Here is a 52,172-nt window from a genome sequence, read left to right as displayed (position 1 = left end):
TTATGGCTCATTTAACTGGCAATTAAAGAACCAAACCAATGCCATTGGTGCATTATATCAAGGTCAACTATTTGCAGTTGGTTTATTCGACTGCAAAATTAATTCAAATGTATTTCATTTTTGGGTAGAGCATTTTCTTATTCCCGAACTACCCCAAAATAGTGTCATCGTGATGGATAATGCGGCCTTTCATAAGCGATCGGATATACAGGAGTTATTGGAACACTATGGGCATCAGATTTTATGGTTGCCTGCTTATAGTCCTGATTTGAATTCTATTGAAAAGACTTGGGCATGGATTAAGAAAAAGAGAAAAGAATGGCAAGAGGATTGTATTGATCGACTCTTTCAGATGTTTTTGCATGTCTGTATGAGTGATTAGATTGTTTGACTATACATCATCACCCGAGTTCAAGAACATATCCACATCAATAAAAACATCGATAAAATAACATCAGCGTAATTTGAAACCCTGAATAGGAAATATCATTTGAAAATTAGTGAAAATAAATCAGATATTTTTTTTAATATGTATTTTTTATATAAATCATGTGTTATAAAAACTATTAACGGCATAGATTTTGCTAGTTAAAGGGATTTATTATGAAGTTGTCTTTAGGTTTAAGAGTAAGTAACTCTTTATCACTTACCCCTCAATTGCAACAAGCTATTCGCTTACTGCAGTTATCTAACTTAGAGCTAGAGCAAGAGGTACAACTTCAGTTAGAAAGTAATCCATTATTGGAAAGAGTAGATGTTGATTCAGGAGATCAACAGGTTGAAGTAAAAGAGCAGTCTAGTCAGGAACTTTCTGAAGCCCTTAATAATGAATTTTTACCCGATGAACTTCCTGTAGATACCCAATGGGATGATATTTATACTCATCAGCCAACAACTCTAGGTGCTGCAGATTTTGAAGAAAAAGAAGATAATCGAGCAAACCATACTTCACTAAAACAACACGTACAAAGTCAAATTGATTTATTAAACTTTTCTAAAATAGACCATTTAATTGCATATTGTATTGTGGATGCGTTAGATGAAAAAGGTTTTTTAATAGAGACATTAAGTGAAGTTGTCGAAGCAGTTAACCACCTACTATTGCAAGCCAATCTTGAGGATGAATATGTTGAAGAGCACGAGGTGTTAGTCGTACTAAAATATATTCAGCAATTAGATCCTATCGGCATTGGTTCGCGAGGATTGATTGAGCATTTAATGATTCAATTGGCCAATTTGGGTGGATCTACTTTATTGGAATTAAATGCAAAAAAGATACTCAATCATTATCAGTTTTTATTGAGTAATGATTTAACCAAGTTATTAAAGGCAACCTCATTGAAGGCTGATGAGCTCAAAGAGGCATTATCATTCATTAAAACGTTAAAGCCATACCCGGGTGTAGATTTTGAAGAAAGTGAAACGGAATATCAAATTCCTGATGTAGTGATTATACGAGAAGACAATGTTTGGAAAGTTAAGCTGAACCCAGATATTTTACCAAAGCTTAGAATTAATTCTTTTTACTCAAATATGATTAAAAGAGCAGATCAAAGTGATGATAATCAGTACATCAAAAATCAGATGTTAGAAGCAAAAAATTTTATTAAAAGTATAGATGAGCGTCATAAAACGTTACTGAAGGTTGCAACGTGTATTGCAAAACACCAAAAAGGATTTTTAGAAAAAGGGGCTGAGGCAATGAAGCCTTTAGTGCTTAGAGATGTTGCTGATGAAGTGGAATTACATGAATCAACGGTTTCACGGGTAACAACGAATAAATATGTATTAACACCCAAAGGTTTATTTGAACTAAAGTACTTCTTTTCAAGTCATGTCGGAACATCTGAAGGAGGAGAGTGCTCTTCAACGGCCATTCGAGCAATGATTAAGAAAATAATTGCGACTGAAAATCCATGTAAACCACTTTCTGATAATACAATTGCGAACTTACTGAAAGAGGAAGGGATAGATGTTGCAAGACGTACAGTTGCAAAATATAGAGAGTCTTTACGTATTTCTTCTTCATCTGAGCGTAAAGTGATTATTTAGATCTTTTATAAAATGGTTTTATATACTTTTTGTGTCAAATAATAAGTGAGTTAATGAATTAACAGGGATGTTTATAGTAAAATGTCCGACTTTTAATCCTAGGTCGACTACGAGCTCTTTATGATGAATAGCGAAAAACTGACAGAAATTTTAAAGACAGCATTTCCTCAAGCTGAGGTGGTGGTGGTGGGCCAAGCTGGAAAGTTTGATTTGCGTGTAGTCGATGACAATTTTACTGGAAAGCGCCCTGTTGCACGCCAACAAATGGTTTATGCGCCATTAAACAGCTTTATTGCAGATGGCTCTGTGCACGCAGTAACAATTAAAGCAATGACAAAAGAAGAATGGCGTAAAGCAAGTATATTTGGAGTATAAGGACTCAATGGATAAATTTCTTATTCAAGGTGGTAATGTTTTAAAAGGTGCAGTGCGTATCTCTGGTGCTAAAAATGCCGCGTTACCTTTGCTTGCAGCAACAATTCTTGCTGAAACGCCGATTACAATTACAAATGTACCGAATTTAAAAGATGTAAATACACTAGTAAAGCTGATTTCAGGTTTAGGCGTAACTATTAGCTACGACAATCATGATGTTGTTAAAGCAGATACATCTACTTTGAGTAATCAATTTGCACCGTATGAGCTTGTGAAAACCATGCGTGCATCGATTTTAGTATTAGGCCCACTTCTTGCTCGCTATGGTGAAGCAAAGGTGTCTTTGCCAGGTGGCTGTGCGATTGGTTCTCGCCCTGTCGATCAACATTTAAAAGCACTTGAAGCCCTTGGTGCACATATTGAAGTGGATGCAGGTTATGTGCATGCCAAAGTTGATGGTCGTTTAAAAGGTGGTGAAGTCATTTTTGACATGGTGACTGTAGGCGGAACAGAAAATATTTTAATGGCGGCTGTACTTGCAGAGGGTGTTACCACAATTCGTAATGCCGCAAGAGAACCTGAAATTACAGATCTTGCAAATATGCTTGTAAAGATGGGTGCAAAAATATCTGGCATTGATACAGATACGTTAATCGTGACAGGTGTAGAGCGGTTATCTGGCTGTGAATATGCTGTCGTGGCAGATCGTATTGAAACGGGTTCTTATTTAGCTGCTGCTGCAATGACGGGTGGTTGTGTGAGAACCACACATACAGACCCTGTATTGCTTGAATCAGTGCTTGAAAAATTTGAAGAAATGGGTGCTGAAGTAACACGAGGTGATGATTGGATTGAGTTGGATATGCAAGGAAAACGGCCAAAAGCGGTAAGCTTTCGTACGTTACCTCATCCTGAATTTCCAACCGACATGCAAGCTCAAATTATGGCTGTAAATACAATTGCCCGTGGTTTTTCTACCATTTCAGAAACGATTTTTGAAAATCGTTTCATGCATGTTCCTGAATTGTCACGTATGGGGGCAAATATTGAAGTTGAAGGGAATGATGCCACTGTAACAGGTGTGGAAAAATTATCAGCGGCTCCTGTGATGGCCACAGATTTGAGAGCTTCTTTTTCTCTGGTTTTGGCTGCATTGGCTGCTGAAGGTGAAACCTTAGTTGATCGTATTTATCATATTGATCGTGGTTACGAGAAAATTGAAGAAAAATTACAAGGCCTTGGTGCACAAATTAAGCGAGTAAGTGAGTAAATCATGAGTGATTTTCAAAACGATGATCCAAATTTTGAAGTGATGGGGAATTTTGATCATGGTTTGACTTTGGCATTGAGTAAAGGGCGAATTTTAAAAGAAACTTTACCTTTACTTGAACAAGCTGGAATTAATTTATTAGAAGATCCTGATAAATCACGTAAATTGATTTTTCCAACCACACATAAATTGGTCAGAATATTGATCTTACGTGCATCTGATGTGCCAACGTATGTTGAAAATGGTGCTGCTGATTTAGGTGTGGCGGGTAAAGACGTATTGATGGAACATGGGGCTCAAAATGTATATGAGCCACTTGACTTAAAAATTGCTAACTGTCGTTTAATGACAGCCGCTAAAGTAGGAATGCAAAGACCTCAGGGTCGTTTAAAAATTGCAACCAAATATGTGAATCTCACGCGTCAATATTATGCAAGCCTAGGTGAGCAGGTAGATGTGATAAAGCTTTATGGTTCAATGGAGCTTGCACCCTTAGTTGGTTTAGGTGATTACATTGTCGATGTTGTGGATACGGGGAATACTTTACGTGCAAATGGTTTAGAGCCATTAGATGAAATTTGTACGGTATCATCTCGTCTGATCATTAATAAGGCAAGTTTTAAGCGTAAGCAGGGTTTACTAAATCCAATTGTGACGAAGCTAGAACAGGCTGTCGCGGCGCGTCAAATTTAATGATGTATTAAATCAATCTCAATGACATGTTTTTTTCATCATCATTTGAAGATTGAACATGGATCAATACCCACAAGAGTGCAAAAAAAGGTTAAACTTGAGCCTTAATTGTTAAAACTTGTGGGTAAATTGATGCGACGTTTATCGACTCAAGACCAAAATTTTAAAACGGTCTTTGCTGATCTATTGGCTTTTGCAACAGTCAATGATCCTGAGCTTCTCTCAACTGTAGATCAAATCATTTCAGATGTGCGCCAACATGGCGATGCACATGTATTAAAATTAACACAACAATTTGATCGACATCCTGCGCATCAATTTTCTGAGTTAGAGTTATCTCAAGCGGAGCTAAAATCTGCATTTGATGGTTTAAATGCAGATGTACGCCAAGCATTAGAGCTCGCTGCTCAGCGAATTCGTTCATTTCATGAAGCACAAAAGCAATCAGGATGGACGTATGTCGATGATTTAGGAAATACTTTAGGTCAAAAAGTAACACCCCTTGATCGTGTTGGGATATATGTGCCAGGTGGATTGGCATCTTATCCATCTTCTGTATTGATGAATGCTTTACCTGCACATGTGGCAGGTGTTTCTGAGATCATTATGGTTGTTCCTGCACCAAATGGGCAGTTGAACCCGTTGGTCTTGGCCGCAGCGTATTTGGCTGGAGTACATCGTGTCTTTACAATAGGCGGTGCACAAGCTGTAGCAGCTCTTGCTTATGGAACACAAACGATACCTGCAGTAGATAAAATTACTGGGCCGGGCAACCGTTTTGTGGCTGCTGCAAAAAGAGCTGTATTTGGTCAGTGTGGTATAGATATGATTGCAGGACCATCAGAGATTTTGGTCTATGCAGAAGGTGTGAATGACCCAGAGTGGGTTGCCATGGATTTATTATCACAAGCTGAGCATGATACAGTCGCACAAGCGATTTTTATTACACCTGATGAAGACTTCTTAAACGCAGTTGCTGATGCGATTGAAGCACATTTACGTGTATTACCAAAAGCAGAAATTGCGAAAACATCAATTCAAAACCGTGGTGCTTTGATCTTAGTCAAAGATCGTGAAGAAGCAATTGAACTTATTAATCAAGTGGCGCCTGAACATTTAGAGTTATGTTTAGATGATGCTCAAGCCATGAGTGAGCATATTCGTCATGCAGGCGCAATTTTTATGGGACGTTATACGCCTGAAGCCATTGGTGATTATTGTGCTGGACCAAACCATGTATTGCCAACGTCAGGTACTGCACGGTTCTCTTCACCTTTAGGGGTGTATGATTTTCAAAAACGTACTAGTTTGATTATGTGTTCTGAAGAAGGCGTAAAACCGTTGGCAAAAGTCGCTGATATTTTAGCTTTAGAGGAAAATTTAGACGCACATGCACGTTCAGCCCGTTATCGTTATTCGGTCTAATTTATGGAATATGAAAGGGTCGAAATGACCCTTTTGAGGTGAGAGATGACTTTTTCTACACAAAAAATGCGATTTTGGAGCCCTGAGGTACGTGAATTAGAACCATATGTACCCGGTGAACAGCCTAAAGTCACAAATATTTTAAAACTAAATACAAATGAAAATCCCTATCCACCATCTCCTCAAGTGATTGAGGCTATTACTACAATTTTAGAAAATCAAGCAGATCAGCTACGCTTGTATCCAGACTCAGAAGCCTTGTCCTTAAAGCAAGCCATTGCTCAGCAACAGGGTGTAGATGTGTCTGAGGTTTTTGTAGGTAATGGTTCAGATGAAGTGTTAGCGCATATTTTTAAAGCCTTTTTTATTCAAAATGAACCTGTTTTATCCCCTGATATTAGTTATAGTTTCTATCCGGTCTATGGTCAGTTTTTTCAAATAAAAACGAAAAAAATTGCACTCAATGAAAATTTTGAGGTCAATGTAAAAGACTATGTACAGCCCAATGGTGGAATTATTATTGCTAATCCAAATGCGCCTACGAGTATTGCACTTGAGCTGAGTGATATTGAATATTTACTGACGCATAATCCTGATCGTGTGGTCGTGATTGATGAGGCCTATGTAGATTTTGGAGCAATGTCTGCTGTAGGATTAGTTGCAAAATATGAAAATTTGATGGTCTGTCAAACGACTTCTAAATCACGCTCTTTAGCAGGATTGCGTGTCGGGTTTGCCATCGCACAGCCCCATCTTATTGCTGCTTTAGACGCGGTTAAAAATAGCTTTAATTCATATCCACTCGATCGTTTTGCAATTGCAGCAGCAACTGCTTCATTTAAAGATCAAGCATATTTTGAAACACAGTGTCAAAAAGTAATAGAAAATCGTGAAGCATTAATCGGTCAATTACAAGCATTAGATTTTCATGTGTTGCCTTCAAAAGCAAATTTTGTTTTTGTCCGCCATCAGGCGATAGATGCAAAAGATTTGGCATCACAATTGCGTGAACAAGGCATTATTGTACGGCATTTTAATCAACATCGAATTGATCAGTTTTTAAGAATAACTGTTGGAACAGATCAGCAAAACATGCGTTTGGTGACAGTTTTAAAGGATATATTTGCCCACAATAAATAAGCGAGTTCATTGAATGTCACATCAAAGCATCTGCTTAAACATGATTGTAAAAAATGAAGCGAATATTATTGTTGATACACTAAATAATATTCGAAGCTATGTTGATATTGATTATGTTGTGATCTGTGACACAGGATCAACAGATGCAACAGTAGATGTGATTTTGAATTATTTAGCACAACACCAATTAGCAGGTGAAGTGTTTCATCATTCTTGGGTAGATTTTGCTTATAACCGTAATCAGGCTTTACATGCATGTAAGGGTAAGTCTGATTATGTTTTAGTATTTGATGCCGATGACCGTTTTTGTGGGCATTTGACCTTGCCAAAAATACTACAAGATGATGTATATGAGTTCCGTTTCCGGAGTGATGCAAGAGATTTTTTTTATACTCGACAACTTTTATTTAAAAATAATCAATGTTTACATTGGGTTGGTGTATTGCATGAATCTTTGATAGAAACGGGTGTAGCAGTATCACGTTCTGTATTGTCTGGGGATTATTATATTCAAACAGGACATTTTGGTGCACGAAATCAGAATCCTGATAAATATTTAGAAGATGCGCTATTATTACAACAGGCGTATGAGGCAGAAAAAGACGACGTGCTAAAAGCACGTTACGCATATTATTGCGCAACATCTTATTATAGCCACGGAGACATAGTACAGGCTAAAGCGTGGTTTAATTTACGTATTACGACAGGAAGTCATGTAGAAAATAAAATGGAAACGTATTTAGCGTGTCGTTATTTAGGGACGCTATATAAAAATGATCGGCAATTTGAGCAAGCTGTTTTTATTTGGTTAAAAGGCGCCAATATTTGTCCGAAATATCTAGAATGTTTATATGAGGTGAGTGATTTATATCAATCATTAGGAGATATTCAAATTGCTTATGACATGATTCTGCTTGCAAAACATAGACAAGCAAACGAGGGCGGAACGGCTTTAGAGTCAAATATTCTTCACTATGGCTTAGATTACCAAATGCTGAGATTGGCTTTGCCATTAGGACGAGACACAGAAGCCTATACTGCATGGAAAAGATTACTTGCACAGCCATTTTATTCAGAGCAGTTAAATCAAGAATTGTTAAAATTTCAATCCGATTTTATGCATTTGATTGGGCAAGAAAATCATGCAGTGCAACAGCAATTAAAACAGAGTATAGATCACTTAAATACCGCTGTATGATTCACGATGCTGAATAGTATGTATTGAGCAACGTTTGCATGGCTGAAATTTTATCTAAACATTCTTGATATTCAGCATCTTGCTCAGATGCAATGGTAATACCACCGCCCGCCCAAAGCGAAATATTACTTTCATACTTTTGAATAGAGCGAATCAGAATATTCCAACATCCTGTACCATCTAAATTAAAGTAACCTAAAGAGCCACAATATGCTCCTCGTGCTTGTTGTTCTAATTCGGCAATGATTTGCATGGCTCGAATTTTAGGTGCGCCTGTGATTGAACCACCAGGTAAGGCATCAAAGAGCATTTGTAATGGATGAATATGTGCTTTAAGCGTTGCTTGTATTTCGCTGACCATATGGTGAACTTGCTGAAAGCTTTCAATTTCAAATAATTGATTGGTTTTTACAGATCCTACCTCTGCATAAACACTTAAATCATTACGTAATAAATCAACAATCATCACATTTTCAGCTTGATCCTTCTCAGAGTTTTTCAAAATTTGCTTGGACTGTTCATCTTTTTGCGCATCATTTAAATCACGAGGCATTGTACCTTTAATGGGACGTGTTTTAATCACATGATTGGCTTGAAATTCAATAAATAATTCTGGAGAACAGCTGAGTAATTCAAAATGATTTATTTTTAAATAACCTGCATAGGGTGCATTAGTGAGATCCCAAAATGATTGTGCTGTGCTAAGTAAATCACCTTGGGCGTGTGCAGTAAATGCTTGTGTAAGATTAATTTGGTAGCAATCCCCTGCTTTAATGTACTGTTGTACTTTGTGAAATGCTTGGTTATATTTGGATTTTTCCCATGTTGCTTGACATACACTGTTTAATTGAAAGGGTTTTAGTACGGATGGCGTATTGAGCTGCTGTAGAATATGTTGAAACATTTGTTCAGCATGTGCTTCATGACTATAAAAAAACCATTGTTGCTGTTCATATTTTAAGTAAGATAAATATAGGCCAAGGTAGAGTTCGGGCTGTGAACATGATGGGCTATCAATGTATTGTTGAGCTGCGTAATCATAACCGACAAAACCAATCCATCCACCATGAAATCCGCGTTCAGAGGTCGTACTGTTATATCGTGGTTGGGTATCTAAGAGTAGATCTTTTTGATGACAGGGTTTTTGGTGATAGCAAAAATTTTCTTGGCGAACATGTACATGCATTTGACCATGTTGTACTTGCCAATATTTTTGGGGATAAAAACCAATAACAGGTTGATCGTCATCTTGCAGGTAAACTATGCCTTCAAGCCCACATAAGTGTGCTAAAAGGTGGGGTGTTGTTTGAAGTGGCGTAATCGCTTTTTTATACACAGAGATCATAAACAATAAAACTTAAAGATAAAATGATATTTACTCGTTTACAGTAGGGTAGAGCGTTTCTAGATGTAACGGATAGTGTTCTTGTTCACGATCTGCAAAATAATGATGAAGTGTTTGACGTACACTTTGAAAAGCCAATTGCTCCCATGGAATATCATCTTTGTGAAACAGGCGACTTTCGAGTGTTTCTGTGCCTGCACCAAAGCGACCATGTTGAAGCTTGGCTTTAAAAATGGCATAGATTTGTCCAATATGTGGAATATCATATAGACAATATAATTGCTCGGTATCAATGTAGGCTTGTGCTTCTTCAAAAGTTTCTCGTTCAGCCCCTTGCTGCATGGTTTCATTTAACTCCATATAGCCTGCAGGGAGTGTCCAGTAGCCATAACGAGGTTCGATGGCACGTCGACACAAAAGTACTTGATCTTGCCAAATCACTAACGCACCGCAAATGGTTTTAGGATTTTCATAGTGAATATTGCCACAGGCTGAGCATACTTGACGAAGCTTGTCATCACCGGGTGGAATTTGTGCAGTGGTGGGGTGTCCGCAATGTGTACAACAGTTCATACGTTACTTCTATTGGCCTGTTATGTTTAAGCATAACTTAAAAAAAAATGTTTGGCATCATTTTGCTGTTTAAAACAGCAGATCATATGCCTAAGTATTGTATACAATCTTTTGACTTTCAGTTGTATATGACCTGTGATGATTTATCTGAAAACTGTCGCGAAGTTGTGATGACTCACGTATGATAGCGTCAATTTGGTACTTATTTTTGATGAAGGACATGCATGAAACTGTTAGCACTTGAAACAGCCAATGAGCAATGTTCTGTGGCGATAACAGATGACACCAATGTAGTATTTCACGTGATTAATCATCAGGCCAAAATGCAAACGCAGACATTGTTGCCTATGATTGAGCAAGGCATGCAAAGTTGTTCACTACAATCTCATGATATGGATGTAATTGCTTTTAGTCGTGGGCCGGGTTCATTTAGTGGTGTACGCATTAACGCAGCTGTTGCACAAGCGTTGGCATGGGCCAATGATTTACCTGTGGTTCCTGTGTCGACATTGCAAGCCTTGGCACAAGCAGCTTATCGCACACATGGTTTAACAGAAGTCACGGCCGTACTTGATGCAAAAATGAAAGAAGTGTATATAGCACATTTCATCTTAGACACAGACCATGTGATGCAACCTGTAGGTGAAGAACAGTTGCTGAACTATGAGGATGCTCAAGCGAACATTAAATTTACTTTGATTGGCTCAGGAGCATCTTTATTAAAGCCATTTGCGACCTTTAATGGCATTGTTGCAACGGCAGAAGATATTGCGTATTTAGGCAATTATTACGCAACGAAAAAAGCATGGGTCGATGCAGAACATGCATTACCAGTATATTTAAGAGATAATGCTTGGAAAAAAATTGCTGAACAAGGCAAATAAAGCAAAGCATAAAAATTAGGACAATGTATGGATATTATTTTACTTCTAAAAGCTGCCGTCATGGGCTTGGTGGAAGGGATTACAGAATTTTTACCTATTTCAAGTACAGGTCACTTAATCTTAACAGGTCAATTGCTTGATTTTTGGACACCTGAAAAAAGAGATATGTTTTCTGTAGCCGTTCAAATTGGTGCAATTGCTGCGGTAATTTACGAGTATTGGGGTAAGTTATGGGGTGCATTAATTGGTGCATTAACAGGAAATGCACAAGGACGACGTTTAAGTATTAACTTAATTATTGCAACCATTCCTATTATGTTGATTGGATTGACATTTGGTGAAACATTAAAGGCATATTTATTTAATGCCGTGACCGTTGCCATTGCTTTAATTGTGGGTGGATTTATTATTATTTGGGCTGAACGCCGTCAACACCATGTTGTTAGTCATGAAGTCGAAGATTTTAGTTTGAAACAAGCGATGCTGATTGGTTTGATTCAATGTTTTGCGTTAATTCCGGGAACATCACGTTCGGGTTCAACAATTATTGGCTCATTATTTTTAGGTATCTCAAGAAAAGCGGCGGCTGAATTTTCTTTCTTTTTAGGTATTCCTGTATTGATGGGAGCAGGGTTACTCGACATGTATAAAATGAGACATGACCTGCACACCAACGATTTAGAAGTATTGGCAGTCGGGATCATTGTTGCATTTATTTCTGCATTGGTGGTGATTCGTGCATTGATTCGCTATGTGTCTAAACATAACTTTATGGCTTTTGCATATTACCGCATTGTATTTGGATTGTTTATTTTATTGACGTGGTGGACAGGTTGGGTGCATTGGTAATGCAATTAACGTGTTGGTATGCGCCATTATACGCACATCAGCTCGAGGATTTAAAGACACGTTTATTTACACGTGGCGTAGACATTGATGCTCAAAAAATTGAAAAAATTAATGCAAAATTTCTACGCTTAAATCCAGAGCTTGCACTCGTCTTAGATGAAGATGGTCTTAGCTTGACAGCACATGGCATGAAAATGAGCCCTGATTGGTCAGCAGAAATAGGGCGTTTAAAGCGAGCAACGCTGAAAACTGAAATGCTTGCTCGAGCAACTCAAGCTAACGACCAACCTAACTTAATTGATGCAACCGCAGGTTTGGGGCATGACAGTTTGTTAATGGCAAAATTTGGTGCAAAAGTGACGCTGATTGAACGCCATCCTATTTTGTATACGTTGCTAGAATTTAGTTATGATAAAGCACAACAGGATGCCTTTTTAGCACCAATTGTTGCAAATATCACATTGGTATTTGCCGATGCCATCGATTATTTATCACAACAGCAGGCCAAACAAGAAAAAATCGATGTTGTTTATCTTGATCCGATGTTTCCACAACGAGATCAAAATCAACAACGACAAAAAAAACAAGCGCAAGTCAAAAAGCAAATGCAAATACTACATTTACTGTTACCTGAAGATGGAGAAATGGATCTGGGTGATGGATTATTGTTACAGGCACAGAAGATTGCCAAAAGAGTCATTGTAAAACGCCCTCGTCATGCGGTATTTTTAAATGATGATGTACCCCAACATCAATGGTTGGGCGACGCATGCCGTTTCGATGGCTATTTTCGCATACATTCGACCGAGTAATTAGGGCTTGGCGTAATAAGGAATCTTTTGCAACTGCATGTGAGTGTGTTGCTAAGGTATAAAGCGAGCATACATTACTCAAATAAACCATGTGGTTGCGGACTCGCACAATGATTGATCTAAAACCTTCTATAAATTTCTGGCATGACTTAAAAAGTAACCAAACAGCAGGGCTTTGGTTATTTTTAGGTTCAAGAAAGTCTTTGCAAATTGTACATCCATCGATCTTCCAATTTTTATTTTGGGGAGTCGTTGCAAGTGGTGTAAACACATTGTATAGCTGGATGGTTGCAGGTCAGGTCGGTGCATTAAATCCACAAGGCTTAATTAGTTATGCCTTGTGGCCATTTATTGCCTTAATTGTTGGTATTTTCTTGTCGCAACGCATGAATAATACCCGTCTTATGCTTGTACCTGCACTTTTATGGCTGGTCTTAGATAGCAATATATTACTTGTACAATGTCTTTTACAGTACCTCGGTGATAATAATTTACTGAACTTTTTGCCTGATGCTGTTTATAACTTCCTGCCTAATTTTTTTATGATCTTGTTTGTTTGGCAAAGTATTGCGGTTATTTGGGTATTTGCACGTGAATTAAAATGGCCGTGGTGGGAAAGAGGGCTGATTATGTTTGCGACAGTCTGCACGCTAGTGGTTTGGCAAATGACTGTAAAAGAACAGCCCATTTGGAAAGTAGATGATGTTGCGCCAAGTATTAGTGAAGATGTTCTGTATGCACAAGGTAATCTACTGAGAAAAGCATTAGATCAAGTACAATTGGGAGATTTTGCTCAAACTCATTGGTATTTTTTAGGCGTTGCTGGCGACAGTTATGACTCGGTTTTTAGTTCAGAAGTACAACGTATTAAAGCGCAATTTGATACTCGTTTTGGTACGCTTGGGCGTTCTATTCAACTTGTAAATGACCCAGATACAGGCACAACATTACCAATAGCCTCTCAAACAAGCATTCAATTGGCACTCAATCGTATTGGCCAACAAATGAATAGAGATACAGATGTACTTTTTTTATACATGACGTCTCATGGTTTAGCCGATCAGTTTGAACTTGAAAATGCACCGATTGATTTAAAACAAATAGATCCACGCTGGTTACGTAGTGCCTTAGACCAAGCAGGTATTAAGTGGCGTGTGATTGTGATTTCTTCATGTTACTCGGGGAGTTTTATCCCTGCGTTACAATCGGACAATACCCTTGTGATTACTGCATCAGCAGCAGATCGCTCGTCTTTTGGCTGTAACAGTCAAGCTGATTACACCTATTTTGGCCGTGCGTTTTTTGATCAAGCAATGCGAGAAAAAACATCATTACATGATGCATTTTTAGATGCACAAGCCACTGTATCTAAATGGGAAAAAGCACAAGATTTCGAACCTTCTGAACCACAGTGGTCTTTGGGTAAAAATATGGAAATTATGTTACCACAATTAGAAAAACATTTATTTCCAAGTAATAATCCTGCCATACCAATCAATCATATTGAACCGATACAAATGAGCCAACCTTAGGCATAGGCAAAGGAGACATAGAAATGATAAAAAAAATACAGTCAAATATGTGTTTTGATGGAGAGCAGCGTACGTATACATGTTCATCCAATCGCTTGAAAAGTGAAGCAAAGTTTTCAATATATTTGCCGCCAAAAGCCTTGCAAGGTCAACAATGTAGCGCATTGTTTTTTTTAGCTGGGCTGACCTGTAATGAAGAAACATTTGCCATTAAAGCACATGCACAAAAAATTGCATCTACATTGGGCATTATTTTAATTGCGCCAGATACTTCGCCACGAGGAGAAGGCGTGGCAGATGATCAAGATTGGGATTTAGGTCAAGGTGCGGGTTTTTATCTGAATGCCACTCAAACCCCTTGGTGTGATAATTTTCAGATGGAAGATTATATTGTTCATGAATTATATGATTATGTGCTTGAGCATTTTCCAATTCATCATCAAAACATTGGCATTATGGGGCATAGCATGGGTGGGCATGGTGCATTAACTTTGGCTTGGAAATATCCCGATAAATTTAAAACTGTTTCTGCTTTTGCTCCTATTTGTGCTCCTACCCAATGTGCTTGGGGGAAAAAAGCATTTAAAGCCTATTTAGGTGACGATACAAATCACTGGGTACATCATGATGCTGTGGCATTGATCCATGCAAAAGGTGCTTTATTTCATGAAGTGTTGATTGATCAAGGTAAAAATGATCAATTTTATGATCAACTTCAGCCAAATCAACTCAAGCAAGCATGCCAACATGTAGGGCAAAATTTGTTGTTAAGAGAGCATGCAGGCTATGATCATGGCTATTATTTTATACAAAGTTTTATTGCAGATCATTTACGCTTTCATCTACAGTCCTTTAATGCTTAACTTCTTCTGGAAATATGTTTTTTTTATAAAAATTAATCTTTTGAATCACACATGGCAGTGTGATTCAAAAAAAACATGCCTAAATGTGTGCAAACCGTACATGACATGCTTTAACAAATTGTTGATTTAAGCATGTAAGAATTTACATTTTTATACATAATGTTAGCATTATTTGCATAAAAAATAATCTAGTGTGGTTGTTACCGAATCATGTTAATAGGCGTTAAAAAATGACTGTAATTCATACAAATGATAATACCGCACTATATGTTAAAGATTGGGGAGAAGGCGAACCTGTAATTTTATTACACGGTTGGCCTCTGTCAGCAGATTCATGGGATTGGATTTCACTAAAATTAGTAGAATCAGGTTATCGTGTCATTAGCTATGACCGCCGTGGCTTTGGCCGTTCTGATCAACCATGGCAAGGATATGATTATGATACGCTTGCTGATGATTTGAAAAATGTAATTGAAGATAAACAATTAAAAGATGTATCCATTGTTGGTTTTTCGATGGGGGGTGGCGAGGTTGCACGTTATTTAAGCCGTCATCACAGCCAATACATTAAAAAAGTGGCTCTTATTTCATCGGTTGTCCCTTTTTTAGCCAAAACAGATGATCATGTTGATGGAGTAGACGGTAGCGTTTTTGAAGGAATGATTGATGGTATCTTAGATGATCGTTATCACTTTTTTACTGAATTCTTTAAAGACTTTTATGGCGTGGGTACATTGAGCCAAGATGTAAGTCCTGAATTTTTGGCTTGGAATGTGCAAGTTGCCTCACAAGCGAGTTTAAAATCAACCATCGATTGTGTGCGTGCATTTGCTTACACTGATTTTAGACCCGATTTAAGTGCATTTGATGTTCCAACATTGGTTATTCATGGGACTCAAGATAAAACAGTTCCAATTGCTGTAACTGCACACGCAGTAAAAAATGCTTTACCACATGCACACGTGATTGAGTATGAAGGTGAGCCACATGGTGTTTTAGAAACACAAAAAGCACGTGTTGCACAAGATCTGATCAATTTCTTTAAAGACTAAATCATTCTTTTAGCTACTAAAAGCATAGTAATAATTTTGTATTGCTCAACATATATGTATGTTGAGCAATTTTATTGCAAAGAAAAAAATTGCACGAATGATGTACAAAAATGTTTATCTTCTCATGATCATCACATCTAAATTCAATACAGTTTCACTTAAAATAGTAAATCGGTACATAGGACTAAATTATCGGTGTTTGAGGTCAGTCGTCTAATTACATGATGAGTAAATAATCATGTTTAATCTAGATATTACGGCTGTATATAACAACCCATGGCAAAATATTTTGAGTACAGATATAAATCCATGACGCATCATATTGGTTTAAAACCAAAAGTAGACTTCTTGCGAAAGTCAAAAATAATCAATCGAAATCTATGATTTATAAAACATTTCGAAAGAAAGTAATCACTGAAATTGCTATTTCGCAAGAGGTCTAATGTATAAAGAAAGAATTATGTTAGATAATTTTTAATGGTCATTTTTATTTTTGATTTGAATGATTTGAAATAAAGTTGGGTAAATTAAATTTTAATTGCCAAGATTTTGTTATTATAGAGCTTCTTTTAAGCATATTTGTTAGGTCTTTTTATGTCTAAGCCATATTTAATTGCACCCTCTATTTTATCAGCTGACTTTGCGCGTTTAGGTGAAGATGTTGAACGTGTACTTGAGGCGGGCGCAGATGTGGTTCACTTTGACGTAATGGACAATCATTATGTACCTAATCTAACTTTTGGTGCAGGCGTTTGTCGAGCATTAAAAAATTATGGTATTAAAGCACCTATAGATGTACATTTAATGGTGTCGCCTGTCGATCGCATGATTGGTGACTTTCTCGAGGCAGGTGCAGACATTATTACCTTTCACCCCGAAGCCAGTGAACATATTGACCGTTCATTGCAGTTGATTCAATCAGGTGGAGCAAAAGCAGGTTTAGTGTTTAATCCCGCTACACCCTTACATTATTTAGACTATGTCTTAGATAAGGTCGATCAAATTTTATTGATGAGTGTCAATCCTGGTTTTGGTGGGCAAAAATTTATTCCAATGACTTTGGAAAAGCTACGTCAAGCTCGTCAAATTATTGATGCCAGTGGACGAGATATTCGTTTAGAAGTTGATGGCGGTGTAGGCCCTGCAAACATTAAGGCCATTGCACAAGCAGGTGCAGATATGTTTGTGGCAGGTTCTGCTATTTTTAATCAACCTGATTATAAAACAGTGATTGATCAAATGCGTGCAGAACTCGCACAGGTTTAAGATTAAACATAAGCACTGTATAATCAGACAGTAATATTTTTAATAGATGAGTAATGCAAATTCATGAAGATGATGCGTATTGTAACTATGGTGTTTCGTCTAGTCATCGCAGCTGCGATAGGCGTGACCACTGTGGCCAATGCATCAACATTTATGATGCACGAAGCCATGTCTTCGAAACAGCCATCACCTTGTACAGTGCATCATCATGCATCATCACAGCATATGATGGATATGACGGATTGTGTTTCTGTTGAGAACTTGAAACACAGCAACGTTTCATCACATCCATCGGGCTGTTTAGACTGTCAAACTTTGCATTGCCAAAATATTAATTTTATCTCTGCATTGACGCATGATTTTAAACTCAGCATCCCAGATACATCTCAAGACACAATCATTCAAACTTACGATCAAACCCAAATTCATTCAGGCTATTGGACACGAATTATTAGACCACCTAAAAGCTAACATTTATCTATATATTTTTTTATGAATTAAGATAAAGGTGAGCAAATGTCTAATCAATGGATACGTTATAGTATTATTTTATTGTGTGTGTGTTTTACACCACTCATTCAAGCGCAAGTGCGTGAATATCATCTCTCTATCTCTGAGAAAAGTGTAAATATTACGGGTAAAACTGTAAAAAAAATAGTCGTCAATGAACAGCTTCCTGCACCAACCTTAACTTTTGAAGAAGGGGATGAGGCAGTTATATATGTGCATAATGCACTTAAAAATCAGCCCACTTCATTACACTGGCATGGCCTATTATTACCAAATGTGATGGATGGTGTGCCAGGCTTAGGCGGATTTAAAGGAATTGCACCACAAGGTGATTTTGTCTATCGTTTTAAAGTTCGTCAAAGTGGTACGTATTGGTATCATGCACACAGTAAAGGTCAAGAACAAGATGGTGTATATGGTGCCTTTATTGTTTATCCCAAACCCAATCAAATAGCCGCTGAAACTGAAAAAGTACAGCAAGATCATGTGATTCTATTGTCAGATTTTCATACGCAGTCGAGTCAGCGTATTATGGATAATCTAAAAAAATCAGCAGATTTTTACCAAAACCAAAGACAAACGCTATTTGATGTTGTTCAACAATTAAAAAATGAGGGTCTTTCCAAAACATGGCAAGATCGAAAAATGTGGGCTCAGATGCGTATGCTCAACACAGATTTGAGTGATGTAACAGGTTACACTTTCTTAATGAATGGGTTTACACCTACACAGCCTTGGACAAACATATTTAAGTCAGGTGAAAAAATACGCTTACGTTTTATTAATGCGTCAGCGATGTCTTTTTTTGATGTTCGTATTCCACATTTAAAATTAACTGTTGTGAGTGCAGATGGTCAAGCAGTAAAACCTGTGACTGTCGATGAATTTAGATTTGGTGCAGGTGAAACTTATGATGTGATCGTGGAGCCCACACAAGATCATTACCAAATTCAAGCAGAATCCATAGATCGCAGTGGTTTTGCTTTAGGTGAGTTAAAGCGACAAGGCGTCTCTGCTATAGCGTGGAAAATTCCGCAACATCGACCGCGTGCTTTGTTAAGTATGTCTGACATGGGAATGCAACACGACATGTCGATGAATCACGACATGCCACACGATATGCCGATGAATCACGAGGGGATGCAACATGGCATGCCGATGAATCACGAAATGCCACACGACATGCCAATGAATCATGAGGGGATGCAACACGACATGCCAATGAATCATGAGGGAATGCCACATGACATGCCAATGAATCATGATGGAATGCAACACGACATGCCAATGAATCATGATGCAACACAGCTAGGATTAGATCATCAAACAGTTTCATCAAAAAAAACTGTTGAAGGCTGGGGAAATGCAAGCACTCCTCGGGGTGAAAAAATGTTGCAATATAGTGACTTACAATCATTAATACCGCAAAAAGATACTCGCCCTGCAAGCCAAGAGATTGTTATGGTGTTAGGCGGTAATATGGAACGTTATATTTGGACCATTAATGGGAAAAAATATTCACAAGCAACCCCTTTAAAGGTTCACTATGGTGAGCGTGTGAAACTAACTTTTGTGAATGAAAGTATGATGGCACATCCAATGCATTTACATGGAATGTTTGTACAGCTTGATAATGGTCAATCTCCTGAATATATGCCGTCAAAACATACCGTGATTGTCCCACCCGGAAAAACAGTCAGTGTGTTACTGACAGCCGATGAGCTTGGCGACTGGGCTCTACATTGTCATTTGTTGTATCATATGAATGCTGGCATGATGAATACTTTAACTGTGGCTAAAGTGGGCGAGAATTCGACCATAGATGATACGCGTATTGAAAATCAGCGCAATACGGCTCCTCAAATGCCAAACCAAGGAGCATCTCATGTACATCATTAAGAGAATATGTGCTTTAACTCTCGCCATGTATGGAACAACTTTGATGGCATCTATGAACAATATGATGGACATGAGTCATCAGAATCATCAAATCATCACAATGCCTACCCCTAACATGTCGCATGAACATGGTCAGGACATTTTTATGGCAGGATCTTTAGCAAATACATGGCTTTGGGCAGATCATGGACAAACAACATGGTCTACTGAATTTGAGGGTTGGATTGGCAATGATGACAATAAACTCTTTGTTTTGGCAGAACAAGAAAAAGAACAATCTGAACGCAATACCTTTGATGTTACGACACTATATAGCCGAAATGTTGCTACATTTTGGGATGCACAAATGGGTCTACGTTATCGACAAGATGATAACCGGCCACAAGATCGGAAACGTTTAGATACTGTGGTTGGTATACATGGTTTGGCGCCCTATTTTTTTGAAACCAATGCTTATTTTTATGCAGGACAGCATGGTTATCTTGCCGTACAATTAGACACAAATCGTGATTTTTTATTGACTCAAAAATTGATTATACAGCCATATTTGGAAACGACTTGGGTTATGCAAGATCAGGCTCAATTTGGGAGTAAAACAGGTTTAAGCAATATGGAAAGTGGTTTAAAACTTCGCTATGAAATCAATAAAATGGTTATGCCTTTTATTGATGTGGCTTACCACTATAAAACAGCATTTAAAAATACGAAGGATGCACACGAAGATCAAGCAGACCATGCGATATACGCAGGCTTTGGACTGTTGCTGAAATTTTAATAAGATCGGCAAGTATGCGTATGACATACTTGCCTTATCTTTTATGGGAGAAATCATCTACCAATGTTTGATTTATTTGAAACGAAAATGTCTAGCCCTGTTGGACAGTTACGCTTGATTGCTCATCATAATGCTCTTGTGGCTATATGTTGGCATGATGACCATAAAACACCATATGCTTCTAAACAGTATAAATTTCATGATACTCATGAAATTTTACTACAAGCACAATCTGAATTAAATCAATATTTTAATCAGGAAAGAGAGAGTTTTGATGTCCCTATTCAATATTTAATGGGGACAGATTTTCAAAAGCAAGTTTGGCAAGCTTTGTTACAGATTCCCTCAGGACAAACTACATCTTATGGTATGTTAGCTGCAAGTATTGCACGTCCTAAAGCAGTACGAGCAGTTGCTAGTGCAATTGCACATAATCCATTATCTATTGTTGTGCCTTGCCATCGTGTTGTTGGTAAAAATGGAGATTTACGAGGTTTTGCAGGTGGATTAGATCACAAGAAGTATTTACTTGACTTAGAGCAAGTATGATTTAGAGCATTTCTTGTATACTTTATACTGTTCATCAGATAAACAAGAGGAAGACCGATGTAGTTCAGAATAACTGACAAGAAGCATGCATTTAAAGCGGTTCCTAATCTGTTACAATAGGGGCATTCGTCCCATATATTTTTCTGAACACTGCAATTTTGCAGTAGGTAATGATTGATGAGTCTTACGCAAGAATTAGCAACTCAAGTTGCCAAGCGTCGCACCTTTGCGATTATTTCTCACCCATATAAAGAACTATAAGACATCAACGGACAAGTGCGGACATTTAGCACACTAAGCCCTCTATTTTTGCTATATTTAGCTCAATATCATCAAAATTAACGTCACAAGTACGGACATCAACGGACACTATCAGACATCACTTGTTTGTACAAAGCTGTGTACAAAATTGATAGTTTGTACACATGGCATTAAAAATTTGTACACACTGAGCTAAAACTATGGCATTAACAGATACTTGGCTTAAAAATCAGAATGGAAAACTAAGAGAGGAAACCTTTACTAAAGCTGATAGTAATGGTCTCTCTATTCGCATATCTCCAAAGGGAAAAATAACATTTCAACTTAGGTACAGACATGCTAACAAGCAGGCAAGGGTGGACATTGGAACGTATCCTTTAATCTCTTTAAAAGATGCTCGTATAGAAGCTGATAAATTACGTGCTGTACTTGAAAAAGGTCGCGATCCAAGGATTCACAAGAAGCTTGAAAAACAAAAAATCATTAATGAAATTACCTTTAAAGACTTGTACATGGAGTTTCATGAGAAGTACTGCATACCCAATAAAAAAATTGCAGAACAAATACTTCGCTCATTTGAAATATATGTATTTCCAAAAGTTGGCAATCTACCAGTTGACGAAATATCAGTGCATGAGTGGCTAGATATTTTAGAAAAACAGACAAAAGTAACGAAAGCAATTGCTGAACGGTTGCTAGTAAATACTAAACAGTGCCTTTCATGGGGAATGAAACGACAGCTTGTAAAAACAAATCCATTACTTATGATTTCGGCTAAAAATGATTTGAATATAAAGAAAACGGCAATCACGCGTGTTTTATCAAAAGAAGAGCTTAACGCCGTATGGAATGCTGCTGATCGGTCTAGAATGGCCCAAAAGAATGTCTATTTTATTTGGTTATGTTTATTTTTTGGTTGTCGTACTGGTGAGCTGAGATTAGCGAAAAAGTCTGACTTTGATCTAGAGCGTAATGTGTGGACAATACCACCTGAAAACCATAAAACAGGTGCAAATGGTAAATCTATTGTTCGCCCGATTATTGAGAGAATCAAGCCAATCTTATTAGATGCTATGGCTCTTAATGCTAGTGAGTATATGTTTACTAATGAAAGTGATGGTGCAGTGATGTCGCAAAGTTCACCAATTGCATTGCCGTATAACATCATTCAGTATTTGCGTAAAAATCATAATGTAAACTTAGAACATTTTTCTATGCACGATTTACGCCGTACAGCTCGTACCAATTTTTCTGAATTAACAAAACCGTATATTGCTGAAATTATGCTTGCTCATGCATTGCCTAAAATCCAAGGCACTTATGATTATTATGATTATATGCCAGAGCAAAAAGAAGCGTATGAGTTGTGGTGGGATCGTTTGGTTGAAATTGTAGATAAAGAATCTTTTGATGATTGCATATCGCACCTAAGCAGCTAGGTGCGATGTTTTTTCATATGTAGTTTTAACCCAATCATCTATTTCGCTAGGGTTATATCTGTTATCTGAGCCTCTTACAACACGAATAGGTTTTGGCATAGGTTTGCAGAATGGAGTTGCATTAGGGTTACTCCATCTGTTCAATGTTCTTGATGTTACACCAAAAGTTTTAATCAAATCACTAGTTGTATAGTACTGTTGAAGTGCCATTACTTATGCTCCTCATCAAGTGGAAAACTTGTTTCTGTACGCAGTTTCGCTTCTTTAATCATTGCATCAGCTAGGTTGAAAGCTAATAGCGTAGTTTCAAATACTGTTCGGCTTCCAGTATGTTCCAATAGCTTTAAAGCGTATTCATGAGCCATTTGATCTCTATTCACCACACCACCTCACGCATATCGATAACTAACGTTATTACATTTTTTCACCCAAGGCTTGAAGCGTTGTTTATAACAGTCTTTGCAATTCGCTTCTAAACGATGAGTACCATCTTTTTTAATACGACCAGTGCCGTAGAAAAATTCTTTTGTAGCAGGGTAGTAATCACCACAGTGAATACATTGTTTTTCTGTGCCGAGTTCGGTTTGGATGCATTTAGTCATTTTCTTTTAATTCCTCCAAATAATCAGAAACCACCGCACCAATTATTTCTTCCTGAGCGAGGCAAGCAAAATCCCAAAGCATCAGCTCAGTTGGGTGTTGGGAGTCATATAGATTCCCATGTTTTTCTCTACTATGTTCGTAGCCCATTATTCTGTAAAAAGCTTCTGCAAGATCGTGTGTTTGATCTACAATTTCTTGAGCTGTTCTTGGATTCTCTTGCTCAATCTCTGTAGACTGAATATTACTCGCCATTTTTACACCCCATTACTCGATCAAACCCACCACTGGCAATAAAGCCATCTATGAAGTTTGTTGGTTGCTGATTTGGATCTGTGTAATATTTTTCATCCAACTCAATAAGGTCACACTCCTTTTCATCCCAAACTGCTAACAGATGACCTCTTTGGCATGTGTAGTAAGTTTCTGCTAGTTCTTTGACTAAATTTCCTTGCTTATCCCATTGTTGTGAATAGACATGGCGATGTAATCGAGTACGATGTACAGTACAGCCGTGTTCACAAGCCCATTCCTGATTTTCTTTTAGCTCGGGCAGTACAAATATGGGTCTTAATTTACTCATGGTCTTTCTCCACTGCTTCGATCACGGCTTCAATAATCATGTCGGGTAGTGAATCCATCCAATTCACACCCTCATCAGAAATGGAGGTGTTAGCTTGTATCAAATTATCTATATGGTATCTAGTACTACCACTTATCACCCTACGTACCAAAACAAACTCACCACTTTCTAACTTATCTTTGTAAGCTAGCAAAGACTCATGACTATAGTGCAACTCTTTGATCTGTTGTTTCAGGTCGTTGATTTCGGCTTGTAAAGCATCAGCTTCTTCATCTGCAAGCTCGGCACGTTCTTTCCAACCAACCCAGCTATCGAGTGTGCCAAATTCTTTGTGGAAATTTTCCTGTTCTTTTTTCCAATCAATCATTTTATACTTCCTCAACTTTCAGAGTGTATTTTTTACCCTTGATCGTGAACTCAAAAGTCTTGTTTTCTTCGACCAGATAAGCTGCAATGTCTAATATTGCTGCGTCTATATTTTTTGAGTGTCTGAGCTTGGCTCTAGCTCTGCGTCTATCACATTCAAGACATGCGTTAGAACGCACAGAACGCTCTGATGTACCACATGATCCACAGTGCGTTACTGGAACATAGCTTTTCTTATCTGCTTTTCTAGCATTTTCTCTAATGATAGAGTTTTGATGTGAGTTAATTTTGCTTTCACCAGCACGATCTCTATTCGGTGAGTTAAACAAAAAAGTGTTTGTTTCTGCATAACTCTTAGGTTTGCTGTTATTCACAGCTGGCTTAATCTCACCACCGTTACTTAGAAACTCTGCAATATCTACAGAATAGTCTTTTTTGATTTGGGATAGAGTAATCACTGTAAATCCTCCAAGAATGCTTTGCCTTTTCTGAGCCAAATTTTCGTAAACAGATTCCACTGCTTACTTTTGAGTTTTACATCTGTTTCAATTTCTAGGCTGGAGTAACCACCACGGTGATTAAATACAGCAAACTTTGTACTTAAAGAGGGTGATATTTTTATCATTTCTGATTTTTCACCTGTTCTTGAGCATTTAATTCGGCAAGTTGTGCACGAGCATTTGCAACTGCTAAATCATGATTGACCTGATCCCGGTCTGCTTGTACCAGTAAGAAATAAAAAAACGCCGTGGCAATGATGAAGCAACAAAGGGCCTTGGCTGCTTTACCCATGCTAGGCTCTGGTAAAATCATTTCAGCTTTGGTTGGATGTTGATACAGAATGGCAGTGGTTTGACTGCGAGGGTGTACTTGTTTCATAATGATCTCGTTGTGTGAAAAGCCCACTGTTTGTTTAGCGACTCAAGTGGGCTTTTTTTATTTAGGCAGTAAATGTTCCGATGCGAACAGGATTTTCAGGAAGTAGGGCAATAACTTTGTTTTTGAACTCTTCAATAATTTCGTTATTCAACAAGTCTTCTTTCACGATCTGCAACTTAAATTCAGGTGAGTTATTACCAGCATTCACAATTAAGCGAAGTGTGATTTCTTTTTCATCAAGGCCAATAAAAGCAGGGTCTTTAATTTTGAAATATGCAGGCAACTGACCTGTTGCTGTTTGAGCTTCAACTTTTTCAAACATTGAGCGTGATTCACTGGTGTTATTTACGACTGATTCAGATTTAACAGAAGCATCAATTTTCATATTACGAACAGCACTAATGGCCACACTAGATAGAATGGTTTCATCGTTTGCATTAAACGCCGTAAATACAGAGTTCCAATCTTCAAGAAATGTTGCAAAATTACGTTGGTCTAGCTTTTGATCTTTGATTTGTTGAATCTTTTTCCAAGCTACAGTTTTTTCAAGCTGTAATTGAGCAACATGGTCACAATGACCTTGCTCAAAACCTTCTACATTAAAATTTAATACAGCAACCGCACGTACATGGTGGTGATCGACAAAAATAGGTGATGACTTATCAACACCAGATTCAACATAAGTTTTAAAGTCTTCAAGGCGAGGGGTAGACAATACGCCACGTTTACGGTTACGACCTAAATCAAACCCTTCTAAGTCAGTGATTTTGTAGTTTTGATTCACTGCAAGTAAATCACCACGAACTAGATCAGCAATAGGTTGTGTGTTTTCAATAACTGTTTGAGCTTCTGTATTTTGTTGAGACATTTTTCTATATTCCTATAGTTTGGTGGGATTAAGCGTGTTCGTTAAACAACTGGCTTGTGTGATTGGCAAATAACGTCACATCACCGCCAGCATTCAAGTGCATTGGAGTTTTTGAAGTGGTGTCTTCTGAGCGTTTCCCTTTTGTTGTTGGCTCAACAAAGGCAAGCGTATGTGAGATTTCGACTTGAGTTGAGTCACCAATCTTTGAAATATCAAGTGTGAGGGTGACTTTTCCTTTCTTGTTGTTGGCTACAGCACCTTGAGCAACGGCGCTAATCGCAGCACCTAACTGGTTTGCTAGGTTTCCACCGCTAAGCTCTGAAATGAATACGGTTGCATCGGTTGTTTTTGGCATGGGGGTGTTCTCGTTGGTTGTTTATTTACACACCCAATACTACTTTAAGTAGAATTTAAGTCAATACAAAATAGAGAATATTTTCTACTTATGGTTGTTTTGTGTTTTAATAGAAAAAATAAAACCCCGCATGAGCAGGGCTAAATGGAGTCTTTTAGTTGAAAAAAATATTGTGGATAGCATTTTTATTTCAAATAGTTACTATTATTTGCTATATATTTATTTTTGATCTTGTAACTTATATTTCTGTGATTTGTCTTTGGTTAGGTGGTCTATTGTTTGGTTTTGGCATCAAGAAGTAAATTCAAATAAGAGATGATTGTTGTGAATAGAGAAAATTTTATTGTTGGTGTTGTTTGTTTAGCAGCTATAGCATACTCCTTATGCTCTATAGCCATAACACTTCAACTGAATGAATGGTTGTTATATGGAATCTGGTGCTCAGGTTGTATATTTGGTTTGAAGGCTGGTAAAAACTCAAAATAATATGGCAAGTGCAACAGTTAGAATTGCTCCCCAAATTTTATCCCAGTGTTTAATGTAGAAACCTAATAATTTATGAGCGAATTTAGATGTCCAATGTCTTTTAACCACTGTAGATATAAAAACAAGGTCACTAGCTTCTCTCATTGGGCAGGGCTTTCCTTCCCACCATGTTTTTATCGAGTTTCTAAATTTATGCAGTATATTTTTCATAGATATTTACATTTGTTATTAATTTTGAAATTTAAAAAAAGGGATAAGCTAGCTCGCCCCATATTAAGCTAGCTAAACACATACTGATCTAGCTCAATCATTGACTTTATTTCTCTTTTCTTTTAAGAAATTCTTCGTGTAGTTGTTCCATTGATAGAACTGGAATAACAACCATATCGCCAAACTCTTCTGAAATTGCTTTTACTTCACTTTCATTTAAAGTTAACGCCGTATTGTTTTTGGCCGCTTCATTGATTTTATCAAGGGTTTGATTTACTAAAAGATTTGAACTATTCATCTATATTTTCCTATACATGCCAACAACTTTACCAACCAAGCGACAACCTTCTGAAAGTCTAATAATTTGCTCAGGCCATTGTGGGTTAAGTGGTGCTAAAAACTTCTCTGAATTTTCTATAATTAACTTTTTAAATGTGGCTTCTGTATCACCAGAACAAGCAACAATAACCAGATCATTGGTTTTTAAGTCACAAACTTGAAACTCTGGGTTCACATAGATCCGATCTTCAGGAATAAAGTTAGGTGACATTGAATAGCCTGTGACAACCAAACCATAGCCATTTTTCCCACAATCTTTATTGGGTGGGAGCGTTTCATCTATTTCCGCATCAATAAGAACGGTTTCTGTTGGTGAGAATAAGCCTGCTGCAACCCATGAGATAACAGGAACAGGACGACCTTCTAACGGGATTTTGTTAGATAGGTTGATATTGTTATCTAAAGTTATTCCATGGTCTATATATCCAATATCGACATTAAATAACTCAGTTAGTAGTTGTAGTTTTTCTTCTCTAGGCTTGGCTGTGCCTAGCGTATAACGTCTAGCCATTTCATAAGTAACACCAAGAGCATCTTTTAGCTGGGTTACTGTTTTAACTTTAGAGGTTTTATTTTCCATTAAGGATTTAAGTCTTTTTGAAAACTCTAAATATTTAGGCTCAGACATACTAGATATTCCATTTTCTACTCGTAGTAGAAGTTTATATTTAATTTTAAGTTGCACCAACACTATTTTAGATAGTATATTATGTTCTACTTTAAGTAGTTAATTAGTGCGATTATGACAATTCAAGTAGAAGCTTTTGAAAAAGCAATAAATATTGCTGGTTCACCTACAGCATTAGCACGTGGCATAGGAATTACTCCATGGGCATTAAGCAAATGGAATATTGAAAAGATTCCCGAAGAGCGATGTGAGCAAATTCAAAATTTCACAAATAACCAAGTCTTAGCAGAGCATTTACGACCAGATATAAATTGGGATTACGTACGCTCACTAAAAAGTAGCAAACAAACCGCTTAAACCAATTATCACTAATACGTTTACATAAAGAAACGTGAAAAAAATCAAAGGTTCACATGCAAATAAATGAAATAGAGTTAAGCAGAGAGTCTAAAGCTGCTTTATACAAAATGGTTCATCAAACACCTGGTATAGATCCTAAAGATATTGCCATGGTGACGAATGATTCACACAAAACCATATTGAATTATGCAAACCCAAATATGGAAAGCCATTTACCTAGTCTTAAAAAGTTTGAGGCTATTCAATTATTCACCCAAAACCCTGCAATGTTAAAGGTATGGGCTCATAAGTTGGGGTTCATGCTTGTTCCAGTTCCTAATGCAGATAATCAGTTGTCTGAAAAGAAATCGCATCAGGTGAGTGTTGTAGAGCAGTTATTGCCTGTAAACATAAACACAGGATCATTAAATCAAACCATTCATCAAATTCTTGAAGATGGCGTAATTACGCCGTGTGAAATGCATGAGTCTGTTGAAATTGTAGAAGAAATGATGGCTAACCTATGCGGTCTAAGAAGTGCCATAGAAGAAGCTTGCTTTGGCCATTCTGCGAAGTCAAAAAAAGAAAAAGCCTGATTTGCGAGATCAGGCTTTTAGTGTTCAAAAACGATGAAGGAAATGAACAATGAATATATTAACAGAGTTTGATTCTAACGTAAAAACAATGAGCAGTCGAGAAATTGCTCAGCTATGCAGTAAACAGCATGGCCATGTATGTCGCGATATTGAACCACTCAATACCACATATTTAAAAATGGGCCTATCCAAAATTGGAGAGGGGTATTACACCCACCCTAATACAGGGGCACAGCAACATCGAGAGTTCTTTTTAACGAAAGACCAGACTGTTGATCTAGTTACTGGTTATAGCTTGGAGCTAAGAATCAAGATAAATCGCCGTTGGGCAGAACTTGAAGCTCAACAAAACAAGCCACAACAACCAAATGAGTTAAGCCGTTTAGAAATTCTACAAATTGCACTAGAAGCTGAACAACAAAACATTGCACTGCAACAGCAAGTACAACGTCTTGAGCCTAAAGCCCAAGCACTTGACGATCTAGCTGACTCAACAAACACATATACGATTCGTGAAGCAGCTAAAACATTAGGTGTTCAAGAGAAGCGCTTAGTTGAATTGTTGCTTGCAAAGCGTTGGGTATATCGAGAAAACAGCAAACATCGCCGTTTGTGTGCCTATGCTGAGGCTGTAGCTAAGAAAGTCATGATGAGTCGTGTTACTCAACTTGTTAATACGACTGAGGGTGACAAAGCATATGTGCAGGCTCGTATCACAGCATTTGGACTAACACGCTTAACAGCAATTGTGAAAAAGGCAGGTATAGCAGCATGAGCCATTATTCAACTTTAAAAGGTCTTGGCCGTGCAGTTGCCTACTATCCTGAGATTGCCATTAAGTTAGGTAGTTCAGATGCATGTATTTTGTTGTGTCAATTAATCTACTGGAGCGATAAAACAGATAACAGCTTAGGTGTTTATAAAACATCTGAAGAGTGGACAGCAGAAACAGGATTGAGCTATAGCAAGCAGCGTACTGCTCGTAAATTATTATGTTCACTTGGTATTCTAGTTGAAACAAATAAGCGTTTAGAACACAAAATATTCTTCAAATTAGATACTGTTAAATTTGATCAATGGTTTCAAAAGTGTTTAGAAAATAGTGGTCAAAACTCAATGGAAAACACTGAAAATGGCGAAATACAAAACGTTATTTCCCGAAATGAAGATTTAGCGTTCGGGAATGAGCAAAACGTTAATTCGGGAGCGTCAAATTCTAATTCCGTTATACACAAGATTACTTCACAAGATTACATACACAAGACTACAGGTAAAAAAATAAATAAAAAAAGCCCAATGCAGAAACCTGTTTCTGAAAAACCAAATGCTGTGAAAAAAACAAAAAACACCATGACTGAATTACCTGAGAACTTTGCAGTAAGCGAACGTGTTTTGGAATGGGCAAATAAAAATAATTTTAATCGTCTTGATGAACATCTTGAAAACTTCATTGGTTATGTAAAGGCGAATGCAAAAAGATATGCAGATTGGGATCAAGCACTCATGAACGCTATCCGTGGGAATTGGGCAAGATTACAAGGCCATGCTAATCCAAAACCTCAAAATCAAAACCAACCATACCAACGCCGTTTCGGTGGTAACTCACAGCAATCACAAGGTATGCGTGATGTCACTGGAGAACAAGCATGAGCAATATTCAAGTTTTTCAAGATGCATTTGCAGTGTCGTTTCCTGTTGAAGTTGCAGAGCAAGTGCTAAATCGTATCGAAATGATTCACGGCGTTGATTTTCAAAAACACTATGGTCACTTGTCAGATCAAGCACTCACAAACCTTGCATGTACCGTTTTAGACGGATTAACGCCAATTGAATTACGCCGTGGCATAGAGCGTATGAACACTGAAAAATGGTGTCCTAAGTTACCTGAGTTTAGATCATGGTGTGTACAGGGTGGTGAGTGGTGGACTGCTGATATGGCATGGGCAAAGGCAACATTATTTTTGAATGATAGCTCTGTGAAAATAACGACATTGACCAAATGTGCTCTTTCAGAAGTTAAGCATATCTTAGAAAACGAAGGTCAAAAATCTGCCCACTATGCGTTTAAAGAAATCTACGGAGATTATCTAGTACGTGCAAAACAACAGGGTAAGACGCAACAGTTTTGGGTTAAACCACCAGCGACAAAACAAATAAATCACACACGAAAAGGTACGCCGTGCCCACCTGAGCTTTCAGCAAAACTACGTGGTGTTAATAAGAACAAGGGGAAAGTCGCATGATATTCGCAAGCAACTTTAAACCGACTCACTTTGAAGAAGATGGCACGTATTGGCTTTGCAACAACGGCCTTTGGTACTACTGGAGTGATATTTGGGGTTGGTGTGGCTATATCGGTCAAATAAACACGGCGTTTCTAGCAAGTAAACAGCCACTCAGTCAAATGTATGCGTGATGGTGAATAGCATGAAAAAACGTACTAAAAAATATATCCCATTAGCTCAAAAGCAAGAACGAGCACTCAAAGCAAAAATCGCTCAAACATACGAATTTGAAATGGAGTTTGTGATTGAGGATATAAACAAGCGTCTTGATGCATGGCGTAGTGAAAACAACGTATCTGAAGACGAATATTGCCCTGAATGGTTGGTGATTGATGCATACAAACAGCAAAGCTTAATTATCGCACTCAAAATGACTCAGCTCAAAGACCCAGAGTATTGGAGTGTTGGCATAGACAGCCACTTTTTTAATGCTGAAACAGAAGATGTTTACACCATTCCATTTGCTATTGATTTGCCACAAATGAGCCATGCTGAACTGATGAACGGTAGTGATGTCAAAGTGAATCGTGGTGCAGGAATAAAAACACGTTGGAAAGGTTTGCAAGCTGAAATGATCAGTCATTGGGAAAGTGACAATATTCCTGCAGGTTATGAGTTAGTGCAATCACAAGTTTATATCAAGGCACATGCAAAGTTTAAAGATACTCGTATGTTTACTGAATATGAATACATGCTAGGCCTTAGAGATAAAGGCATGTTGATTGCAAAACTAAGAGAGTTTGCAGGGGTTCCTGCATGAGCCTAAAAATGAAAATGCGAGCTAATCAGCAACGCAGACAGCAACGAAATATTTACGCAATGCAGAAAGATACGAATAAGCCTGCAGGTACTACACATTTTGATGCAGAGCATGAGGTGTACTACAAGCAAGAGAATGGTCAGTGGTTCTATTTTGAGCATGTCTGGGGTGGCTTTTGGAAGGACACTACAGTCAAAGTTGATCTGGTGGAAATTGAGGTGTGTGATGAGCAAATATGACCCACTTATAAGTAAGTTAGAGAATTTATTTGCTGATATTTCCAAAGGCAAATACAAAGTATCTTTACCTCCACAGCCAACAGATATAGACATTACTTTATTTGATTGCATACAAGAATTAAAAGATTTTGTCGATAACTATGAAAGTATACGGTACGAAATGATGGAATCTCATGGTCGTATAGATTTTGCTGTATCTACAATTAATCGTAATGAGTATGTTGACCCCAAAGATATTGAGAAAATCTTATGTGGCAGATTAAGAAGCCCTGAATATAGCTTTGATTTTGATAGATCTAAGGCAGAAGCGTTCAGAAAAAGGAAAAAACTAAGAAGAGCTAAAAAAAATGACTGAACTAGACAGCCGATTAATGAATATGAATTTAAGCGAATTGCAGAAAGAACATGCCGAACTATTAGCATTCAATGAAAAGCTAGACCGTGAGCGTAATACGTACCGAGATCAGGCAAGTAAGTACCGTAGAAAGGTAGGAATGATAGCTGATTTGTTTGTTCTACCTGGTGATGACCATGAGCTAACACTTAAAGCCATAAAGACAATAATTTATAGGGTGGGTGAGCAATGAGTGAATTTAAGAGAGGCGATTTAGTTGTTTACACTGATTTGCCACATGAAAGATTGTTTAGCGTCAGATATGTAAGTGATGACGAAATAATTGTTTATGAGTTGTGGGATGAAATGGGTGCAAAAACATTTACTGAGTTCTATCCATTTTCTGATATTCGCCATGCTACACCAGAAGAAATTAAAGCAGGGAATCGATTGCTATGAATACACAATTTAAAGCCAGTCAGAAAATAAGGTCAAAGCGTGTAGCTTGGTCAAAACCTAAAACAAATACAGCAAAAAAACGAAACGTAGACCCAACGCCGTTGGTACCAAGTTTTTTGGTCGAAGGTAAACAACTGGGGGTTATTGGCCCTGAACTTTTAAGTTGTGAAATTATGATTGTACCGCCGTCAGTCAATCACTATTGGATCAAAGGCAGAAACAACACAAATAGACTGAGTAAACGTGCATTACATTTCATTGAAGTATTGAAACGATTTATACCTGCTATTAACTATCACGGTCGAGTTAAAGTAATTGTTGAGTATTCGCCACCAGATAACAAAATTAGAGATATAGATAATATTTTGAAACCTTGTTTAGATGCTTTGGCTAAAGGTCAGTTAATCGAAGATGATAACCAGGTACATGAATTGTCAGTAAAGAAAATGCCTGTTGTTAAGGGTGGGAAATTATTTATTCAAGTAGAAAAGATTTAGGGGGATTTATGAACGCAGTCGCAGAAAAGAAACATTTTACAGTTGCTATTAATTGGGCTGAAAAGTCACTTGAGCAATGGCTTGAACAGTATGGATCATGGTTGTTATTAGATGGTAATTGTGACATCAATTTAAGTGCAAAAAGTATTTTGGGTAATTTGATTGATGCAACAAATGGCGTAGTTGTTGATAAACGTCATCGAGTACCGCCACGTTGTAATATTAGCTTGGTTCAAGCTATAGCAATTGAAGACATGTTATGTGAACTAAAGAAGACTGAAGGACGAAAGGTTGCTAATTGGATTGATACGGTTATTTTATTTTATGTGGACTTCCAAACAGAAGAAATTATCGCTAAAAAACATGGTGTATCAGAGTATTCAATTGCTAGAGATAAAATGCTTGGTTTAGTTCGTATTTCTACACGGTTTAAATTAAGAAGTCGATTAACTGGATAAACCTCTTGAAAGTCAGGGTGTAGTTTGATAGATTTATGTTAGAGTGGACGAAGTTATAGTAATTCACTTGTATATGAAGCCTAACATTTAATTGTTGGGCTTTTTTTATGCCTGTAGATTAACCAACTACAGAACATGCCATCGAGTAAAAAAAACCAAAACTAGGGCTATTGGTATGCCCGACTATAAAGGATTGAAAGCAAGTAAAGCAGACCGTGCATGTTAGGTTTGTGTGATTGTGAGTAGCGTTGGACCAGTTGCCGAGCTGAATCTATCGAAAACTAAAGGCAAACCTGCTATGCAAAAAACTGTATAGCAGGTTTTTTATTATCTAATTTCAGGTGTTGATATGACTAAAGCAGTATCAGAAAAAGAGCTTCAGGAAAAATCAGTAGCTCCACGTGTGACGAAAGATCAAATTGATGCACTAATGCAACGTGTTACTTACATTGCTGTGCAACAACCAGGTGATACGACCTCTACATTTGTTCATGCATTCTTAGATGGACAATTCTTTTTAGCAACAGGCTTTAGTGCTTGTGTGAACAAAGCTAATTTCAATGCTGAAATTGGTGAGCGTTTAGCACGTAGTAATGCAGAAAAACATGCAGAAAATAAACTTTGGGAGCTTGAAGGCTACAAGTTGTTTTCAGCTTAATTCAACCAAGAAGCATTTCTTCTGGGTTCAACTATCCGGAAATACCGGATAGTTCATTTAGAGATGTCGTCATACGGCTACAGTAGTGCGCACCGTGGGACAGCTACAACCTGTCGACATCATCTAAGTGATTTTCCAACCATACCCTGCAAGCCTCTTAATAATGCTCAGATCGCGGGGTTTTTTTATTAGATCGAATTTGTGCCAATTAAAATGTCAAAGGAGTGCTCATGAATACAATGGAAGCACGTAAGCACTTAAAAATATATCAAGCAGAACTTAATAAATACCAAAGCTTAGACAGATCGTTAATGAATCATAAAGACATGATTCATACTGATAAGAAGATTATTTATCTTAAGCGGTGCATAGCGAATATTAGAGAGCATCTACATGAAAAAAACATTCATATACGTTGAGATCGGTACTAACTTACCCATGTACAAGATCAATGCTTCTAATGATTTGCAGGCATACCAGATATTCAAACGCCGTGTGAAAAAACTAGGTAAAGACATCAAGAACTTTGAACTGATTGGTGATTGATATGACATGCAAAGGTTGTGAAGAACGCCGTCAAAAGATAAAGGACTTTTATGATGAAAGCACAAGACGAATTACAGAAGCACTCGCAAAGCTTACTGGAAAGCCTATTGAATCAGAACAACAAGCTGATCGAACAAAACAACGAACTGATAAAGATTAATTATGAGCAGTCGGCACAGATTGGTGCACTGCTAGACCAGATGGGTGATGAAGAGTCAGACAGTGGCTCTAAGCATAAAGACTTGGATGAGATGTAATGAAGCTTCAATCATTAAAACCACGACTAAGTGCGCCGTCAACATATAAGCCAAGGCAACAATGGGGAAAAGGTCGTGGTGGTCGTCCTTGGCGTAGACTCAAGCAAAGTATTCATGAGCGTGATGAATGGACCTGTTGCAAATGTGGACGAGTGACTCATGAACTTGAGTGCGACCACATCATTAACACGGCGCAAGGTGGCACAGATGATGAAAGCAACCTGCAGTCACTTTGTGTTGATTGCCACAAAGCAAAAACTCAGCTTGAATCAAAGCATTTACCAGTAATGTGAATAAATTTACTCAATATGGTTATTTTTTATCTTAAATGTGCATAAATTTGCGCTATACAGGGGGGGAGTGCATTTTTTAGCAGTCTAACCGCTTGGACACCGCACCCTATCTCATTTATAAAAAAAATTGTGTTTTCAGAAAAGTTAAGTCTAAAAAGTTAAGGTGATAGCATGGCATTGACTTCAAAAATGAGGAAATTTGCTGAAGCTATTGTTGAGGGCAAAAGTAAAAAAGAAGCTGCGATTTCAGCAGGTTATAGTACTGAAACTGCTTCACAACAAGCGTCAAAACTCAGTAAAAATCCTGAAGTTTTAGAATATATCGAAAAGTTAACTTCATCTGAAAAGTTAACTTCTAAAAAAGAAAAAGTTAACTCGGAAGTTGAAAGTGAATTTATACCGGCTAAACGAGAACAGCAGAAAAAAGATACTGAACAAGCTGAAAAAATAGATAGTGAGTTTGTTGGTCGTGGTGAAATACCCATCGGTGCAATAGATGATCCACTCGAATATTTAAAAGCTGTTTGGACTAATGAGTTTAGCCATCCTGATGATCGATTAAAAGCTGCAATTGCAGGACTGCCTTATGTACATGGAAAAGTTGCATCTAAAGGTAAAAAGGAAACACGTGCTGAAGAAGCTAAAAATAAAGCAGGCACCAGTGGAAAATTTGGCACATTAAATTCTCAAATTAGACCGAGTTAGTTATGACGATGAACCCTCCAGTCTGGACAACAGCTTGCCCAGATTGGGAGAAGCGCATTGTTCAGAAAAAATCTTTAATGCCATGTAAACCACTATTTTCAAATGTAGCAGATATTGCGTTAAACATATTCAATGAGCTCATTCTTGTTGATGTGATGGATAGCCCAAAAATGGGAGAAGTCACACGTGATTGGGTACTTGATTTTGTTGCTGCGATCTTTGGGGCTTATGATCCTGAGCAGAGAAAGCGTTTAATTCGTGAATTCTTTTTACTAATTTCTAAGAAGAACACTAAATCTACTTTAGCTGCTGGCATTATGATGACAGCACTGGTTTTAAATGATCGTGCATCTGCAGAGTTAATTATCTTAGCGCCCACAAAAGAAGTGGCTGACAACTCATTTAATCCGATTCGTGATTTTATTCGAGCAGATGAAGAACTCAGCAGCTTAATGAATGTGTCTGAACATACCAAAACAGTTACACATTTAGGTACCGGTGCAACTTTAAAAGTGATTGCTGCAGAAAGTAATGCAGCTGCAGGTAAGAAAGCTTCAATTATTTTGATTGATGAAGTTTGGCTTTTTGGTAAACGTGCTAATGCTGAATCTATGTTTCGTGAAGCAAAAGGTGGTTTAGCATCAAGACCTGAAGGTTGTGTGATTTATCTGTCTACCATGTCAGATGAAGTGCCATGTGGTGTATTTAAACAGTTACTTGATTATGCACGTGATGTACGTGATGGCATCAAAATAGATAAAGGCTTTTTGCCACTGATCTATGAGTTTCCTAAAAAGATGCTTGAAGCAGGAAAACATTTAAATCCTGAAAATTTCTATATCACGAATCCAAACTTAGGCGCATCAGTTGACCTTGAGTATTTAATTTCTGAGTTCAATAAAGTTAAAGATGCTGGTGAAGAAAGCTTACGTGATTTCTTAGCCAAACACTTAAATGTAGAAATTGGTCTTAACTTACGTGCAAACCGTTGGGCAGGTGCTGAATATTGGCTTGCACAAACAAAATCTGAAATTACTTTGGATTTACTGATTGAGTTATCAGAAGTCATCACACTTGGTATTGATGGTGGTGGCTTAGATGATTTACTCGGTTTTGCTGCAGTTGGACGCATGAAAGCTGATCCACGTATTTGGTGGGCATGGAACCATGCATGGGCCAATAAGATTGCTATTGAACGCCGTAAAGAAAATGCACCTAAGTATCGAGACTATGAGAAAGAAGGTAGCTTAACGATTGTTGAGCATGTTGGAGAAGATATAGACCAGTTGGCCAAACTTGCAAAACAGGTTTATGACTCAGGCAAGCTCTATAAGATTGGATTAGATCCGCTGGGTTTAGGTGGCTTACTTGATGGTTTGCTTGATGAAGGTATACCAGAAGATCAAATGATTGGTGTACCGCAAGGTTTTAAATTGATGGGCTACATTTTAACATCTGAACGTAAACTTGCTGAAAAATACCTTTTTCATCCTGGTCAAGGTCTTATGACATGGTGTGTTGGAAATGCTAAAGCAGTGGTCAAGGGTAATGGCATGATGATCAGTAAACAGGAAAGTGGGGTGGGTAAGATTGATCCACTGATTGCTCTCTTTAATGCGATATCACTCATGCAATCGAATCCTGCACCGACACAAAAAGAATATAACGTCTATTTCTTTTAGACATTTCATTTATTTCAAAGCTCACTTTTGTGGGCTTTTTTCATTTTGGAGAGAGCCATGCAAAAAAAGGCTTTTGGTACGTTTGAGATCAAAGAGATCAACGAAGAAAAACGCACATTTAAAGGTATTGCAAGTACACCAAGTATGGACCGTGCCAATGATGTGATGGTCTCTAAAGGGGCTAAATTTACATTACCTATGCCGTTATTGTTTCACCATGATCCAAAGTCAGTGATTGGCCAAGTGATCAATGCTCAAGTCACTTCTAAAGGGATTGAAGTTGAAATTTCATTGCCGTTGATTACTGAAGAAGGTGCATTGAAAGCACGTGTTGATGAAGCTTATCAATCTTTGAAATACGGCTTAGTTAAAGGTCTATCTGTTGGATTTATCCCGAATTGGGAAGATGTCGAATATACCAAAGATGGTGGCATTCAATTTAATACATGGGAATGGTACGAGCTTAGTTTAGTGACTATCCCATGTAATCGTGATGCTGAAACAGATTTTTCAAAAGCTTATGAGGAATATAAAGCTGCGCTTAGCAAAAATCCTCAAAACACCGCACCTACTGGCGATTCAGTAGTAAGCAAACACATTGTTGTCAATCTTAATCGCCCAACACAGGGTGGAGTAAAACTATGAACAAGTATTTAAAACAACTTTTAGAAGCATTAGCTGAAAAAAACCAAGCAATGCAAGCTGCTTTAACTAAAGCTGCAGGTGCAGGTACAACACCTGATGAAGCAACTGAACAAGAAATTCAGCAATTAGAAAAAGAAATTGCTGCGATTGAAGTCAATATTAAACGTGCTGAAAAGCAAGTGGCTGAAATTGAAAAAGCAGCGAAAACAGCAACACCAGTGCAAGGTCAAACGACTGAACAAGCATTAAAATCTACAGATTCAAATGCAAACACACCACATATTCAGATTGTAGATAATTTGGGTAAAGGTATTGGTTTTGCTCAATATGTGCGTGCAAAGATGCTTGCATCACATGAAATTCGAGCAGGTAATCATTTAACTGTTGAACAAGCAGCAAAGCAACTTGGGTATGGTGAAAACGTCATTCAGTATGTACAAAAAGCCACGCTTGGTACGACAACTGATGCAAACTTTGCAGCACCATTAGTACAAACCGATACTTATAAAGGCGATTTTTTAGAATTACTGCGTAATGCAGTGATTTTTGATCGTTTAAGTGGTTATCGTGCTGTGCCTTTCAATGTGAAAATCAATGGCCAAACAAGCGGTGGTACAGCTGGTTGGGTAGGTGAGGCTAAAGCTAAACCATTAACAAACCCTGCTTTTGGCAGTGTTGAAATTAAAGAACATAAACTTGCTGCCATTACTGTTTATACAGAAGAGCTTTTACGCCGTGCTGATCCATCGGTAGATAACCTTGTTTTACAAGATTTGATTGCAGCAACAAAAGAGTTAATTGATACAACTTTCTTGGGTAATACAGCACAAACAGATACAACGCCTGCAGGTGTTTTCAATGGTGTAACAGCGATTAAATCTTCTGGAACTACAGGTGCTGCATATGAAGCAGATTTATTGGCTTTAATTACCAAATTTGTTGAAGCCAATTTATCGACTGATAATTCTTATTGGTTAATGTCAGAAACACGTGCAATGCAGTTAGCTTTGATTCGTGATGCACTGGGTAATCAGTATTTTAGTGGTGTGGCTTTAAATGGCGGTTCACGTACATTGCTTGGTATTCCTGTGATTACTTCACAATCTGTAGGGGATAAAATTGGCCTTATTAAAATGAGCGAATTACTTGTAGCACAAGATGGCGGTGTACAAGTTGCATATAGTGATCAAGCTACATTAGTTGATGGCACTGTGACACACAATTTATGGCAAGAAAATAAGTTTGCCATTCGTGTTGAAAAGTTCATTACATGGGCAAAACGCCGTCCAATTGCTTCAGGATATATCGATTACACTACTGCATAACCTTAATCTTAAAACAGCTCCTTTTTAGGGGCTGTTTTTATACCTAAGCAACAATCATTGTTTAGTTATAGGAACAGTCTATGAAAATTAAATACTTGCAACAAATGCATGATGCCAATGTGGGTGATGTGAAAGAAGTGACCGATTTTGAAGCCAATATTCTGATTAAAACAGGTGTGGCCAAGAAGTTTGGTAAGCAAATTACTTCAATTAAACCTTTAGATAATGTTGAGCAGACAGGTTCTAGTCAGGTTCATACAGATCAGCCAATTGATAAGCAACCCGAAAACGTTAAAGAATAATAGGCGGTAATTATGGGCATTTTGGGAAAACTATTTGGACGCAAAAAAGGTTACCAAACTGTCCAAAGTGGCAGTAATGGTTGGAATCCCATGTTTGTACATGAGCCATATTCAGGTGCATGGCAGAAAAATGATGAATTAACACTTGAAGATAATGCAAGCTTTTATGCTGTATTTGCCTGTGTAAGTCTAATTTCTAAAGATATTGGTAAATTGCCTGTACAACTGAAAAAAGAACAGCAAGGCGTAAAAGTTTTAGCAAAAACACCGCCTGACTTACAACGTATATGGGCAAAGCCAAATAACTACCAGAACTGGCAACAATTTCAAGAGAATTGGACAACTAGCTTACTTTTACGTGGTAATACTTATATTTTTAAACAACGTGATGTATTTGGGCAGTTAATGCGTTTAGTTGTACTTAATCCTGATCGTGTCACGCCATTAATAGATGAAAGTGGCAATGTTTTTTATCAGTTAAGTAATGACAATCTGACACAAACCACAAGTGATATTGTTCCTGCATCTGAAATTATTCATGATCGTATCAACTGTTTTTATCATCCACTTGTAGGTTTAACACCAATCATGGCATGTGCTGCTGCATCTAAGCAGGGCTTATCTATTTTAGAAAATGCAAAAAACTTTTTTAAAAATAGCTCAAGACCGGGAGGGATTTTAATTGCACCTGGTCCTATAGATAAAGATAAAGCACAAGACATTCAAAACCGTTGGAATCAAAAGTATTTAGGTGCAGGTTTTGGTACCACGGCAGTTGTTGGTGACAACATGCAATACACTCCAATCGGAATGTCTGCATCAGATAGTCAGCTTATTGAACAGCTTGGCATGTCAGCAAGTATTGTGGCCACAGCATTTAATGTACCCCCTTTCAAAATAGGTATTGCGAGTGTACCTGGTGGAAAAGTATCAGATCATAACGAGATTTACTATTCAGATTGTCTGCAGTCTTATATTGAAGCACGTGAAAATCTGCTTGATGATGGATTGGGGTTGATTGCTTTAGGTGTAGAAGCATTTCTTGATATTGAAGTACTGATCCGTATGGATTCAGGTAGTAAAATTACTTATTACAAAGATGGTATTGGTTCAGCCATATTTACACCCAATGAAGCACGTAAAGCTTTAGGTTATTTACCTGTACCAGGCGGTGATTCTCCACTGATTCAACAACAAAACTACTCATTAGAAGCTTTGGCCAAACGTGATGCGAAAGAAGATCCTTTTGCAACTACAGCAAAACCAACAGATCAGCCAAATGCTGAAAAGTCGCTTCAATCACTTTATAAAGGTGTTTTTAGTACTGAAAAGCAGTACAAACAAGGCGATTTAGTCACCAATAAAGGCTCACTTTGGCATTGTGAAAAAGACTGCAGTGGTGATTTTGACCATCAAAACTTCAAATTGTGTGCAAAGGAGTGGTTATGAGTATTACAACACTTCAAGAAGTTAAAGCACATTTACGGTATGACAGTAATGATAGTGATTTAGAGCTTGATGCATACCGTGAAGCAGCAGAGCAAGCAGTACTTGATTATGTAACGGATACTTTTGACGATGGTCAGTATCCTAAACCGCTAAAGGTCGCAGTGTTGCTGTTATGTGGTTACTTTGATCAAAATCGAAATTTAGAGAGCGATATGCAAAGTGATGGGAATTATTTGCCAGCACCGATTCGTAGTTTGCTTTATAAATATCGCACACCAACAGTGGGGTGATCATGAAAGCAAGTCAATTACCGCACCGCATCACTATTCAACAAGAAAAAAAGGGTACACAAAATCCAAATACAGGAAAAGTTACAACTGAATGGGTTGATCTCATGACGGTTTGGGCTGATGTATCTGATCTTTCAACCAAGGATCAACTTCAAGCAAAAGCATTATCAAGCTCAATTCAAGCACGTGCAAAGATTCGTTATAGCAAACAGGCAAGTCAAATTGACACCACCATGCGAGTGAAGTTTGAGGGTAATTATTATCAAATTGATGGTAATCCTACTCATGATTTGAACAGTCGCCGTGAATATCTGACATTGAATCTATCAACAGGGAAAAAGGAGTGGAAATAGTATGGCCACTCGTATTCATGTTGATGGACTAGACGAAGTAAGCCGTAAGCTCAAGATGCTGTCTGATCAGAAGAAAGCGAAAAGCTTAACTCGTAAAGCTGCACGTAGAGCGATGAATGTTGTACGTGATGCAGCACGTGAAAATGCAAGGGCCATTGATGATCCTGAAACGAGAGCACGTATTTTTAAGAATATTGTGACGCAATCAGGTCGTTCTTATGGTGGCTATGATGTGGTGATGCGTGTAGGTGTGCGAGGTGGTGCAAGTAGTAATCAACATTCAGTTGATATTTCAGGATTAAGCGGTGGTGATACACGGCACTGGCGTTATATTGAGTTTGGTACTGAGTATATTCCTGCTGTTCCTTTCATGCGTCCTGCTTTGTTTAATAACATGCAAAAAGTGCTTGATACTTTTGCGATTGAATTCAACACGGAACTATCAAAAGTATTGAGTGAGCGTATATGAACCCACCTATATTTTCTTTACTCGCTGGTTGTGAAAAGGTTACTGATATTTTAAAAAATGGTGTTCAAGTAAATATTATACCAATCACAGTAGATTCAACCCATATTTCAGCTGATGCAACCTTGTTTACTGCAGATGTTATAAGTCGAAAAATATCAGTCATTGATCCAAACTCTGATGGGATTGTACGAGCATATCAGTTTGGAGTCGCACCAGAGGAACCAGTATTGCCATATCTTACATGGCAAGGTGTTGGTGGATCGCCTTTTAATAATTTAGATGATCGTCCATCTGGTGATCGAACACTCACGCAAATTGATATTTATGACACTCAAAGTGATCGTATCTATGATTTAGCAAAGGCTGTGCGTTATGCGATTGAGCTTGAATGTAACGTGACAGCATTTCGTGACTTATCAAAAGATGCAGCAACAGGGGTATATCACATTGGAATTGATGTGATGTTTGTTTTACCCAACTAGATTTCAAAACACCATATGGCACCCAATCGGGTGCTTTTTTTATGCCAAAGAGGAAATAAATCATGGCGACAATTAAGGTAAACGGCTCACGTTGGTTTGCATTTGATCCTGAAGCTAAAACAGTCACTCGATTACAATGTTTAAAAACATTTGATGCAGGGTCTGATTCAGCAGGCAAGATTGAAACAACGTGTTTAGATGAAGCAGAAACTAAATCTTATATTCCTGGATTATCTGATCCTGGTGAGGGTTCACTTGGTTTTGATTTTGACACTGAAAACGTAAGTCATTTGCAAATTATTAAGTGGGCTCAAGCAAAAAAAGCACTCACTATTATTTGGGCAGAACCTAAAAACGATACAGATATTCCTACAGTTGATGCAGGTGTATTAAAACTTCCAACAAACCGCACGTTTTGGCAATTTGATGCATCACTGACAACACCAGTTTGGAAAGCTGAATCTGATACGTTGGTGAACTGTACAGTAACTTTGCAACGTAAAACTGCAGTTCAAATGATTGCTAAAACAACTTAATACACAACTTTTAAGCCTCATGAATGAGGCTTTTCATTTAATATTTTGGAGTATATCTGTGAAAAAATTGACTTTAGATCAAATTAAATCAGGTTCATTAATTTCTGAACCAACACTTGTAACTATTGAATTACAAGTAAATGGTGAAAAAGTAGAGTTTGATACTTATATGAAACCATTTAGTTATGCAACAGCTGTTGCTCGTATGCAAGCAGCATTTCAAGGAAATGTACCTTTGGCAGGCATGATTGCAAGTTCTTTATATACAAAAGAAACTGTAAAAGAAGAAGGGGAAAATGACCGTGTTGTGTTTAAAACAACTTTCACGGCTGATGAAGTAAGTGAAAATTTCACACAGTCAATGACTGATGCAATTTGGGATAAAATTCTTGAAGTTAATGGCTTGGGAAAGGAGAAATCGAACTCGAACCAGACACAGAACTCTTCTGTGAAATCGGAATTGCCACAGGACGAAGCATTGAAGAAGTCCGACAGCTCAACTACTCAGAAATAAAAATATGGGCAGCCTATGTTAGAAAATATGGAAGTTTAAATTCGGGTCGCCGTCTTGAACAAGAAATAGCACGTATTCATTTATCTTTCTTATCTTCTAAAGGTGTAAAAGATATCAAGCTCAGTGATCTGATGGTGCATGAAGGCCATGATTCTAGAAATATGGATGATGAAAATGAACCATCAGAAGATGATGAAGCTGCACTTCATGCTTATATGATGAGCCATACTAAACAAAAGTAAAGATTATTTACTTTTCTCGGTTTCAGATAGTTTTTCTAAAAGTTGATTTTGCTTTTCAACTTGTTCTTGTAAGTTTTTAATGATCGATAGAAATTTTTCTATGTTTTTAAGAGAGTCAAGGCTATTAATAACTTGATCTTTAAATATTGTAGGTAGTGCAGAATCATACTCAAAGCTCTGCTCTAAGCGAGATTGTGCTTCTGAATTAATAGAACGGTTATTGTGCTTTGCAGATAGCATAATTTGTTCTTTTAGTTCAGATGGTATTCGTAAATTAAATTGTATATCAGCCATAAATTCAAAATTATATGAAATTAGTAGCATTATGCTATCAAACTTAATTGACAGCAATGTTATTATTTTGCTATGTTAGCAAAATGCTATCAAATTTAATTTAGAGGAAGTTATAAAATGTCAAGAGAACATCAACAAGTAAATTTTCGTATGCCACATGAAATTGTGGAAGAACTTAAAATTGAGTCAAAAAAGGAGAAACGATCTGTAACAGCACAGTTAAATGCCATTGTTGAAGAGTGGTTGGAAAAACAGAAACAAAAAGAGAGTGCGAAAGCATGAAATCAACAGACAACAAAAAAGCCCATGACTTTGGAGAGCAGGGCTTAATTGATTGTCATAACAGAGAGATATGAACTATGAATAGTTTAACCCAAATAACTGTACCATTCCATAGTGCTGAACTATATTTAGTTGAACATAATGGTCAACCATATACACCAATGCGTCCTATCGTAGAGAACATGGGATTAAGTTGGGCATCACAGACTGTTAAGTTCAATAGTAATAAGGGTCGTTGGGGTGTTTCGATTATCGAAACACCTACATTGAGCGGTATTCAAGAAATGTTATGTATTCCACTTCGTAAGCTATTTGGTTGGCTAATGACAATCAGTCCGAACAAAGTAAAACCTGAAATTCGGGAAACAGTTATTAAGTACCAAAACGAATGTGATGATGTGCTTTGGGATTATTGGACTAAAGGACAAGCTATTAATAAACGTCACGTTATTTCACCTGAACAACAAGCTCTATTACATGAAATTGTAGATAGACGCTCACATGGTGAAAGAAAAATTTATGCAGAAATGTGGTCACGCCATAACCACCATTTCAAAATTGCAAAATACAGCCAGTTATTATCAGTTCACTTTTCTGAAGCGATACATTATTTGGAAACCATGGAAATTAAATCTAAGGCTGTTAAACAAGAAGAAGTTTTACAACTACCGTTAAAACCACAAGTTTTGACTATAGCATCACAGATTAGTCATTCATGGTCGCAAACAGAACGTCAAAGTTGGTTTGTAGAAGCTGATCCCAATGGCAGTTTAACAATTAATGTTTTGCCACAAGGCTACTACCCATTAAATGCAATTGAATTTGCTAAACATTTTGATGGTCTTTTAAATGCATTGGCAAGTAGTGAGTTGTTAAGGGTTGGGCGATACTTGCTGAAAGAGCAGAATGCTAAGAAATAGTTGTAAAATCTAAGCTAGATTAAAAGTTTTAATTCAGCTAACCTCATCAAATAATAATCTGATGGGGTTTTTGTGTGAAAAGAATAATTTTAAGCTTTGTCTTCTTAGTTTTATCTTTCAATAGTTATGCTGTTACATTAGATGGATTAGATGAAAAATCAATTTTTAGAGGAATGTATCCTAAACTTTTTAATCCGTTATTAGAGGATGGAAATTACACAGGCAAAGAATTAAAAAATGTTGGAGTTAAAATGAATGATAAAGAGTATTTAGCACTTTATCATCCACCTGAACAGTACAAGAATAAAGATGGGGAAATAAGATATTTGGTATATGTTGAAAGAAGGGATATACAGCTAAAGAATATAAAAATTATTAATGGGAAGTTTGTTAAAATCCCTAATGTAATCGTCTATGGATTTAGTGAAACATGCCATATATGCTTGTCGAATGAAGACTTGTTTATTTTCAAGAAGAATAAAGATGAAAAATATGAATTGGTTTCTAAGAATAATAAAAATCTTGGATTAAGTAGTTTTGGCATTTCAACTTTAAATACCGCTAATTTACAAAGTAATATTATTAATATAAAACAAGATGCAGTGGGATTTTTCTTTATAATTGGTAGTGGAAACGCTGGGTTTTGGGAAGGACACAGAGGGGCAGTTATTTTAAATGAAAAGACTCCAATTACTACAGTAGCTGTTGATATAGCTGAAGAGAATAGTGAGGGTGCATATGGTGATTCAGTTTTATCAACTGCTTATGATTCAACAGCAAAAATTTTAGAAAATGAGCCTCCTAGTTTTGGGTTTTATCCAATAGAAGTTAAATTCAAAGGAGACTACGAAGAAGATGATAAGTTTATTAAATATAACAAAATAAAGAAATACGAAATGCAAAAAGATCGTAAGGAGTATAAGGAAGTATCTTCACGAGACTACTAATAGATATTGTTTTTAATGAAATATAGCCACCTTTCGAGGTGGTTTTTTACACCTAAAGAAAAACCCCGATAGCGACCAACTATCGGGGTTTTATTTTTCCAATAACTTGCGAGAGCCAAAGGAAATAAATCTTGTATGGAACATTTTAAACCAATAGTGGAGCTTATGAAAGTGTCTATTGAAAAATACGGCTTATGGCAGACGATACTTGCCTTTCTAGTGCTGTTTTCTATACCAATTTTAATATGGAAACTTCCTGAAATTATTTCAGCCATCAAAGCCTAAACCGACCCAATACGAGGTCGGTTTTTTTACACCTAAAATTTGGAGAATGCCAGATGGCAACAAAACTTGGAACACTTACGCTTGACCTTGCCACTCGCATTGCTGAATTTACAGGGCCATTAGATCGGGCAGAAAAAAAAGCTAAATCATCAACAGATAATATTGCTCAAAGCTTTGATAATGCAGCTTCATCAGTAAAAGTTTTGGCAGCGAGTGTAGCTACAGCAGCAACTTCATTTGTATCCTTTGATAAAATTATTGAAGTGCAACGTCAGTTTGACAAATTAAATGCAAGCTTAATCACTGCCACTGGTTCTACTGAAAATGCATCTGATGCTTTTAGCAAATTACAAAAATTTGCTCAACAAACTCCATATGGATTAGAACAAACGGTTGGTGGTTTTACAAAGTTAGTTAATCTTGGTTTAACACCTTCCATGAAAGCTATGACTGCTTACGGTAATACTGCAGCAGCTATGGGAAAAGATTTAGATCAAATGATCGAAGCCGTTGCAGATGCAACTACAGGTGAGTTTGAGCGATTAAAAGAGTTTGGTATTAAGTCTAGTCAACAAGGTGGAAAAGTTGCACTTACTTTTAAAGGCATAACAACAACAATTAACAACAGCTCAAAAGATATTGAAAAATATTTGATCAATCTAGGTGAAACTGACTTTGCCGGTGCGATGGAAAATCGCATGAAAACATTAGATGGATCTATTGCAAACTTGTCTGATACGGTAGATGCATTTTTTCTAAAAGTATCTCAGTCTGGTGTTGGTGATGGCTTAAAAACTGGTGTAGATGCAACCAGTGATGCAGTAAGTTATCTAGGTGAGAATCTTGAGACTGTAAAAGATGTCGCTGTCGCCGTTGGTGCCGCTGTCGCTACAAAACTTGCAATTAGTATGGCATTTGCTGCTAAAACAACAACCCTTGCAACCATTGAAAGTGTACGTTACCAGATGGCATTGGTTTCAATGTCTGCTGCTGCATCAAATACCACTAGAACTATGGTGACTCTACGTGCAATCACAGCAGCATTAGGCGGACCAGCTGGGATTGCCATATTAGGTGTACAAGCATTAGCTGCAGGCGCTGCATTTCTTTACATGAGAGATAGCACTAACGAAACAACAGATGCTTTGAACGATCAAGGTTTAACAATTGATGAATTAAAAGGTAAGTATGCCAAACTTAACGCAGAGCAATTGCGTGTAAAGGCATCTGATGCAAGCAAAGAAATTTCAAATCAAAATAATGAAATTGCGAGTAGCTTTGATAAATTAGATAAACAAGTATATCGAATTTTGACAGGTGCAGGTACTCAAGGTCAGGCTACAGCACTACAAGGTTATATTGATGATTTAAAAGCAGGTGGTGATCGAGCAGCTAATGCATTTAGTATTCTTGAATCTAAAAAAGTTTTTAGTCAAGCTCAGATAGATGCTGTTGCTAAAGTTGGTATCAATATAAAAGATGCTCGTACTGAAATTAGTAAGCAAAATGATATTTTAAAAATTGTTAATAAAACAGGTGATGACAGCATTAAAATTATGCAACGTCAGAATGCATTATTAACAGATCAGGCTAGAGTATTGGGCCTAAGTGCAAAACAGTGGGAGGCTCTATCTAATAACCAAAAAGAATACGGTACAAATATAGGTAATGAACTGCTACGCAAGAACTATATAGCAGAAAATACTAAAAATGGAAAAATGACGTATGAACAAGCTAGTTTCATGGCAGATGCTAGAGCGTCTGCAGGGCTAGGATATACAGCCAAAGATGTAATGACACCAGAAGTTCGTAAGATAATAGATGCTGCTTGGGGAGTTAGTGGAAATTTTGCGCTTAACTCAAATCAGCAAAAAAAGCTTGCTGGAGCTTCAACATTTGCTGCACTTAACAATATTGAAAGTATTGGTAAAAATAATGCATTACCAAATAACTTATTGACTGCGATTTTGGCACAAGAAAGTGGTGGTAATAATTCTGCTATTAGCCCAACTGGTGCAATTAGTGCATTTCAAACTACAGGTATTTTTAGAAAATCATATGTTTTATCTAAATCAGATGCTGTCAATGATCCACAAAAAGTAGCTGCTGCTGCATCAAAAGCATTACAAGATGCCTATGAAACTTTTGGAAATTGGCGTGATGCAGCCATGGCATACAATGGCGGTGTTGCAGGAACTCAAGCATTTAAAGCTGGTCGTATCTCAGATCAAGTCACTGCACAAGGTGGTAGTCAAAAGATTAATGGTCAATTGTACTTATCACCTGCAAAAGCAAAGGAAATGAGCGATTATGCAGATAATGTTGTTCGTTACCAAGCAGCTGCCAGTGGTAATACTAAAGTTGATTCATCATTAGTACAGCCATCTCAAGAAAACTATTTGAAGTTTCAGGAACAGCTTGCCGTATCTCAAAAAGCTCTTAAAGATGCAGGTGACGAATTTGCTTTAAAGTATGCACAAGGTGATTTAAAAAAACTTGATCTTGAGCATTCTAAAGCAGTTGAGGAAATCACAGAAAAACTAGGTTCTGATCCTGAACAACTTAAATTAGTACTGGCACAAGAATCACAGCAATATAAGTTACAGCGTGCGGAGTTGATTGCAAACAAAAAGGCTGAATATCAACAGTACTTTAGTTTTGAAACTGACAGAATTACTCAGATTAAAAACAACTATGCAAAAGAAAAATCTGCAATTGATGCGAATACAAAATTTGATATTGCTGAAAAAGCGAAGATTAAAGCTGCTTATGATCGTCAAATGCAAGATGAAATTGATGCTGTAGAACGTGCTAATCAAGAGCGAATTGACGCAGCGTATGAAGCTTATGCTTCTGAAACTGAAGTTATGATCAAACGTTATCAACGTGAGCGTGAAGAAATTGCTAAAACACGTGATATGGATCCTAAAGTTAAAGATGCATTGTTAAAAGCGAATGCAATGGATCAGTACGCCGTATTAAATAAATCTAGTAATAAAGTCCAAGATTCTCAAAGATCAGCAAATGAATATTTGTTTCAACAAAATAATCCGAATGGTAAAGCATTATGGGATTTACAGAATCAGTATAGTAGTGACCAACAGTCTTTAACTGATAGTTACAACAATAATGTTTCTGGTATTGATCAAATCCAAGATGAAACTGAAAGAAATGCACAACTTTTACAAGCGCATGAGCAGTACTTACAAGCTAAACAAGCTTTAGAGGATAAGTATAGATTGCAACAGCAGGATTTGGCGAATGCACAAGCATCTGAGCAATTATCAGCTTACGGCACAATGTTTGGTGGCATGGCAACACTAGTTAAAGGATTTGCTGGAGAGTCTAATGGGGCTTATAAAACGATGTTGGCCGCTCAGAAAGCAGCTAATTTAGCCAGTGCAATTATGAATGGCTATACAGCAATATCTGCTGCTTGGGCATCGGCACCATTTCCTGCAAACTTACCAGCAGTAGCACTCGCAACTGTAAAAACAGGTGTTTTACAAGCAGGTATTGATGCTGTGTCAGTAGGCTTCTCAAGCGGCGGCTACACAGGTGATGGTGGTGTACTTGAACCTGCAGGTGTTGTGCATAAAGGTGAGATTGTATTCTCACAAGCCGATGTTGCACGGCTTGGCGGTGTTTCAACAGTCGAAGGCATTCGTAAGGGTATCAAAGGCTATTCTGATGGTGGCGTGGTTGGTGGATCTGCAAGTATTGCAAGCCAGTTGAGTAGTAATGGTCAACCACAAGGCAATGTGAATATTGAAGTGAATGTAACAGACTCAGGTGTAACAACATCTGGTGCTAGTACAGACAACCAAAAACAACTAGGTCAAATGATTGGTAATACGGTAAGAACGATCATTCGACAAGAACAACGTCAAGGAGGGCTACTGAGTAAGTAGCCTTTTTTATTATCTGGAGAATATTATGAAAGCAATTCAATTCAAGAACGCAGTTGGAGTAGTTGGTAATGATGATGAAGTGTTAAGTCTACTTGGTGGTCAGATCAGCTATATTGGAACCCGAAAACCACAACAGATAACCATCTCTTATAGACGTAATGACTTCAATGCAGAAATCCACTTTGGCGACTGGATTATTGAGAAAGATAACAAAGAGATAGTTATTCTCAGTCATGATGAATTTTTAGCATTGCATTCAATTAATTTGGAAACGCCAAATTTAAATCAAATTATTCATGATGCGATACAAAAAATAATACGTGATGAAAAACGTCAAGGGGGCTTATTATCCTAATGAGCAACAGACAATTTACATTCAAATCTGACTTAGATGGTAACTCAAATACCCAAAGCTTTAATGTCGTATCTAATGTGTTTGGCGATGGGTATGAGCAACATGCATCAGTCGGGATCAACAACCGAAAAGGACAGTGGAACTATCAACGAACTGCGTTAAAAGATGAAGTCTTAGCGATTAAAGCGTTCTTTGATGACCATAAAGGGGCAGATTCTTTTTTATGGGAATCGCCACTTGATGGCACAGTTCGAGTGAAAACAGATACAAGCTATACGCCTACATGCTTAGGCGGTGCAGTGTGGCGAATCTCAACTACATTTAAACAGCAGTTTTAGTTTTACAACCAAATCAATCCATGCACCGAAAGGTGCTTTTTTTATGCCT

At 37.4% G+C, this 52,172-nt stretch carries 70 protein-coding genes; 55 read left to right on the top strand and 15 right to left on the bottom strand.

What is annotated here, in order from left to right; genetic code table 11:
- The 8 genes from I2F17_RS09395 to I2F17_RS09360 all read left to right on the top strand — a co-directional run.
- A partial coding sequence (locus tag I2F17_RS09395; RefSeq protein ID WP_211139739.1) for a transposase occupies nt 1-382 on the top strand: 382 nt, incomplete at its 5' end.
- A gap of 221 nt (nt 383-603) precedes the next feature.
- The gene (locus tag I2F17_RS09390) at nt 604-2,052 is read left to right on the top strand and encodes an RNA polymerase factor sigma-54 (protein WP_211139738.1); all 1,449 of its coding nucleotides are present in this window, start codon (nt 604-606) and stop codon (nt 2,050-2,052) included.
- Nucleotides 2,053-2,175: 123 nt separating this feature from the next.
- A complete protein-coding gene (gene ibaG, locus I2F17_RS09385; RefSeq protein WP_211139745.1) occupies nt 2,176-2,427 on the top strand; it encodes a BolA family protein in 252 nt (83 codons plus the stop codon).
- A 7-nt stretch (nt 2,428-2,434) separates the two neighbouring features.
- Nucleotides 2,435-3,697, top strand: a complete 1,263-nt coding sequence (gene murA / locus I2F17_RS09380; RefSeq protein WP_196423236.1) for a UDP-N-acetylglucosamine 1-carboxyvinyltransferase — start codon at nt 2,435-2,437, stop codon at nt 3,695-3,697.
- A 3-nt stretch (nt 3,698-3,700) separates the two neighbouring features.
- Nucleotides 3,701-4,390: an ATP phosphoribosyltransferase gene (gene hisG, locus I2F17_RS09375; RefSeq protein ID WP_196423235.1), complete on the top strand. Its 690-nt coding sequence runs from the start codon at nt 3,701-3,703 to the stop codon at nt 4,388-4,390.
- 120 nt (nt 4,391-4,510) lie between these two features.
- Entirely contained in the window at nt 4,511-5,815 is a 1,305-nt protein-coding gene (hisD, locus tag I2F17_RS09370; RefSeq protein WP_211139744.1) for a histidinol dehydrogenase, read from the top strand.
- 45 nt (nt 5,816-5,860) lie between these two features.
- A complete protein-coding gene (gene hisC, locus I2F17_RS09365; RefSeq protein ID WP_211139737.1) occupies nt 5,861-6,955 on the top strand; it encodes a histidinol-phosphate transaminase in 1,095 nt (364 codons plus the stop codon).
- Between the two features lie 13 nt (nt 6,956-6,968).
- Nucleotides 6,969-8,153, top strand: coding sequence for a tetratricopeptide repeat-containing glycosyltransferase (locus I2F17_RS09360; RefSeq protein ID WP_211139736.1), 1,185 nt, complete (start codon nt 6,969-6,971; stop codon nt 8,151-8,153).
- A gap of 1 nt (nt 8,154) precedes the next feature.
- Here the strand turns inward: I2F17_RS09360 and I2F17_RS09355 are convergent, their stop codons facing one another.
- Together I2F17_RS09355 and I2F17_RS09350 are read right to left on the bottom strand one after the other, a co-directional pair.
- A complete protein-coding gene (locus I2F17_RS09355; RefSeq protein WP_211139735.1) occupies nt 8,155-9,498 on the bottom strand; it encodes an anthranilate synthase component I family protein in 1,344 nt (447 codons plus the stop codon).
- A 30-nt stretch (nt 9,499-9,528) separates the two neighbouring features.
- Nucleotides 9,529-10,071, bottom strand: coding sequence for an NUDIX hydrolase (locus tag I2F17_RS09350; protein ID WP_196423231.1), 543 nt, complete (start codon nt 10,069-10,071; stop codon nt 9,529-9,531).
- 224 nt (nt 10,072-10,295) lie between these two features.
- Here I2F17_RS09350 and tsaB point away from each other — a divergent pair, with 224 nt between their 5' ends.
- The 12 genes from tsaB to I2F17_RS09290 all read left to right on the top strand — a co-directional run bounded on the left by tsaB (nt 10,296) and on the right by I2F17_RS09290 (nt 22,762).
- Nucleotides 10,296-10,955 (top strand): tRNA (adenosine(37)-N6)-threonylcarbamoyltransferase complex dimerization subunit type 1 TsaB, encoded by a 660-nt coding sequence (gene tsaB / locus I2F17_RS09345; RefSeq protein ID WP_196423230.1) that lies wholly within the window; start codon nt 10,296-10,298, stop codon nt 10,953-10,955.
- A 27-nt stretch (nt 10,956-10,982) separates the two neighbouring features.
- Nucleotides 10,983-11,804 carry an undecaprenyl-diphosphate phosphatase gene (locus I2F17_RS09340; RefSeq protein ID WP_196423229.1) on the top strand — a complete coding sequence of 274 codons (822 nt, stop codon included), beginning with the start codon at nt 10,983-10,985 and terminating at the stop codon, nt 11,802-11,804.
- On the top strand, nt 11,804-12,616 hold the full coding sequence (locus I2F17_RS09335; protein WP_211139734.1) for a class I SAM-dependent methyltransferase: 813 nt from the start codon (nt 11,804-11,806) through the stop codon (nt 12,614-12,616). The genes I2F17_RS09340 and I2F17_RS09335 overlap by 1 nt, the downstream gene beginning before the upstream one ends.
- Before the next feature lie 110 nt (nt 12,617-12,726).
- Nucleotides 12,727-14,148, top strand: a complete 1,422-nt coding sequence (locus I2F17_RS09330; RefSeq protein ID WP_196423227.1) for a C13 family peptidase — start codon at nt 12,727-12,729, stop codon at nt 14,146-14,148.
- 26 nt (nt 14,149-14,174) lie between these two features.
- Nucleotides 14,175-15,011, top strand: a complete 837-nt coding sequence (gene fghA, locus I2F17_RS09325; protein WP_211139743.1) for an S-formylglutathione hydrolase — start codon at nt 14,175-14,177, stop codon at nt 15,009-15,011.
- 230 nt (nt 15,012-15,241) lie between these two features.
- Nucleotides 15,242-16,063, top strand: coding sequence for an alpha/beta fold hydrolase (locus I2F17_RS09320; RefSeq protein WP_196423226.1), 822 nt, complete (start codon nt 15,242-15,244; stop codon nt 16,061-16,063).
- 594 nt (nt 16,064-16,657) lie between these two features.
- On the top strand, nt 16,658-17,329 hold the full coding sequence (rpe, locus tag I2F17_RS09315; protein WP_196423225.1) for a ribulose-phosphate 3-epimerase: 672 nt from the start codon (nt 16,658-16,660) through the stop codon (nt 17,327-17,329).
- Between the two features lie 63 nt (nt 17,330-17,392).
- Nucleotides 17,393-17,800 carry a hypothetical protein gene (locus I2F17_RS09310; RefSeq protein ID WP_211139733.1) on the top strand — a complete coding sequence of 136 codons (408 nt, stop codon included), beginning with the start codon at nt 17,393-17,395 and terminating at the stop codon, nt 17,798-17,800.
- 45 nt (nt 17,801-17,845) lie between these two features.
- Nucleotides 17,846-19,738 (top strand): copper resistance system multicopper oxidase, encoded by a 1,893-nt coding sequence (locus I2F17_RS09305; RefSeq protein ID WP_211139732.1) that lies wholly within the window; start codon nt 17,846-17,848, stop codon nt 19,736-19,738.
- Nucleotides 19,725-20,513 carry a copper resistance protein B gene (locus I2F17_RS09300; RefSeq protein WP_211139731.1) on the top strand — a complete coding sequence of 263 codons (789 nt, stop codon included), beginning with the start codon at nt 19,725-19,727 and terminating at the stop codon, nt 20,511-20,513. Before I2F17_RS09305 ends, I2F17_RS09300 begins: the two co-directional genes overlap by 14 nt.
- Before the next feature lie 63 nt (nt 20,514-20,576).
- Nucleotides 20,577-21,062, top strand: coding sequence for a methylated-DNA--[protein]-cysteine S-methyltransferase (locus I2F17_RS09295; RefSeq protein WP_211139730.1), 486 nt, complete (start codon nt 20,577-20,579; stop codon nt 21,060-21,062).
- A gap of 461 nt (nt 21,063-21,523) precedes the next feature.
- Entirely contained in the window at nt 21,524-22,762 is a 1,239-nt protein-coding gene (locus tag I2F17_RS09290) for a tyrosine-type recombinase/integrase (protein WP_195770181.1), read from the top strand.
- On the opposite strand, the gene I2F17_RS09285 is transcribed toward I2F17_RS09290, so the two are convergent.
- The 12 genes from I2F17_RS09285 to I2F17_RS09230 form a co-directional block, all read right to left on the bottom strand.
- Complete coding sequence (locus I2F17_RS09285) at nt 22,751-22,972, bottom strand: hypothetical protein (protein WP_195770180.1); 222 nt, start codon at nt 22,970-22,972, stop codon at nt 22,751-22,753. The genes I2F17_RS09290 and I2F17_RS09285 overlap by 12 nt on opposite strands.
- Nucleotides 22,972-23,142, bottom strand: coding sequence for a hypothetical protein (locus I2F17_RS09280; RefSeq protein WP_195770179.1), 171 nt, complete (start codon nt 23,140-23,142; stop codon nt 22,972-22,974). Before I2F17_RS09280 ends, I2F17_RS09285 begins: the two co-directional genes overlap by 1 nt.
- A 9-nt stretch (nt 23,143-23,151) precedes the next feature.
- Nucleotides 23,152-23,364: a hypothetical protein gene (locus I2F17_RS09275; protein ID WP_211139729.1), complete on the bottom strand. Its 213-nt coding sequence runs from the start codon at nt 23,362-23,364 to the stop codon at nt 23,152-23,154.
- Entirely contained in the window at nt 23,357-23,617 is a 261-nt protein-coding gene (locus tag I2F17_RS09270) for a hypothetical protein (RefSeq protein WP_211139728.1), read from the bottom strand. The genes I2F17_RS09275 and I2F17_RS09270 overlap by 8 nt, the downstream gene beginning before the upstream one ends.
- Nucleotides 23,607-23,945, bottom strand: a complete 339-nt coding sequence (locus tag I2F17_RS09265; protein WP_211139727.1) for a hypothetical protein — start codon at nt 23,943-23,945, stop codon at nt 23,607-23,609. Before I2F17_RS09265 ends, I2F17_RS09270 begins: the two co-directional genes overlap by 11 nt.
- Nucleotides 23,938-24,312, bottom strand: a complete 375-nt coding sequence (locus tag I2F17_RS09260) for a hypothetical protein (protein WP_211139726.1) — start codon at nt 24,310-24,312, stop codon at nt 23,938-23,940. Before I2F17_RS09260 ends, I2F17_RS09265 begins: the two co-directional genes overlap by 8 nt.
- Nucleotide 24,313: 1 nt before the next feature.
- On the bottom strand, nt 24,314-24,769 hold the full coding sequence (locus tag I2F17_RS09255) for a hypothetical protein (RefSeq protein ID WP_211139725.1): 456 nt from the start codon (nt 24,767-24,769) through the stop codon (nt 24,314-24,316).
- Nucleotides 24,770-24,932: 163 nt separating this feature from the next.
- Nucleotides 24,933-25,190, bottom strand: coding sequence for a hypothetical protein (locus tag I2F17_RS09250; RefSeq protein ID WP_211139724.1), 258 nt, complete (start codon nt 25,188-25,190; stop codon nt 24,933-24,935).
- 61 nt (nt 25,191-25,251) lie between these two features.
- A complete protein-coding gene (locus I2F17_RS09245) occupies nt 25,252-26,058 on the bottom strand; it encodes a DUF2303 family protein (protein ID WP_211139723.1) in 807 nt (268 codons plus the stop codon).
- Nucleotides 26,059-26,086: 28 nt separating this feature from the next.
- Nucleotides 26,087-26,413 carry a hypothetical protein gene (locus I2F17_RS09240; RefSeq protein ID WP_211139722.1) on the bottom strand — a complete coding sequence of 109 codons (327 nt, stop codon included), beginning with the start codon at nt 26,411-26,413 and terminating at the stop codon, nt 26,087-26,089.
- 802 nt (nt 26,414-27,215) lie between these two features.
- Nucleotides 27,216-27,407 carry a hypothetical protein gene (locus I2F17_RS09235; RefSeq protein WP_211139721.1) on the bottom strand — a complete coding sequence of 64 codons (192 nt, stop codon included), beginning with the start codon at nt 27,405-27,407 and terminating at the stop codon, nt 27,216-27,218.
- Nucleotides 27,408-28,076, bottom strand: a complete 669-nt coding sequence (locus I2F17_RS09230; RefSeq protein WP_211139720.1) for a LexA family protein — start codon at nt 28,074-28,076, stop codon at nt 27,408-27,410.
- Nucleotides 28,077-28,190: 114 nt separating this feature from the next.
- Between I2F17_RS09230 and I2F17_RS09225 the strand changes: the two genes are divergently transcribed.
- The 28 genes from I2F17_RS09225 to I2F17_RS09090 all read left to right on the top strand — a co-directional run bounded on the left by I2F17_RS09225 (nt 28,191) and on the right by I2F17_RS09090 (nt 44,549).
- Nucleotides 28,191-28,433 carry a transcriptional regulator gene (locus I2F17_RS09225; protein ID WP_211139719.1) on the top strand — a complete coding sequence of 81 codons (243 nt, stop codon included), beginning with the start codon at nt 28,191-28,193 and terminating at the stop codon, nt 28,431-28,433.
- Between the two features lie 62 nt (nt 28,434-28,495).
- Nucleotides 28,496-29,011, top strand: a complete 516-nt coding sequence (locus I2F17_RS09220; RefSeq protein ID WP_211139742.1) for a phage regulatory CII family protein — start codon at nt 28,496-28,498, stop codon at nt 29,009-29,011.
- 49 nt (nt 29,012-29,060) lie between these two features.
- Nucleotides 29,061-29,786 carry a phage antirepressor KilAC domain-containing protein gene (locus tag I2F17_RS09215; RefSeq protein WP_211139718.1) on the top strand — a complete coding sequence of 242 codons (726 nt, stop codon included), beginning with the start codon at nt 29,061-29,063 and terminating at the stop codon, nt 29,784-29,786.
- Nucleotides 29,783-30,661 carry a hypothetical protein gene (locus tag I2F17_RS09210; RefSeq protein WP_211139717.1) on the top strand — a complete coding sequence of 293 codons (879 nt, stop codon included), beginning with the start codon at nt 29,783-29,785 and terminating at the stop codon, nt 30,659-30,661. The genes I2F17_RS09215 and I2F17_RS09210 overlap by 4 nt, the downstream gene beginning before the upstream one ends.
- The gene (locus I2F17_RS09205) at nt 30,658-31,254 is read left to right on the top strand and encodes a restriction endonuclease (protein WP_211139716.1); all 597 of its coding nucleotides are present in this window, start codon (nt 30,658-30,660) and stop codon (nt 31,252-31,254) included. Before I2F17_RS09210 ends, I2F17_RS09205 begins: the two co-directional genes overlap by 4 nt.
- On the top strand, nt 31,251-31,427 hold the full coding sequence (locus I2F17_RS09200) for a hypothetical protein (protein WP_211139715.1): 177 nt from the start codon (nt 31,251-31,253) through the stop codon (nt 31,425-31,427). The genes I2F17_RS09205 and I2F17_RS09200 overlap by 4 nt, the downstream gene beginning before the upstream one ends.
- 11 nt (nt 31,428-31,438) lie before the next feature.
- On the top strand, nt 31,439-32,056 hold the full coding sequence (locus I2F17_RS09195) for a hypothetical protein (RefSeq protein WP_211139714.1): 618 nt from the start codon (nt 31,439-31,441) through the stop codon (nt 32,054-32,056).
- Between the two features lie 8 nt (nt 32,057-32,064).
- Nucleotides 32,065-32,295, top strand: coding sequence for a hypothetical protein (locus I2F17_RS09190; RefSeq protein WP_211139713.1), 231 nt, complete (start codon nt 32,065-32,067; stop codon nt 32,293-32,295).
- Nucleotides 32,282-32,650 (top strand): hypothetical protein, encoded by a 369-nt coding sequence (locus I2F17_RS09185; RefSeq protein WP_211139712.1) that lies wholly within the window; start codon nt 32,282-32,284, stop codon nt 32,648-32,650. Before I2F17_RS09190 ends, I2F17_RS09185 begins: the two co-directional genes overlap by 14 nt.
- A complete protein-coding gene (locus I2F17_RS09180; RefSeq protein WP_235985946.1) occupies nt 32,643-32,882 on the top strand; it encodes a hypothetical protein in 240 nt (79 codons plus the stop codon). Before I2F17_RS09185 ends, I2F17_RS09180 begins: the two co-directional genes overlap by 8 nt.
- A complete protein-coding gene (locus tag I2F17_RS09175) occupies nt 32,879-33,088 on the top strand; it encodes a hypothetical protein (RefSeq protein ID WP_211139711.1) in 210 nt (69 codons plus the stop codon). Before I2F17_RS09180 ends, I2F17_RS09175 begins: the two co-directional genes overlap by 4 nt.
- A complete protein-coding gene (locus tag I2F17_RS09170; RefSeq protein WP_211139710.1) occupies nt 33,085-33,585 on the top strand; it encodes a RusA family crossover junction endodeoxyribonuclease in 501 nt (166 codons plus the stop codon). The genes I2F17_RS09175 and I2F17_RS09170 overlap by 4 nt, the downstream gene beginning before the upstream one ends.
- An 8-nt stretch (nt 33,586-33,593) precedes the next feature.
- Nucleotides 33,594-34,043 carry a hypothetical protein gene (locus tag I2F17_RS09165; protein ID WP_211139709.1) on the top strand — a complete coding sequence of 150 codons (450 nt, stop codon included), beginning with the start codon at nt 33,594-33,596 and terminating at the stop codon, nt 34,041-34,043.
- A gap of 349 nt (nt 34,044-34,392) precedes the next feature.
- Nucleotides 34,393-34,701, top strand: coding sequence for a Gp49 family protein (locus I2F17_RS09160; RefSeq protein ID WP_211139708.1), 309 nt, complete (start codon nt 34,393-34,395; stop codon nt 34,699-34,701).
- Nucleotides 34,702-35,300: 599 nt separating this feature from the next.
- Entirely contained in the window at nt 35,301-35,504 is a 204-nt protein-coding gene (locus I2F17_RS09155; RefSeq protein WP_235985945.1) for a hypothetical protein, read from the top strand.
- Complete coding sequence (locus I2F17_RS09150) at nt 35,504-35,797, top strand: HNH endonuclease (protein ID WP_211139706.1); 294 nt, start codon at nt 35,504-35,506, stop codon at nt 35,795-35,797. Before I2F17_RS09155 ends, I2F17_RS09150 begins: the two co-directional genes overlap by 1 nt.
- Before the next feature lie 171 nt (nt 35,798-35,968).
- The gene (locus I2F17_RS09145) at nt 35,969-36,502 is read left to right on the top strand and encodes a terminase small subunit (RefSeq protein WP_211139705.1); all 534 of its coding nucleotides are present in this window, start codon (nt 35,969-35,971) and stop codon (nt 36,500-36,502) included.
- A 2-nt stretch (nt 36,503-36,504) separates the two neighbouring features.
- Nucleotides 36,505-38,184, top strand: coding sequence for a terminase large subunit (locus I2F17_RS09140; RefSeq protein ID WP_211139704.1), 1,680 nt, complete (start codon nt 36,505-36,507; stop codon nt 38,182-38,184).
- Nucleotides 38,185-38,241: 57 nt separating this feature from the next.
- A complete protein-coding gene (locus I2F17_RS09135; RefSeq protein ID WP_211139703.1) occupies nt 38,242-38,829 on the top strand; it encodes an HK97 family phage prohead protease in 588 nt (195 codons plus the stop codon).
- Nucleotides 38,826-40,154, top strand: coding sequence for a phage major capsid protein (locus I2F17_RS09130; RefSeq protein ID WP_211139702.1), 1,329 nt, complete (start codon nt 38,826-38,828; stop codon nt 40,152-40,154). Before I2F17_RS09135 ends, I2F17_RS09130 begins: the two co-directional genes overlap by 4 nt.
- Nucleotides 40,155-40,234: 80 nt before the next feature.
- A complete protein-coding gene (locus I2F17_RS09125; RefSeq protein WP_211139746.1) occupies nt 40,235-40,456 on the top strand; it encodes a hypothetical protein in 222 nt (73 codons plus the stop codon).
- A gap of 12 nt (nt 40,457-40,468) precedes the next feature.
- A complete protein-coding gene (locus tag I2F17_RS09120) occupies nt 40,469-41,905 on the top strand; it encodes a phage portal protein (protein WP_211139701.1) in 1,437 nt (478 codons plus the stop codon).
- On the top strand, nt 41,902-42,195 hold the full coding sequence (locus I2F17_RS09115) for a head-tail connector protein (RefSeq protein ID WP_211139700.1): 294 nt from the start codon (nt 41,902-41,904) through the stop codon (nt 42,193-42,195). Before I2F17_RS09120 ends, I2F17_RS09115 begins: the two co-directional genes overlap by 4 nt.
- A gap of 2 nt (nt 42,196-42,197) precedes the next feature.
- Nucleotides 42,198-42,548 (top strand): phage head closure protein, encoded by a 351-nt coding sequence (locus I2F17_RS09110; protein WP_211139699.1) that lies wholly within the window; start codon nt 42,198-42,200, stop codon nt 42,546-42,548.
- A gap of 1 nt (nt 42,549) precedes the next feature.
- Nucleotides 42,550-43,017, top strand: a complete 468-nt coding sequence (locus tag I2F17_RS09105) for an HK97-gp10 family putative phage morphogenesis protein (protein ID WP_211139698.1) — start codon at nt 42,550-42,552, stop codon at nt 43,015-43,017.
- Complete coding sequence (gp17, locus tag I2F17_RS09100; protein WP_211139697.1) at nt 43,014-43,499, top strand: tail completion protein gp17; 486 nt, start codon at nt 43,014-43,016, stop codon at nt 43,497-43,499. Before I2F17_RS09105 ends, gp17 begins: the two co-directional genes overlap by 4 nt.
- Before the next feature lie 62 nt (nt 43,500-43,561).
- Nucleotides 43,562-44,035 (top strand): phage tail tube protein, encoded by a 474-nt coding sequence (locus I2F17_RS09095; protein ID WP_211139696.1) that lies wholly within the window; start codon nt 43,562-43,564, stop codon nt 44,033-44,035.
- A 58-nt stretch (nt 44,036-44,093) separates the two neighbouring features.
- Nucleotides 44,094-44,549 carry a phage tail assembly chaperone family protein, TAC gene (locus tag I2F17_RS09090; RefSeq protein ID WP_211139695.1) on the top strand — a complete coding sequence of 152 codons (456 nt, stop codon included), beginning with the start codon at nt 44,094-44,096 and terminating at the stop codon, nt 44,547-44,549.
- Between the two features lie 245 nt (nt 44,550-44,794).
- Here I2F17_RS09090 and I2F17_RS09085 read toward each other — a convergent pair whose 3' ends face one another.
- On the bottom strand, nt 44,795-45,115 hold the full coding sequence (locus tag I2F17_RS09085; protein WP_235985944.1) for an Arc family DNA-binding protein: 321 nt from the start codon (nt 45,113-45,115) through the stop codon (nt 44,795-44,797).
- An 87-nt stretch (nt 45,116-45,202) separates the two neighbouring features.
- Here I2F17_RS09085 and I2F17_RS09080 point away from each other — a divergent pair, with 87 nt between their 5' ends.
- From I2F17_RS09080 to I2F17_RS09050, 7 genes are all read left to right on the top strand, one after another.
- Nucleotides 45,203-45,367, top strand: a complete 165-nt coding sequence (locus I2F17_RS09080; RefSeq protein WP_211139694.1) for an Arc family DNA-binding protein — start codon at nt 45,203-45,205, stop codon at nt 45,365-45,367.
- Nucleotides 45,368-45,444: 77 nt separating this feature from the next.
- A complete protein-coding gene (locus I2F17_RS09075) occupies nt 45,445-46,287 on the top strand; it encodes a phage antirepressor N-terminal domain-containing protein (protein WP_211139693.1) in 843 nt (280 codons plus the stop codon).
- A gap of 74 nt (nt 46,288-46,361) precedes the next feature.
- A complete protein-coding gene (locus I2F17_RS09070; RefSeq protein ID WP_211139692.1) occupies nt 46,362-47,234 on the top strand; it encodes a hypothetical protein in 873 nt (290 codons plus the stop codon).
- A 135-nt stretch (nt 47,235-47,369) separates the two neighbouring features.
- Entirely contained in the window at nt 47,370-47,519 is a 150-nt protein-coding gene (locus tag I2F17_RS09065; RefSeq protein WP_211139691.1) for a hypothetical protein, read from the top strand.
- A 53-nt stretch (nt 47,520-47,572) separates the two neighbouring features.
- Nucleotides 47,573-51,430: a tape measure protein gene (locus I2F17_RS09060; protein ID WP_211139690.1), complete on the top strand. Its 3,858-nt coding sequence runs from the start codon at nt 47,573-47,575 to the stop codon at nt 51,428-51,430.
- 25 nt (nt 51,431-51,455) lie between these two features.
- A complete protein-coding gene (locus I2F17_RS09055) occupies nt 51,456-51,785 on the top strand; it encodes a hypothetical protein (RefSeq protein WP_211139689.1) in 330 nt (109 codons plus the stop codon).
- A complete protein-coding gene (locus tag I2F17_RS09050) occupies nt 51,785-52,123 on the top strand; it encodes a phage tail protein (RefSeq protein ID WP_211139688.1) in 339 nt (112 codons plus the stop codon). Before I2F17_RS09055 ends, I2F17_RS09050 begins: the two co-directional genes overlap by 1 nt.
- Nucleotides 52,124-52,172 lie beyond the last annotated feature (49 nt).

The organism is Acinetobacter baretiae, assembly GCF_015627105.1.
GTDB lineage: Bacteria > Pseudomonadota > Gammaproteobacteria > Pseudomonadales > Moraxellaceae > Acinetobacter > Acinetobacter baretiae.
Note: the sequence above shows the minus strand (reverse complement) of the source record. Positions and strands in the feature narration are given on the sequence as shown.

Bases quoted from the DNA above. Each gene is read 5' to 3' on its own strand.
- I2F17_RS09390 (WP_211139738.1), top strand. From the start codon at position 604: ATGAAGTTGTCTTTAGGTTTAAGAGTAAGTAACTCTTTATCACTTACC.
- ibaG (WP_211139745.1), top strand. From the start codon at position 2,176: ATGAATAGCGAAAAACTGACAGAAATTTTAAAGACAGCATTTCCTCAA.
- murA (WP_196423236.1), top strand. From the start codon at position 2,435: ATGGATAAATTTCTTATTCAAGGTGGTAATGTTTTAAAAGGTGCAGTG.
- hisG (WP_196423235.1), top strand. From the start codon at position 3,701: ATGAGTGATTTTCAAAACGATGATCCAAATTTTGAAGTGATGGGGAAT.
- hisC (WP_211139737.1), top strand. From the start codon at position 5,861: ATGACTTTTTCTACACAAAAAATGCGATTTTGGAGCCCTGAGGTACGT.
- I2F17_RS09360 (WP_211139736.1), top strand. From the start codon at position 6,969: ATGTCACATCAAAGCATCTGCTTAAACATGATTGTAAAAAATGAAGCG.
- I2F17_RS09355 (WP_211139735.1), bottom strand. From the start codon at position 9,498: ATGATCTCTGTGTATAAAAAAGCGATTACGCCACTTCAAACAACACCC.
- I2F17_RS09350 (WP_196423231.1), bottom strand. From the start codon at position 10,071: ATGAACTGTTGTACACATTGCGGACACCCCACCACTGCACAAATTCCA.
- tsaB (WP_196423230.1), top strand. From the start codon at position 10,296: ATGAAACTGTTAGCACTTGAAACAGCCAATGAGCAATGTTCTGTGGCG.
- I2F17_RS09340 (WP_196423229.1), top strand. From the start codon at position 10,983: ATGGATATTATTTTACTTCTAAAAGCTGCCGTCATGGGCTTGGTGGAA.
- I2F17_RS09335 (WP_211139734.1), top strand. From the start codon at position 11,804: ATGCAATTAACGTGTTGGTATGCGCCATTATACGCACATCAGCTCGAG.
- I2F17_RS09330 (WP_196423227.1), top strand. From the start codon at position 12,727: ATGATTGATCTAAAACCTTCTATAAATTTCTGGCATGACTTAAAAAGT.
- I2F17_RS09320 (WP_196423226.1), top strand. From the start codon at position 15,242: ATGACTGTAATTCATACAAATGATAATACCGCACTATATGTTAAAGAT.
- rpe (WP_196423225.1), top strand. From the start codon at position 16,658: ATGTCTAAGCCATATTTAATTGCACCCTCTATTTTATCAGCTGACTTT.
- I2F17_RS09310 (WP_211139733.1), top strand. From the start codon at position 17,393: ATGAAGATGATGCGTATTGTAACTATGGTGTTTCGTCTAGTCATCGCA.
- I2F17_RS09305 (WP_211139732.1), top strand. From the start codon at position 17,846: ATGTCTAATCAATGGATACGTTATAGTATTATTTTATTGTGTGTGTGT.
- I2F17_RS09300 (WP_211139731.1), top strand. From the start codon at position 19,725: ATGTACATCATTAAGAGAATATGTGCTTTAACTCTCGCCATGTATGGA.
- I2F17_RS09295 (WP_211139730.1), top strand. From the start codon at position 20,577: ATGTTTGATTTATTTGAAACGAAAATGTCTAGCCCTGTTGGACAGTTA.
- I2F17_RS09290 (WP_195770181.1), top strand. From the start codon at position 21,524: ATGGCATTAACAGATACTTGGCTTAAAAATCAGAATGGAAAACTAAGA.
- I2F17_RS09285 (WP_195770180.1), bottom strand. From the start codon at position 22,972: ATGGCACTTCAACAGTACTATACAACTAGTGATTTGATTAAAACTTTT.
- I2F17_RS09275 (WP_211139729.1), bottom strand. From the start codon at position 23,364: ATGACTAAATGCATCCAAACCGAACTCGGCACAGAAAAACAATGTATT.
- I2F17_RS09270 (WP_211139728.1), bottom strand. From the start codon at position 23,617: ATGGCGAGTAATATTCAGTCTACAGAGATTGAGCAAGAGAATCCAAGA.
- I2F17_RS09265 (WP_211139727.1), bottom strand. From the start codon at position 23,945: ATGAGTAAATTAAGACCCATATTTGTACTGCCCGAGCTAAAAGAAAAT.
- I2F17_RS09260 (WP_211139726.1), bottom strand. From the start codon at position 24,312: ATGATTGATTGGAAAAAAGAACAGGAAAATTTCCACAAAGAATTTGGC.
- I2F17_RS09250 (WP_211139724.1), bottom strand. From the start codon at position 25,190: ATGAAACAAGTACACCCTCGCAGTCAAACCACTGCCATTCTGTATCAA.
- I2F17_RS09245 (WP_211139723.1), bottom strand. From the start codon at position 26,058: ATGTCTCAACAAAATACAGAAGCTCAAACAGTTATTGAAAACACACAA.
- I2F17_RS09240 (WP_211139722.1), bottom strand. From the start codon at position 26,413: ATGCCAAAAACAACCGATGCAACCGTATTCATTTCAGAGCTTAGCGGT.
- I2F17_RS09235 (WP_211139721.1), bottom strand. From the start codon at position 27,407: ATGAATAGTTCAAATCTTTTAGTAAATCAAACCCTTGATAAAATCAAT.
- I2F17_RS09230 (WP_211139720.1), bottom strand. From the start codon at position 28,076: ATGTCTGAGCCTAAATATTTAGAGTTTTCAAAAAGACTTAAATCCTTA.
- I2F17_RS09225 (WP_211139719.1), top strand. From the start codon at position 28,191: ATGACAATTCAAGTAGAAGCTTTTGAAAAAGCAATAAATATTGCTGGT.
- I2F17_RS09215 (WP_211139718.1), top strand. From the start codon at position 29,061: ATGAATATATTAACAGAGTTTGATTCTAACGTAAAAACAATGAGCAGT.
- I2F17_RS09210 (WP_211139717.1), top strand. From the start codon at position 29,783: ATGAGCCATTATTCAACTTTAAAAGGTCTTGGCCGTGCAGTTGCCTAC.
- I2F17_RS09205 (WP_211139716.1), top strand. From the start codon at position 30,658: ATGAGCAATATTCAAGTTTTTCAAGATGCATTTGCAGTGTCGTTTCCT.
- I2F17_RS09200 (WP_211139715.1), top strand. From the start codon at position 31,251: ATGATATTCGCAAGCAACTTTAAACCGACTCACTTTGAAGAAGATGGC.
- I2F17_RS09195 (WP_211139714.1), top strand. From the start codon at position 31,439: ATGAAAAAACGTACTAAAAAATATATCCCATTAGCTCAAAAGCAAGAA.
- I2F17_RS09190 (WP_211139713.1), top strand. From the start codon at position 32,065: ATGAAAATGCGAGCTAATCAGCAACGCAGACAGCAACGAAATATTTAC.
- I2F17_RS09185 (WP_211139712.1), top strand. From the start codon at position 32,282: ATGAGCAAATATGACCCACTTATAAGTAAGTTAGAGAATTTATTTGCT.
- I2F17_RS09180 (WP_235985946.1), top strand. From the start codon at position 32,643: ATGACTGAACTAGACAGCCGATTAATGAATATGAATTTAAGCGAATTG.
- I2F17_RS09175 (WP_211139711.1), top strand. From the start codon at position 32,879: ATGAGTGAATTTAAGAGAGGCGATTTAGTTGTTTACACTGATTTGCCA.
- I2F17_RS09170 (WP_211139710.1), top strand. From the start codon at position 33,085: ATGAATACACAATTTAAAGCCAGTCAGAAAATAAGGTCAAAGCGTGTA.
- I2F17_RS09165 (WP_211139709.1), top strand. From the start codon at position 33,594: ATGAACGCAGTCGCAGAAAAGAAACATTTTACAGTTGCTATTAATTGG.
- I2F17_RS09160 (WP_211139708.1), top strand. From the start codon at position 34,393: ATGACTAAAGCAGTATCAGAAAAAGAGCTTCAGGAAAAATCAGTAGCT.
- I2F17_RS09155 (WP_235985945.1), top strand. From the start codon at position 35,301: ATGAAAGCACAAGACGAATTACAGAAGCACTCGCAAAGCTTACTGGAA.
- I2F17_RS09150 (WP_211139706.1), top strand. From the start codon at position 35,504: ATGAAGCTTCAATCATTAAAACCACGACTAAGTGCGCCGTCAACATAT.
- I2F17_RS09145 (WP_211139705.1), top strand. From the start codon at position 35,969: ATGGCATTGACTTCAAAAATGAGGAAATTTGCTGAAGCTATTGTTGAG.
- I2F17_RS09140 (WP_211139704.1), top strand. From the start codon at position 36,505: ATGACGATGAACCCTCCAGTCTGGACAACAGCTTGCCCAGATTGGGAG.
- I2F17_RS09135 (WP_211139703.1), top strand. From the start codon at position 38,242: ATGCAAAAAAAGGCTTTTGGTACGTTTGAGATCAAAGAGATCAACGAA.
- I2F17_RS09130 (WP_211139702.1), top strand. From the start codon at position 38,826: ATGAACAAGTATTTAAAACAACTTTTAGAAGCATTAGCTGAAAAAAAC.
- I2F17_RS09125 (WP_211139746.1), top strand. From the start codon at position 40,235: ATGAAAATTAAATACTTGCAACAAATGCATGATGCCAATGTGGGTGAT.
- I2F17_RS09120 (WP_211139701.1), top strand. From the start codon at position 40,469: ATGGGCATTTTGGGAAAACTATTTGGACGCAAAAAAGGTTACCAAACT.
- I2F17_RS09115 (WP_211139700.1), top strand. From the start codon at position 41,902: ATGAGTATTACAACACTTCAAGAAGTTAAAGCACATTTACGGTATGAC.
- I2F17_RS09110 (WP_211139699.1), top strand. From the start codon at position 42,198: ATGAAAGCAAGTCAATTACCGCACCGCATCACTATTCAACAAGAAAAA.
- I2F17_RS09105 (WP_211139698.1), top strand. From the start codon at position 42,550: ATGGCCACTCGTATTCATGTTGATGGACTAGACGAAGTAAGCCGTAAG.
- gp17 (WP_211139697.1), top strand. From the start codon at position 43,014: ATGAACCCACCTATATTTTCTTTACTCGCTGGTTGTGAAAAGGTTACT.
- I2F17_RS09095 (WP_211139696.1), top strand. From the start codon at position 43,562: ATGGCGACAATTAAGGTAAACGGCTCACGTTGGTTTGCATTTGATCCT.
- I2F17_RS09085 (WP_235985944.1), bottom strand. From the start codon at position 45,115: ATGCTACTAATTTCATATAATTTTGAATTTATGGCTGATATACAATTT.
- I2F17_RS09080 (WP_211139694.1), top strand. From the start codon at position 45,203: ATGTCAAGAGAACATCAACAAGTAAATTTTCGTATGCCACATGAAATT.
- I2F17_RS09075 (WP_211139693.1), top strand. From the start codon at position 45,445: ATGAATAGTTTAACCCAAATAACTGTACCATTCCATAGTGCTGAACTA.
- I2F17_RS09065 (WP_211139691.1), top strand. From the start codon at position 47,370: ATGGAACATTTTAAACCAATAGTGGAGCTTATGAAAGTGTCTATTGAA.
- I2F17_RS09060 (WP_211139690.1), top strand. From the start codon at position 47,573: ATGGCAACAAAACTTGGAACACTTACGCTTGACCTTGCCACTCGCATT.
- I2F17_RS09055 (WP_211139689.1), top strand. From the start codon at position 51,456: ATGAAAGCAATTCAATTCAAGAACGCAGTTGGAGTAGTTGGTAATGAT.
- I2F17_RS09050 (WP_211139688.1), top strand. From the start codon at position 51,785: ATGAGCAACAGACAATTTACATTCAAATCTGACTTAGATGGTAACTCA.